This is a genomic window from Breoghania sp. (assembly GCF_030066895.1).
Taxonomy (GTDB): Bacteria; Pseudomonadota; Alphaproteobacteria; order Rhizobiales; family Stappiaceae; genus Breoghania.
Genome location: NZ_JASJAV010000015.1, coordinates 57,672 through 111,902, shown reverse-complemented (window position 1 = coordinate 111,902; position 54,231 = coordinate 57,672). Strand labels below are relative to the sequence as shown.

Here is a 54,231-nt window from a genome sequence, read left to right as displayed (position 1 = left end):
CCGGAAACCTCCATCGTCGTGCCGATCTTCTTGCGATACCCGTCCGCCTGGTCGGCGCGCACCCAGCTCACCGCGATGACCGTGCGCGACGGGTCGACCGGATCGAGCAAAGTGCTCTGGTCGGCCGGGTCGGCCTGGGTCATGGCGTGGATGGCGTCGCTGTAGTTGATGTAGCGCTGGCGCAGCCGCTCCGCCTCGCCGTGGGCCGGGACGCACAGCGTCTTGCCGAGCGGCAATTCATCGGGATTGCCGATGAAGGGGAAGCCGTCCGCCGTGCGGCTGTTGGTGGCCAGCATGATGGCATAGCGGTAGCTGATATCGGCGAAATAGAGATCGGCGAGCCAGGCGAGCGTGATCTTGGAATGAGCGATGGGGGGCGCCTGGCAATCGATCTGCATGGCGGTGCGAGCGGCAAGGGGACCCGGCATGCACAGCCAGATCGTCGCGCCCAACAGGGCAGTGATTATCGCTTTCATGAACGTGCTCCCGAAGGGGCCGATCGTATGGACGATGGAAATAACTATCTGATCTAAATAAAATTTAAGGATCATTATCAGCGAAAGGATCGCGCGGATTCAGTCGCGTCAGATGGCTTTCGCGCGGCGTGAAACGGGACGGCCTTTGCGCGCAATTTGCGGGTGGATTGTCGGCCCGGCGGCGACTGGCATCTGTTGAGGGGCACAAAAAACGTGTAAGTCACCCGCCATGTCCGACACGAAGCAGCCCTGGTCCGGCCTTTCCGGTCGTCTCGAAACCGGCGAGCACATTCTTCCCGTGCGCGTCTATTACGAGGATACGGATTTTTCCGAGATCGTCTATCACGCCTCCTACCTGCGCTTCATGGAGCGCGGACGATCGGATCTGCTCAATCTTTGCGGCATCCATCACAGCAAGCTGGATGCGGGAGTGACCGGCGAGCGGCTGGTCTTCGTCGTGCGCCACATGGACATAGATTTTCTCAAGTCCTCCCATATCGATGACATTCTGGAAGTCCACACCCGTTGTACTGAGGCACGTGGGGCGCGGACCATCCTGGAGCAGAAGGTTATGCGGGGGGATGAGGTGTTGATCACGGCCAAGGTCATGTCCGCGGTGATCAACGGGGACGGCAAGCCCCGGCGTCTGCCGGCGGAACTCGCCGTCAGGCTCGGTATCGTCAAGAATCGGTAGGGTCCGGAGAGGTGTTGCTGCGTCAGGTGACCTTGTCCCACCTTCGCGGTGATGCGTTTTCTCGATTTTTCAGATTTCTTCAAAACGGCGGAAGTCGATGTGTCCGAGGCGGATCGGCGGTCCTCAACCGCGCATAATTCCACGTCATCGTGCGCCGCGTTAAGGCGACAGTAACCTTGACAATGTCTTGCTAGGGTGAGCCATAAGCGGGCAAAAGCCCCGGTTTCGCCAAATTCCGCCGCCACAGAGGCAGCCGCAATGCGAGGGGCATGGCGGCCACGAAGGGAGACGGCGCGCTGCGGCCCGCGCGGCCACGCGCATATATTGAGGTTCATCTGAATGATTTCCGAAGCGTTCGCGCAGATAGAGTTTGCCGCGCCGGCGGGCGACATCTCGTTTTTCGCGCTGTTTCTCGGCGCGCATATCGTCGTGAAGATCGTGATGCTCGGCCTGATCTTCGCTTCGGTCTGGTGTTGGGCGATCATCGTCGACAAGCAGTTGCTCTACACCCGCACCAAGCGGCAGATGAACCGGTTCGAGAACGTGTTCTGGTCCGGGCAGTCGCTGGAAGACCTCTACCAGACCCTCGTCAGCCGGGCGAACACCTCCATGGCCGCACTGTTCGTTGCCGCCATGCGGGAGTGGAAGCGCAGTCAAGAGGGCAAGAAGCCGGCGATCGCCAGCCTTCAGCAGCGTATCGACCGGGTCATGGACGTGACGATCATGCGCGAGATGGAGCGGTTGGAAAACCGGCTTCTGGTGCTGGCGACCGTGGGCTCGGCCGCGCCCTTCGTCGGCCTGTTTGGTACGGTGTGGGGCATCATGATCTCGTTCCAGGCGATCGCGGCTTCCAAGAACACCAATCTGACGGTGGTCGCGCCCGGCATCGCGGAGGCGCTTTTCGCGACCGCGCTGGGGCTCGTGGCCGCCATCCCCGCGGTGATCGCCTACAACAAGTATTCCGCCGATGCCGCGCGTCTGGGAGCACGGATGGAAGGGTTCGCCGATGAATTCTCCGCCATCCTGTCGCGTCAGATCGACGAACGCACGCAAGGATAAATCATGGGTATCCAGGTGGGAGCGGGGGCAGGCGGCGGTCGTCGGCGCGGACGCGGACGGCGGCGGCATCAGCCGATGAGCGAGATCAACGTGACGCCGATGGTCGACGTCATGCTGGTGCTCCTGATCATTTTCATGGTGGCGGCCCCACTTCTGACGGTGGGCGTGCCCATAGATCTGCCGGAAACCCGTGCCAAGACTCTGCAGGACGACCAGGAGCCGATCACCATTTCGGTTTCCAAGGACGGCAAGGTGTTCCTTCAGGATACGGAAGTGAAGGCGGACGAGATCGTGCCCAAGCTGACCGCGATTGCGAAGAACGGTTATGACGAGCGCATCTATGTGCGCGGTGACCGCGATGCCGACTACGGCACGGTGATGCGCATTATGGGGCGGATCAGCACGACCGGATTCCGTCGTATCGGGCTGATCGCAACCGAGGAACAGAGCCGCTGAGAATGCGTACTGGGCTCGTTGTATCCATCATCGGCCACGTGGTCGTTCTGTGCTGGGGGCTGATCGCCTTTCCCAGTGCGAAGCCCTATTCGGTCGAACCCGTGGATGCGTTGCCGGTCGATCTCGTGCCGATCGAGGAAATCACCAAGACCCGGATCGGCGACAAGACGGCCTCCAAGGACAATGCACCCGCCCCCGCACCGGCCGAAAAGCCGACGGAGGCTACTGAAAAGGCTCCCGATCCGGGCAAGAAACCGGCGAAAGCGGCCAAGCCGTCACCTGCCAAGGCCGAGCCTGCACCGCAGGCGGAGCCGGAAGCGGAAAAGGAGCCCGCGCCTGCACCCCAGGTCGAGCCCGCGCCCGCCGAGGAGCCTGCACCGGAGAAGGCTGAGGCCAAGGAAGAGACGCCCGAGCCGCCGAAGCCCGTCAAGGTGGTGCCGCAATCCAAGCCCACACCTCCCAAGCATACGCGCACGACCGCGGCCCAGCCGATCAAGAACCGGCAGGAGCCGAAGAAGAAGGACACGTTCGACCCGAACGAGATTTCCAATCTGCTCAGCAAGGTGGAACCGGAGGGCGGCACGCAGACGGCGGTCAACGAGCCGGCCGGACTTGGGGCGAACAAGGCAACCCAGCAACAGGGCTTGTCGGCCAGCGATCTCGATCTGCTGGTTTCGGAGGTCAAGGAACGCTGGAATTACGTTCCCGACACTTTCCCGCCCGATCTGGTGGTGAGAGTGCAGTTCCAGCTTAGTCGCGACGGCCATCTGATCGGCACGCCGCAGATCATGAATTCCCATCCCTATCCGCGCTTCCGTCAGTTGGCGGAGGCTGCGATCAGGGCGATCATCGCGGTCGACAGGTCCGAGGGCTTTTCTTTCCTGCCGCGCGATTGCTACGAGGGGAACGGGGGATGGAATACGGTGTTAGCCAATCTGAAGCCGCAATGACGTCTCTGACCGCAATGACGGGCCCGCTGTGCAGAGGATGTCGGGCGCGCGCCGAAAAAAGCAGACTGAAGGAATAGCGATGCACGTCTTGTTCAAACGATGGGCCGCGATGGTCGCCGCCGTGCTCGGGTTCATCGCGCTCGGCATCCAGCCGTCCAACGCGTTGGTAGAGATCAACGTGGCGGGCGGCAATATCGAGCCTTTGCCGATCGCGTTGCTGGTCTTCGGCGGCGACGATGCGAAGCTGTCGGCCGATATCGTCTCCGTCATCACCGCGGACCTGAAGCGCTCGGGCCTGTTCCGCCCGCTCGATCCGCAGAGCTTCATCCAGAAGGACATGGACGTGAACACCCAGCCGCGTTTCGGCGACTGGCGGGTGATCTCCGCTCAGGTTCTGGCCACCGGCTCGGTCTTCCGCCAGTCGGATGGGCGCCTGAGGGCGGAATTCCGGCTGTGGGACGTCTTTGCCGGCGAGCAGATGATCGGCCAGCAATATTTCACCACGCCGGAGAACTGGCGCAGGCTCGCCCACATTATCGCCGATGCGATCTATGAGAGGCTGACCGGTGAGAAGGGCTATTTCGACACCCGCGTGGTCTTCGTGTCCGAAAGCGAACCGAAGGACAAGCGCGTCAAGCGGCTCGCCATCATGGATCAGGACGGGGCCAATGTGCGCTATCTGACCCGTGGCGACGATCTGGTGCTGACGCCGCGCTTTTCGCCGACGAGCCAGGAAGTCACCTACATGTCCTATGCGGGCGGCAATCCGCAGGTCTATCTCCTGAACATCAAGACCGGACAGCGCGAGGTGGTGGGCAATTTCCCCGGCATGACCTTTGCGCCGCGCTTCTCGCCGGATGGGCAGAAGGTGATCATGAGCCTTCAGCAGAACGGCAACGCCAACATCTTCTCCATGGATCTGCGGTCGCGCCGCACCACGCGGCTGACGAACTCCGCGGCCATCGACACCTCGCCCTCCTATTCGCCGGACGGGCGGCAGATCGTATTCGAATCCGACCGCGGCGGTAGTCAGAAGATCTATGTGATGAACGCAGACGGCTCCAATCCACACCGCATCAGCTTCGGGCCCGGCTCTTATTCGACGCCGGTCTGGTCGCCGCGTGGGGATTTGATCGCCTTCACCAAGCAGCATGAGGGCCGGTTCATGATCGGCGTGATGAAGCCCGACGGCAGCCAGGAGCGCATCCTGACGGAGGGCTATCACAACGAGGGCCCAACCTGGTCGCCCAACGGCCGCGTCATCATGTTCTTCCGCGATACGCCGGGCGCCAACGGCGGCCCGCAACTCTGGATGGTGGATCTGACTGGCTACAACGAGCGCCGCGTGGAGACGCAGGGCTTTGCCTCCGACCCAACCTGGTCGCCCCTGCTGGAGTAGGAAATGCATTTTTTCGCGTTGCATGGGCCGGTTGAAGGAACCGATCGGCGCGTGGCGGGTTACCGATCCGGTCGCCCGGGCACAAGCGGGCGGTATGGCCTTGATCGGGCTGTGTGCGGAGATTAGGTTCTCATTCCGCTCTTTTCCCGGCCGAGGCATTGTGTTTCGGTCGGATTAGGGCTTTGTTAACCATGTCTGCAAACCACGGCTTAACCATCTCGGGCTAGGTTCAGTTTACCCTATCGGGGCTCGGTGGGGACCAAGGAGTAGCGGGACTATGAAGATGAATGGGACATTCATGCGCGGATTGCGCGTTGCGGCGGTAGCGCTGTTCGTTGCAGCCTGCGCTCAGACGCGGCCGGACAACATTGCCAACAGCACGGTGGCACCGGGAACGGCCCAGGACTTCGTTGTCAACGTGGGCGATCGGGTGTTCTTTACGGTCGACAGTTCCGACCTGACCACCGAAGCCCGTGAGACGTTGGACAAGCAGGCACAGTGGCTGCAGCAGTATCCGAAATACACCGTGACCGTCGAAGGTCATGCGGATGAACGCGGCACGCGCGAATACAACATCGCGCTGGGCGCCCGTCGTGCGACGGCGGCACGCGATTACCTGATCAGCCGCGGTGTTTCCGCCGATCGGCTGCGTACCATTTCCTACGGCAAGGAACGTCCGGTTGCGGTGTGCAATGACGCTTCGTGCTGGACCCAGAACCGCCGCGCGGTGATTGTGGTCAATAACGCAGGCAGCTGACGGCCGGCATAGCCCGCGCCTCAGCCTGAAAGACAAGAACCGGCGGTCCCGAAACGGGGCCGTCGGTTTTTTGCGTGTTGGGGGAGGGATGTGCGTTGGGCACCGATTAGCTCTCCCCTGGGGAGGGGATCAGCTCGTGCCGTGTTGCAGGGAGGCTTTGACCACGTGGCCCATCCTTCGAGACGCTTGTTGACGCAGGCTCCTCAGGATGACGTTATCGTTGTGTTGGTTTTGAAGAAACGAGCAACATACACAACGTCCTCCTGAGGAGGCGCTTCGGCGCCGTCTCGAAGGATGGGCCGCGCCAAGAAACCGCCTCCGGCGCTCCCGAGCCGCACCTCACCACGCCGCAACCCCTCTCCGCCGTTGGCGATTTGCAAAGCACTGGGGCAATCTCGTATATTTCACCTAGCGGAAGGTCAAAATTTGGCCGAACTCGACGCAACCTATGTTAGGAAACGCGAAACGCTCTTTCGAGGGCTCCCAATGTCCCTTCGAGGGCCCGTGACAACGGATCGATCATGATGACATTCCGCATTCCCGCAAGCATGCGCTCCGCGGCTTCGGGCAGTTTCATTCCTCTGACCCTCGGTGCGGCTCTGATGATCGCCGCGCCGCTGGCCGCCTCCGCCCCCGCCGCCGCGCAGGGCGGCTTTTTCGGATCCTCCTACAACCGCGAGGACGGCCAGATCGCCGTGCGGCTCGGGCAGCTGGAAGAGCAGGTACGCTCTCTGACCGGGCAGGTGGAGGAACTGACCCACCACTTGCGCCAGACGCAGGACCAGCTTCGCCGCGTTCAGGAAGACGCCGAATTCCGTTTCCAGGAACTGGAAGGCGGAAAGCCGGGCAAGCGCTCGCAGGCGCCAGCCGCCGCTCCGGCGCAGAATTCCGCCAGCGCCGCCAATACGGGCGGGCATTATGGGCGCGCCGAAGCTCCCAGCGATAACGAGCCTTATGCTGCCGAGCGCGACGCGACGGTTCAAAATCTGGGCTCCTATTCCACATCGGGACAGGGTGCAGACGATACCGGCGGCGGATACACGCCCTCGGGCCAGCCGCTTGACCTGTCGGCCCTGGCGCGCGGTAATTCCGGCGGCAATTCCTATGAGGAGCCGGACAATCCGACCGTCGGCGGTTCCGGTGTTCCGGGCGTCAACACCCATGACGATGCCATCGGACGGCTGGCGTCCGCATCCTCTTCCGACGGATCGGCGCGTGCGCAGTACGATCAGGCCTATTCGATGGTGCTCAACGGCCAGTACAATCAGGCTGCGCAGGGCTTCAAGCAGTTCCTGGCCAGCCATCCGGATGATCCGCTGGCGGCCAATGCGCAATACTGGCTGGGCGAGAGCTATTTCGGGCGCGGCAAGTATCGCGATGCTGCCGATGCCTTCCTGAAGACCTATACGGGCTATCCGGCGAATGACAAGACGTCGGACAGCCTTCTGAAGCTTGGTCTGTCGCTGGACGGATTGGGGCAGAAGGATGCTGCGTGTGCAACCTATTCCGAATTGCTGACCAAGTATCCCGGAGCTTCCGGCGCGGTTCTCGACCAGGCGCGCAAGGAGCGGGAGAGTGCCGGTTGCCGCGGATGACGACACGCCGCTTCGCGATGACGAAGCGGCTGCTCTCTTTGCGCCGCTGAGGCGCTATGGACTGGTCGCGCTGGCCGTTTCCGGTGGCGGCGATTCAACGGAGATGCTGCATCTGTTCGACCGATGGCGACGCACCATTCCCGATGCGCCGGATGCGATCGTTTTCACCGTCGATCATGGATTGCGCGCGGAAGCGGCGGCCGAAGCCGCCGGGGTCGGTCTGGTGTGTGCAAAGCTCGGGCTTTCGCACCGGACCCTGCGCTGGGAAGGCCCAAGGCCGGAGACCGGCATCCAGGAGGCGGCGCGGGGCGCCCGTTATGCGCTGATGATCGAGGAAATGGGCAGACGGGGCGCCGAGGCGCTTCTGCTGGCCCATACACGGGACGATCAGGCGGAAACTTTCCTCGACAGACTGGCGCGCGGCTCCGGCGTCTACGGGCTTGCGGCCATGGCGCCTGTGAGCAGACGTGACGGCGTCGATCTCGTGCGCCCCTTGCTCGATGTCTCGCGCGCCCGGTTGCGCACCACGTTGCGTGCCGCCGGGATCTATTGGGTCGAGGATCCCTCCAACGAGGATTGCCATTACCGGCGGGTGCGGATGCGGCGATTGCTGCCGACGCTGGCCGATGAAAATCTCGATGCGCAACGTCTTGCCTCCACTGCTCGCTCCATGGCACGCGCGGCTGCCGCGCTCGATGGGTGGGTGGACCGCGTCATGGACGAGGAGGTGACCCGTCATCCCGCCGGGCCGTGTCGTCTGGAGGCTGCGCTTCTCTCCCGTCTGCCGGAAGAGATTGCGCTGCGGCTCTGCGCCCGGCTGGTGCGCGATACGGGGGGCGGGGCTCATGTGCCGCGCCTGGCGCGGTTGGAAGCGGCTGTCGCGGATCTCTCCTCTGCGGAAGCCGATCTCTCCTCTGCGGAAGGGAGACGCACTCTGGCCGGTTGCGTGCTGGAGCGTCGCGGCGCGGATATTCTGATCTATCGCGAGATCGGCCGTGCGGGGCTCGAGGCGGTGGATGTCGCCCCCGGTCAGACGGGGATCTGGGACGGACGGTTCGCCGTCACGCTGTCGGCCGATGCCGCCGGGCCGGTGCGAATCGCGGCGCTGGGTGCGGGCGGATTGCGACGTGCGGGATTGGTGCCGCCCGAGGGCTGGCCACGCGATGCCTTTGCCGGTGCGCCCGCCGTGCGTTGGGAGGGGGAAGTTCTGGCCCTGCCGGGGTTCGAGCTTGCGCCCGTCGCCGGATGGCGGGGCTCGGTCCAAGCGCGTCCTATCGCCGCGATCTCGTGAGTTTTGCGGGGCAGAAATCTGCCCTTGCGTTTTCTCGTCGCCTGTCGACCGGCCTGTGGGGGAGAGGGGCCGAAAATCGGGAAAACTGCCGAAGGGGCATGTTCGGAACCGCGAATGAAGCCTGTTTCGATCCTTCGCGGCTTAACAAAATGTCGACATCAATCGATTGATAATGGGCGGCAGCCTTGTTCCGAGGTGGGCGAGGCCTATCTTTTCGCAGGAAAGCCACGGACGGCGCCGCGAGCGGTGACGTCCAGTCGAACCCCGGACGGGGGCGTGCGCGGCCGGTATCATCCGGCAGGCGGCAGGTCCTGCGATCGGCGGCCAAGGAATCATTATGAACTCAAATTTCCGGAATTTCGCGCTCTGGGTGATCATCGCGCTATTGCTGATCGCCTTGTTCCAGCTGTTCCAGAGTTCGAACACGCGAGCGCCGGCGAGTGAAATTGCCTTCTCGCAATTCCTCAACCAGGCGGAGCAGGGTGACATCCGCGACGTCACGATCCAGCAGCAGCAGATCACCGGTCACTACACCAAGGGCGGGGCCTTCCAGACCTACGCCCCTGAGAACGGACAATATGTGGACATTCTGCGCAACAAGGGCGTGACGGTCGTCGCCAAGCCGCGTGCGGAGAGCTTCTCGCTGCTCAACACCATAATCGGCGCCCTGCCGATGCTGCTCATTCTGGGTATCTGGATCTTCGTTATGCGACAGATGCAGGGCTCGGGCGGCAAGGCCATGGGCTTCGGCAAGTCCAAGGCGAAGATGCTGACGGAGGCCCACGGCCGCGTCACCTTCGAGGACGTCGCCGGCGTGGACGAAGCCAAGGAAGACCTGGAAGAGATCGTGGAATTTCTGCGCGACCCGCAGAAGTTCCAGCGTCTCGGCGGTCGTATCCCGCGCGGCGTTCTGCTCGTCGGCCCTCCGGGCACGGGTAAGACGCTCCTGGCACGCGCCATCGCGGGCGAGGCCAACGTTCCCTTCTTCACCATTTCCGGTTCCGACTTTGTCGAAATGTTCGTCGGCGTGGGCGCCAGCCGTGTCCGCGACATGTTCGAACAGGCCAAGAAGAACGCGCCCTGCATCATCTTCATCGACGAAATCGATGCGGTCGGCCGTCATCGAGGCGCCGGTCTCGGCGGCGGCAATGACGAGCGCGAGCAGACGCTGAACCAGTTGCTGGTTGAGATGGACGGCTTCGAGGCCAACGAGGGCATCATCCTGATCGCCGCCACCAACCGTCCTGACGTTCTCGACCCCGCGCTTCTGCGTCCAGGCCGTTTCGACCGTCAGATCGTGGTGCCGAACCCAGATTTCACCGGCCGCGAGAAGATCCTCAAGGTTCACATGCAGAAGGTGCCTTTGGCGCCCGATGTGAACGTGAAGACGCTGGCACGCGGCACGCCCGGTTTCTCCGGTGCGGATCTGATGAACCTCGTCAACGAGGCTGCTCTTCTGGCAGCTCGCCGGGGCAAGCGTCTCGTCACCATGGCGGAATTCGAAGACGCCAAGGACAAGGTGATGATGGGTGCGGAGCGCCGCACGCTCGCGCTGACCGAAGAAGAGAAGAAACTCACCGCCTATCACGAAGCGGGCCACGCGCTGATCGCGCTGCATCAGCCGGCTTCCGATCCGATCCACAAGGCGACCATCATCCCACGCGGACGTGCGCTGGGCATGGTCATGCGTCTGCCGGAGAAGGATCAGGTGTCGCTGACGCGGGCCAAGTGCTACGCAGATCTGGCGGTCGCTATGGGCGGACGTGTCGCGGAAGAGGTGATCTTCGGCTACGACAAGGTGACCTCGGGCGCCTCGGGCGATATCCAGATGGCGACCAAGCTTGCCAAAGCGATGGCGACCCAGTACGGCATGTCCGACAAGCTCGGCCCGCTGATGTACGGCGAGAACGCGGAGGAGGTCTTCCTCGGTCATTCGGTGTCGCGCAACCAGAACGTCTCCGACGAGACGCAGAAGCTGGTCGATGCGGAGATCAAGGGCTTCGTCAACGCCGGTTACGAGACCGCCAAGCGGATCATCACCGAGAACGAGGACGAGCTGCACACCATCGCCAAGGGGCTTCTCGAATACGAGACGCTTTCGGGCGACGAGATCAAGGATCTCCTGAACGGTAAGCCGCCGGTGCGCGACCTCGACGACGAGCCGATCATCCGCGGTTCCGCCGTGCCCAAGACGGGCTCCCACAAGAAGGGCGGCGGTGAGCACGCCGGCGGAATGGAGCCCCAGCCGCAGGGCTGAGGCGTTCCTGAATTAGCAAGTTTGGAGAGGGCCTGCTCGCGCGGGCCCTTTTCGTTTGGGGGGAAGGTTTGTTTCGGGCTGGTTTTGCTCCTGACTGTCATCCCCGCCTGCGCGGGGATGACAATTGTGCAAAGGAGCCGTCATGCGGGCTAAGCCGGTCTCGATGACCTCATCGTCCTGCACAATGTCATCCTGAGGCGCGCTCGTTGGAGCGCGTCTCAAAGGATGGGGCACCCGCACCGTCTCCGCATCGCTTGCCGCATTGTCACAAGCGCAAACAATTTTTGAACTCTTTGGTGACCATCATTCGCTATGTAGACGGCAGAAAAATTGTGTCTGCGGGCGCGCCGACGTTGATGGCGCAAATTGAGCCCCGGACCTCTCAATAGTGCGTTCAGGCGACGGCGCTTGTCCTGCGGCTTGTCGCATGCAGGGTATTCGAAGATCGATGACACGCAGCTATTTCGGGACGGACGGTATTCGCGGGCAGGCCAATCGTTGGCCGATCACGCCCGAAGTCGCCATGAAGGTCGGCATGGCAGTCGGTGTCATCTTCCGAAACGGCGGACATCGCCACCGCGTCGTCCTGGGCAAGGACACCCGTCTTTCCGGCTATATGACCGAAACCGCGCTGGTCGCAGGGTTCACTTCCGCGGGCATGGACGTCTTCCAGCTCGGGCCCATCCCGACGCCGGGCGTTGCCATGCTGACGCGCAGCTTGCGCGCCGATATCGGTGTGATGATTTCCGCCTCGCACAATGCCTATGCCGATAACGGCATCAAGATTTTCGGTCCCGACGGGTTCAAGCTGTCCGACGAGGTAGAGCACGAGATCGAGCGGTTGATCGAAAGCGATCTATCCGGTCGGCTTGCCGCCCCCGCCGATCTAGGCCGGGCCAAGCGCGTCGACGGCGTGCGCGACCGTTATGTCGAATACGCAAAGCGGACCTTGCCGCGCAACATGAGCCTGGAGGGGCTGCGCATCGTCGTGGACTGCGCCAACGGTGCGGCCTATCGCACGGCGCCGGAAGTGCTGTGGGAGCTGGGTGCCGAGGTCTTTTCCATCGGCGTGGATCCGGACGGTCTCAACATCAACAAGGATTGCGGCTCCACCTCCATCGGCGCGTTGTGCGAGAAGGTGCGCGAGCTGTGCGCCGATATCGGCATTGCGCTCGATGGCGACGCCGATCGGGTGATCCTGGTCGACGAGAAGGGCGAGGCGGTCGACGGCGATCAGCTCATGGCGGTGGTTGCGGAAAGCTGGAAGAAGAGCGGCCAGCTTGCCCAGCCGGGGATCGTCGCCACCGTGATGTCCAATCTCGGGCTGGAGCGGCATCTGTCCGGTCTCGGTCTGGCGCTGGAGCGCACAAAGGTCGGCGACCGGCACGTGGTCGAACACATGCGCCGCCACGGTTTCAATCTCGGTGGAGAGCAGTCCGGCCACATCATCCTGTCCGATTTCTCCACCACCGGCGACGGGCTCGTCGCAGCCCTTCAGGTGCTCGCGGTGGTGCGCCAGGAGAACAAGCCGGTTTCGGAAGTTTGCCGCCGTTTCGAGCCGGTGCCGCAGATCCTGAAGAACGTCCGCATTGTCGGCGGTACGTCGCCGCTCGACAGCGAGGCGGTAGTCACCTCCATCGAGGCGGCCAAGGGGCGGCTCGGCAAGGGCGGCCGTTTAGTGATCCGTCCGTCGGGTACCGAACCGCTGATCCGAGTCATGGCCGAAGGCGACGACGTGGATCTCGTCAATACCGTGGTCGACGATATCTGCAGCGCGTTGAGCGAAGTCGCGGCCTGAAGCCGGTAGCGACGTTTGCCCAACCCTGTCTGACGTTGTTGTCCGAAGGCTTCCCGTTCGTCGCTTCTTGCCAACGGGAGTAACGGGGCGATCCCGTGCGGCCATAGTGTCGCAGTGTGCCTGAAAGACGGCACAACCGCACGTAGCTGACGCAGATCTGTCCCTGCCAACGACTGCACAACCGACAGTCATAATTTGCCGGTCAAACGTAAGGTCCGATCTTCCGATCCGGGGCGCTGCTGCCTGCGCGATAAGGCGTTTTGCAAGCGTAGAAAAAAGAGCCCCCTGAACTCTCAACGTCTTGAACCGGCAAAACGTATTCCTTTGTTTTAAATCGTCGGAACGGCGATATCTCGGAAGTTTTTCTGAATTAAAAATCGTATATTCATGCGTTTTCAATGTACATATGAACAATAAAAACGTTAGAAATATTTCAGATATATATATTATGAGTTTGAATCATCAAGATCTGACTTAATTACTGGTTCAAGAGGAGCGTAGTATTTGCCGGTTTTCTTTACTATTTTCTGGTTCTTCCCATTGCCCTGATCATCTGAACGGCCGGTCCGATGATCGGAATCCGGGCGCTTGTCTGTGCTTGCGTTGGTTCGGATTGTTGAGGGGGGATGATGGTGTTCAAGACAAATCGTACGTGGCAGATCCTGCTGGCGTCGGTAGCGATCATCGTCACCTGCGCAATGTTGAACGAACCGGCCTTGGCCGGTGATGTGAGCTGGACCGGCGGCGGCGACGGCGCGAGCTGGGACGATGCCGACAACTGGGGCGGAACTGTCCCGGACGACAATGACGACATCACGATCGACGGCTACTACACCGTCACGACGTCAGAGCTTTATCTCGACGATACGTATGGCAACGATCACTACGCGTCCCTCACCTTGTCGAACGGCGCGACGCTGACCGATACCAACGACGAAACACTCGTCGGTGTGTTGATGGGATCCGGGACCGTGACGGTCGAAAGCGGCGCAACCCTGAATACGGTGTCGCTGGTCATCGTCGATGGCTCGTTTCTCTTCTGGACCAGCGAAGGAACGGTGACGGTTAACGGAGAAGGGTCGCTGATCACAGCGAGCGGATCCGTTTATGTCGGTGATGACGGCGACGGCACGCTGACGGTCACCGTCGCCGACGGCGAGAGAACGATCTATGTGTACTATTTCGGGGGGACCACGGGCACGCTGATCATTGGTGCCGCCGAAGGCGAGGATGCGGTTGGGGCGGGGACGATCAATGCCGCCAGTACCGTCCTGGGGCGCAAGAGTTCTTCGGACGCCACGCTCTACATCAACATTACCGATAGCGACTACGAACCGTCGTTCAACATATCCGGCTATGGCAGCGTGACGGTGGCCGCCGGAACGGTGACGCTGACCGGCACGAACAGCTACACCGGCGGCACGATGATCGATGCCGGCGCAACGCTGATCGGCGATACGGATACGATCACCGGCGACGTCAAGGCAAACGGCACGCTGGACCTCGACGAGGCCGAGGGCGATGCAGGCATCTATTCCGGCGACGTTACCGGGTCCGGTACGGTTGCGGCGACGGGGGCCGGTACGGTGGTTGCCACGGGCGACTGGTCGGACACGCTCGCGGTCGCGGTCGCGGTCGCGGTCGCGGTCGCGGTCTCCGACGGCATCCTGGTGGTTGAAGGTTCCACCGGGGACGTCACGTTTTCCGGCGGCACGATTGCGCCGGGCGGTTATTCCTCGTTGCTTGAGCTGATCTCGAGCCTGACATCGAGCGACGATGCTGCAACCGATATCGGCACGTTGACCGTCGATGGCGACGTCACTTTCGAGGATGGCTCGACCTATCTCGTTCAGATCGACAGCTCGGGCGACAGCGATCTATTGTCGGTTTCCGGGACGGCGACGATTGAGGACGGCGCGACGCTCCACATCTCCTCCGCCGACGTCACGGAGGACGGGACGTCCTATGACGTGCTGACGACCTACACGGTCATCGAGGCAGACAGCATCGAGGGTACGTTCACGATGGTGGAAGACGATTTCGCCTTCCTCGATGCCTATGCGAGTTACACGTCGACGATGGTGGACGTGACGATGGTGCGCAACGACGTCGACTATACCGACGTCACCACGACCTCCAACCAGTACAACACTGCGGCCGGCGTGCAGTCGCTGGGCTACTGCAACGATGTCTACGAGACCATGCTGACCATGACGATGAGCCAGGCGCAGAAGGCGGACGCCCTGTTGTCGGGCGAGGTTCACGGCACGGCGAAGAGCCTTCTGGTGAGCACGGCGCAGCAGGTGTCCGGCGCGGCGATTTCGCGGATCCGCAATGCTTTCGGTGCGGCCGGTTCGGCCTCGATGCCGGTGTTCGCCTCCCATGGCGACAACGAAAAGGGACGCGAACCGAAGGCGGAAAGCGGCATCGCGGTGTGGTTCTCGGGTTAGGGGGTCCTGGGGCGCGCGTGACGGCAACGGCAATGCCGCTTCCGCGGACTATCGCTCCGGCGGCCTGTTCTTCGGTGTGGATGCTCCAGTCTATGTGGGGCCGATGGGCGGTTGGCGCGTCGGCGTGATGGGCGGCTTCGGACGCGACCAGATTCGGTCGACAGCCGGTCCTCGGACAGCTATACCGCGGGCGTCTACGCAGGCGGGCAAATAGGGAATGTCGCGCTGTGGCTCGGCGGCGCCCATACGTTGCAGGCCTTTGCCGAGGCCGGCTACGGTTTCGCCACCTCGTTTGCGCGCTTTGAGCCTTATGCGGGGGTGACTTACGCCTATCAGCAGACGTATGCCTTCCACGATACGGGTGGTTCCGCGGTCTTGTCGGGTGACGACAGCAGTCTCAACAGCGTTTCGACCACGTTGAGGCTGCGCGGGGAGGCCGATCTCTTCAAGGTTGGCGAGCTCGGCGTGTCGGCGCGTGGCGGTCTCGGTTGGCGTCATGCCTATGGGGACGTCGATACCGACACGAGGCTGCACTTCTCCGGCGGTAGCGACTTCACGGTCGATGGACTGCCGATCTTGCGCGACAGCGCGGAAGTGGAGGTTGGCCTGAACGTCTCTTTCAACGGAAACGCGGCGCTGGAGCTGAGCTACAATGGCAGCCTCGCCGAAGATGCCCGCGATCACGACGTCTCCGCGACATTCCACATCCGCTACTGACTCTGTCTGGATTACTTGCATCCGAAATCCGGATTTCGTTACGGGATGTCGCAGCGCGAGGACTTTGATCTTCTGTGAGCCTGCGGCATCTCTCTTCCCGTAAGGTTATCTCAATACAGGAATGGCACCGCGCCGGAACGACTCCTGAGCGGGGCGGAAATCCGTGAAACCGAGCCTTTGCGCGCCGGAATGGGGCAAGAGCGGGTGGGGATGAGCGCCGGATCGGTTGGCCGAAAAGGTTAATTTCAAGCATCTGGATGGGGTGTTTGCGCCATTCATGGTTAACGGCATGACACGATCCGGGAGGGCGGCACCCGGGTGCCGATGCGCGCGTTCCCTCGCCAATTCTGCCATTTTTAACCGAAAACAGGGACTTGTGAGCCCGAGCAGGCACTCTTGTCGGACGCGGGATAAGCATTTTCAATTAAGAGGCACTAACAAATAGCTAATACAATCTGTTAATTTAAGCAAAGTATTAACTAATTTTACTAGAGTTAATAATAATTTAAAATTTCAAAATTCATTATGACAACCATCGCGTATGAATTTTACTGCCGGCACTCGAGGTGCCCGGCAAGAGAAGGGTGGGTGCAACATGAGCAACCTGAGGAAATTAATCGTCTTAGCCAGTATTGCGCTCGCACTTCCGACACTTGCGAGTACTGCCGATCTTCCCGAATACATTCCTGAACCTTATGTCGCGCCGCAGGGTGGCTGGTACCTGCGCGGCGATATCGGCTTCAAGATTTACGCCGATCCGTCGGCCCGCACGACCTACAACAATATCGGCGATTTCTCCAACGAGGGTCTCGACAATACGGCGCTGATCTCCGGCGGTGTCGGTTCTTACTTCAATGACTGATTCCGCAGTGACGTCACGGTCGACTATGAATTCAAGTCCGGGTTCGATGCGCACGCCCTGTATCGGGTCTTGCGGTAGCTCGTCCACGTCGCATGAGACCGCCGGTATCGACGCTTTGACCTTCATGGTCAACGCCTACGCCGATCTCGGCACCATCTACGACTTCACGTCCTATGTGAAGGCGTCCGGCATTCGCTACGACAATGGCGGCGGCAACACCGGTTCCTACGGCAGCCACGGCCGCTGGAATCTGGCCTGGGCGCTGATGGCCGGTGCATCCTACGAGATCTCGCCGAACATGATGGTCGATGCCGGTTATCAGTTCCGTTCGCTCGGCAAGGCCAAGAGTGGCCGGATCGATGGTACACAGAGCCGCATCGAGTACGACGATCTCTATGTCCACGAACTGCGTCTCGGTCTGCTCTACAACTTCAACTGAGCCGCGCGAGACGACTTCAAGTTTCTAGAAAAAAGGGCCGGGAAGACTGCTTCCCGGCCCTTTTGCGTCTTGATATGTCGGTTCCGCCTTGTCAGGCGCGCCCTTCCTGACGCTGGAACGACACATAGGCCAGCGTGAAGACGACCACGATGCCCGCCACCAGACCGGAGAAGTCCGGCCAGACGATCAGCAGGCTCTGGCCGAGCGACAGAGGCGAGCCGACCAGCGCGCCCTGAAGCTGGGAGCGGAACAGAAGTTCGAGCTCCCAGGTCGAGGGATGCAGGATGCCGGTCAGCATTTCGGCATAAAGCGTTGCCGGCGAAATCTGCATCAGGTCGTGCTGCAGGTTGTACTGGGTCAGCGCGGTCATCGGGTTCAGAAGATCGACGGGCGCCAGAATGTTCGCCACGATCGGGGAAAGCATCGGCCAGAAGATCGTGAATACCAGCCACAGGGCGAGCGCGGCAAGGGCTGCAGTCGCGGTGGAGCGGAACCAGGTGGAAAACAGCAGCGCGATGCCGAGCCAGATCGCGGAATTAGGCGACCGAGACCACCAGGAAGGCGACGCCGCGCGCCACTTGCTCGCCGCTTGGCGGAAGGCCAAGGGCGAGAATGCCGACGCCGGTCACCAGCAGTCACAGCGTGATCACGCAGATGGTGAGCACTATGAGCCCGCCGAAGAGCTTGCCTGCGAGCAGCGCGTTCCGGTGGATCGGCTGCGACAGCACCCGGCTCATGGTGTGGCGCTGATATTCCCCGTTGATCGCGTCGAACGCCAGGGTGATGGCGACGAGCGGCAACAGGAAACTCAGGAAGCCCGCAAACGAGGGCAGGGGCTGGTGGCCGGTAGTGAACAGCCTCAGGAACAGGAACGGATCCGATCCTACCGTCTCCTTCAACTGCCCGGCCGCGCCATAGGCCGCGCCCATGGCGGTGAGAACGACGAGGCCCAGCACGATCTTCATTCGCGCGTTGGTGAGGTGGTCGGCGGCCTCCTTGGAAGTCACCGCCCAAAGCCCGGTTCAGGGCGATCCTTCACGCCGCATGGCTCATATCCTCGAAATAGCGCTGGTAGACGTCATTGAGGTTCGGCCGGTGCATGGCGATGCTCGAAAGACGTTCGCTGTCCTGCACGATTTTCGCCGCCACGTCCGTGCGGATATCGGCATGCGTCCGGATGTAGGCATGGCCGCGCCGCGGCGTCTCGACCCCGGTCGCGCCGGGAATGTCGACGGTCACCTTCCCGATATCGACGCCGTCTGCCTCCACCTCGATCGTGTAGGCTCCGCCCAGCACCTGGGAGCGGAGCGTATCCACCGGTCCGGTCAGCCCTATCCGCCCGTGATTGATCAAGGTGACCCGGTCGCAGATCGACTGCACCAGCGATAGCATGTGCGAGGACAGGAGCACGGTGCGCCCGTCATCTCGCAGTTTGCGGATCAGACCGAGCAGCTCGGTCGTCGATTGCGGGTCGAGTCCGTTGGTCGGCTCGTCGAGGATGGCGATGGGGCAGTCCTTGACGAGCACTTCGGTCAGGCCGAGCCGCTGCCGCATGCCGTGCGAGAAGCCGGCGACGGCTTTCTCCGCCACGTCGTGCAGGCGGACGCGTTCCAGCGCATTGTCGATGCGCCGGTCGGCCTCGGCCGTGTCGAGCCCGGCAAGCCGCGCCGTGTAGCGCAGGTTTTCGCGCGCCGTCATGGTGTCGTAAAAGCCGACATCGTCCGGCAGGTACCCGACCGCGCGCTTGACCGCGAGCGGTTGGCGCAACGGATCGAGCCCGGTGACGCGGACGGTTCTCGAGGTGGGGTCGGTTAGGCCCAGCAGGATCAGGATCATCGTGGTCTTGCCGGACCCGTTGGGCCCCAGAAGCCCGAACACCTCGCCCTCGTTGACGGTGAGATCAAGCCCCGCGACGGCCTCCGCGCCGCCGTAGAGCTTGACGAGATCCCGCATCTCGATGACGGGATCTCTCTTCGCCTCGCCGCTCATCTGCGGCCGTACCGACGCACGCCGACGGCCATCACCAGTAGGGCGGCTGGGATGACGCCGAGCCCGGTCGCACCCCACAGCGTGGAGGTGGTGACGGTCACGCGGGAATCGGCCGACTTGGAAACGCCGGAGCCGGACGCGCTGAACGAGGTCATTTAATCGCCTGCAACCGCGTTCTTGGCGGGCGTCATATGGACGGAAACGTCTTGCTTGGCGTCGGGCGCCAGTTCGGGCAAAACCTTCGGCTCCACTTCCGTTTTCCACCCCGAAGGCGCGCGCGTTCAGCTTGACGTCGCGGGCAATGTTGGAGCCGATATTGCGCACGGTGAAGGTGAAATCGCGCTCTTCGCCGGCCGTGGCCGTGTCCGACAGCAGGCCGCTGGGGCCTTCCAGTGCGATCTGCGGCTGACCAGTTACCTGCAGGTGCAGGGTGGTCTGGGTGGTGACGGTGTCGCTTTGTGCGGCAACGGCCACGTCATAGGTGGCTGCAGACACGTTCTGCGGCGCCTTCACCTTCGCCTTGACGGTCTTGTTCTCATTGGCCTTCAGCGGCAGGGAGGTGATCTCTGGCTGCCATAGCCTTCGGTGAACGAGACCTGGAAGCCGTCGGGTGCCTTGGAGGCGAGGTTCACGACCGCGTCCTTCGGGCTGTCATTCTTCAGCTTCAGCTCGAAATCGAAGGAGGACTTGGCCGTGCCGCGCAAGGTGGGCAGCTTCGGGTCGAGCGTCAGCTTGGCGGGCTTTGCCTCCGCCATGGTGAGCTTGACCGGCAGATCCAGCGTCTCAGGCGTGCCCGCACTTGCATCGTCCACAGTGCCCAGCACCTTGAACGAGAAGGAGCCGGGTTTGGCATTCTCCGGCGGGGTCAGCACCAGATGGAGCGTTTCGGTGTCGTCCATAGGCACCATGGCGGCGGAGACTTGCGATCCGCTGCCGTCGATCTCGGACTTCCAGCTTTCGGGGAGACCGTCGAGCTTGAGTTCGACGCGCTCGGGCGGCAGGGGCTTGTTGCGCAGCGAGATATCGAGCTTGACGGTATTGCCGAAGTCCACCGTTCGTTCGGGGAATGGGGTGGTGAGCCACAGGCCGCGGATCGGGGCCGATTGATCGCTCCCCTGGCCCATCATCATGGTTGCGGCTGAAGCTGGAAGAATGGTGATGAGAGATGCTGCGGCGAGTGCCGGCAGCCATGCGCGTCCAAGCGACATGGTTTGGTCTCCTGCTGTTCTATCCGTTAAGTGACGGGTCGTAGAAACGGGCCCCTTCGCGTCGCGAAATGCGGTGTTGAGGGCAGGTTTTGGACGCGTGAAATTTCGTGACGGAAACTGGGCGAAAACGTGTTGAAAAAATTACAATGCGGTAATGTGAAAAACACGAGTTGAGTGCCGGGGAGGCGGAGGGGAAGCATTCTCGGAGTGCCTCGGGATGCTTTCAGGGAGGCCGGGGAACAACTCCTTGAAGCGCTTCCGCACCATTGTCATTCCCGCGAAGGCGGGAATCCATTAACCAACGAATTTTTCTTATGAAAATAAACCGCTGGCCGCACTGGGTGCTGGTTCCCCGCTTTCGCGGGAATGACAATGGTGCGGGGGCGTAAGACGTGCGCCATCCGGAGGTCCACGTCGACGGGCGGCTTCGCCTTCGCGGAAACGTCCCCCGAACACGCCGGTGTGATCCGGCGCGTCCGGAGTGCCGTCGTCTCCGTTTACTCGGCGGGCTGGGCCGCACCGTGGCCGATGGCGTCCTTCGGCGTGCCGAAGGGCAGGATCTCGCGGCCGTGGGTCTCGTTGATGACTTACTTCGGCCGCCGCCAGATAGAAGGCGAAGACGGCGGTCAGCAGGCCGGCATAACCGCCCGCATGCTTGATCGCCTCCAGTCCGGTGAAATCGCCCGCCGCCAAGAGTGCGAAGGTGATCCACAGCGACAGGAACACCATCTGCAGCGCGCGCGGCAGCGTCAGGGTTCCGACCCCCACATGAAGAAGGTGAAGACGCCCCACATGGCGAGCCACCAGGCGACGAAACCGCCCGCGACGCCCGCGGAGAAGAAGTTGACGAACAGCGCGAACGTCCACCAGAAGGCGCCGTAGGAGCAAAAGGCGACGCAGCCGAACGTATTGCCGCGCGGCATTTCCATCAGTCCGGTGGCGAATTGCGCCGTGCTGCCGAAGGCAAAGGCGGAGGCCAGCACGAGGGGCACGCTGGAGCCGGTATAGAGCCCGGAATTCACGAGACTGAGCATCCAGATCGTCAAGGCAAAGCCCGTCAGTCCGAGCGGGGCCGGATTGGCCAGTTTTCTTTCCATGACAGTTCTCACGTTGCGCGCACGCGGGTTTGGCGTGTCTCAGGCTTTGATCTGTGCGTAGACGGTCCTGTTCACTGTCGGGGTTCGCCGACCGACCTCTTTCACGCGCTCACGTTACTTTCCGACCATGTATTAACGTGCAAACCGTGTCGGAGTTAAACTTGAGTTGCAAGATATAGAATGTCGCAGAGTGTGAAATGATGCGATAAATATTTGTTATCGAGATAAGAAATTCTATCGGCGCAAGGTCTTCAAGCGGAATGCACGGGAGGTCGAGGGAGAATACGGAGCAGGATGTGCGCGACATTCGTGGGACTGGGCGTCCTGTCCTTGCCGGTTCCTACGACCTTCTCCGTCGTTATCCCGGGCTCTGCCCCTGGATCCATTCCATGAGGCCTCGGCGAAGAATGTGGGTCGATTAGCGTACTACATCAACCTCTTCCCGTACGACGATATTACGGCATGGATTACCGGTCGGGGCCGGCAATGACGAGAAGGTATTTTGTAGGCAATTGGGGACGAATTATGAGCCCTTCAAAAGTTCATCGTCGATCTCACGCAACCGCTGACGAATTGCTTCTGTTTCGGATTAAACTATTTGCCTTGCTTCCCTATATGCGCCCTCTAAAGCAGTTGCTTTTTTCGGGAGTTCAGTGCGAGCTTTTTCTCCTTCTGAACGAATCTCATCCATACGCTGCTCTGAAATTTCTGGATCGCCAGAAAAGCGCCTTGGAGCGCTGATGTAATCAAAACACTCTCTAAGTGCTCTAACTGCTTCGATTACGCTCTGTCGAGTATGCTCGATTTGGTGGGTATCACGCATCGATGTCTGCTGTGCTTCGAGCTTGATGATAATTTTGTCGCATGTAGATAGGAAATTGTATGCCCAAGTTATCGTTTATATTATTATAATTCCAACAATACGAATCTGACTCAGTGTCATACTCCGAGTATATTGTCATATTAATATTGTTTATTAAGCTTTCTATTTTTAAAAATGTTGTTCTTGCGCGGGCTTCCACGTCCTTAAGACGTCTAACGATTGTAGACCGGGCGGAAATGTCCTGTTGCACCTGCATTTTTTTGAGCTGAAGCCAAGCGGGACGAGCAGTAACACATGCAGCTAGAATTGCTAGCCCTGCGCTTACGAGCGTTTGGTATTCACTAAATGTTCGAGCAACAATACATATTCTATTTTCGCACGGAGCCGACGGGATTAAAGGAACAAACAGCGCGTTGACTGCGGATAGAAAAATAAGCGAAAACACAAGTATCGTACAAAATACAAGAAATCTCAATGGGATCTCCGAGTCAGTGAGTGTGGTTGGCGCAATTTCAAACTCGAACGAAATTTAGCGAAACTATTGATCCTTGGCTTCCGTAAGGTTGTGTCGGGTGCCAACCCGTCGCCTGAGGAGAGCCTAACACTAAGAGATATTCATTAATCCCCAAAGCCTACCCCGAAACAATCTATCATTTGCCCTTCTCCGCATTTTCGCATATGCGGGTCAGTGGGACACCCTTCCCCAACGAAGGGCGCCTGTCTGAAAGGGTAGTATTCATGACTGTGACTGAGAAACCGGCCCGGCGGCCGGCCAATCCCAATTTTTCGTCCGGCCCCTGCGCCAAGCGCCCCGGCTGGAGCCTTCAGGCTCTCGATGACGCCCCGCTTGGGCGATCGCATCGCGCAAAGATCGGCAAGGCCAAGCTGGCCGCCGCCATCGACAAGACGCGCGAACTTCTAAAAGTCCCCGACGACTATCGCATCGGCATCGTTCCGGCTTCCGACACGGGCGCCGTGGAGATGGCGCTGTGGTCGCTCCTGGGGGCGCGCCCCGTGGACATGCTGGCCTGGGAAAGCTTCGGGTTGGGCTGGGTGACGGATGTCATCAAGCAGCTCAAGCTCGAAGGCGCCCGCAAGATGGTGGCTGATTACGGCGAGCTGCCGGATCTGAGCGCGGTCGATTTCAGCCATGACGTCGTCTTCACCTGGAACGGTACGACCTCGGGCGTCCGGGTGCCGAATGGCGACTGGATTCCTGCGGATCGTGAGGGCTTAACGATCTGCGACGCGACCTCAGCGGCGTTCGCGCAGAAGCTCGATTTCGCCAAGCTCGATGTGGTCACCTTCTCCTGGCAGAAGGTGCTGGGCGGCGAGGCCGCGCACGGCATGCTGATCCTCTGCCCCCGCGCGGTGGAGCGCCTGGAAAGCTACACGCCCGCATGGCCGATGTCGAAGATCTTTCGGCTCACCAAGGGCGGCAAGCTCATCGAAGGCATCTTCGAAGGCGCGACCATCAACACGCCGTCCATGCTCTGCGTCGAGGATTATATCGATGCGCTGGACTGGGGCCTCGGTCTCGGCGGGCTCGATGCGCTGTGCGCGCGGGCCGATACAAATGCCAAGGTCATCGCCGACTGGGTGGCAAAGACCCCGTGGGTCGATTTCCTGGCCGCCGATCCCGCCATTCGCTCCAACACCTCCGTCTGTCTGAAGATCGTCGATCCGACGGTCGCAGCCCTCGATGAGAAGGCACAAGGGGCGTTCGCCAAGGCGATCGTCTCCAAGCTCGACGCGGAAGGTGTAGCCCATGACATCGGGTCCTACCGGGATGCTCCGGCCGGGCTTCGGATCTGGTGCGGGGCGACGGTGGAGGCCTCCGATCTGAAGGCGCTGACGCCGTGGCTCGACTGGGCCTTTGCGCAAAGGTTGGCCGCACAAGAGACGGCGGCCTGAATGGCGGCGGGCGATCCCATGAGCCGGAAGTTCACCGGGTTCGTCCAAGCGGTGGGCATACCGGTGCGCTTCGAGGCGTTGCCGGACCCCACGTTCCTGCCGGGGCTAGATATCCGTTTCGGCACGCTCTTCATCGATGAGGACCGTCTGCTCTATCCGGGCGACATCCTGCACGAGGCCGGGCATATCGCGGTGAGCGATCCGGCCGAGAGGGCGCGCGAGAAACTGGATTCTGGGGGACGAAATGGCGACGATCGCATGGTCGTACGCTGCCGCCCGCCACCTGAACATTTCGTTGGAGGTCCTCTTCCATCCGGCCGGATACGAGGGCGATGCCGAGGCTTTGGTCGAGAATTTCTCGACCGGCCACTATCTCGGCGTCCCTCTCTTGCAGCTCTACGGACTGACGGTCGAGCCGCATCGCGCCGAGGAGGAGGGCGTCGATCCCTATCCCCATATTGCTGAGCTGGCTCAGAGGAGAATAGCCGGCCGATAGAGGTGGATCATGGCTCCCAGAATTCTCATTTCAGACAAGCTTTCGCCCGCCGCCGTTCAGATCTTCAAGGATCGCGGACTGGAGGTGGATTTCCAGCCCGAGCTGGGCAAGGACAAGGACAGGTTCGCCGAGGTCATCGAACAGTATGACGGACTGGCGATCCGGTCCGCGACCAAGGTGACCTCGAAGATCCTGGAACGCGCCGACCGGCTGAAGGTCATCGGCCGGGCCGGGATCGGCGTGGATAACGTCGATATTCCCGCCGCCACCGCCAAGGGCGTGATCGTGATGAACACGCCGTTTGGCAACGCGATCACGACGGCCGAGCATGCCATTGCGATGATGTTCTCCGTTGCCCGGCAGATCCCGGCCGCCGATGCCTCGACGCAGGCCGGCAAGTGGGAGAAGTCCCGGTTCATGGGTGTGGAGATCACGGCCAAGACGCTGGGGCTGGTGGGCTGCGGCAATATCGGGTCGATCGTGGCCGAGCGCGCTATCGGGCTTCGGATGAAGGTGATTGCCTACGACCCCTTCCTCAGCCATGAGCGGGCGCGCGATCTGGGCGTGGAGAAGGTGGAACTGCCGGAGCTATTGCGCCGGGCCGACTTCATTACGCTACATACGCCGCTGACCGACAAGACCCGCAACATCCTGTCGGCCGATGCGATCGCCCAGACCAAGAAGGGCGTGTGCATCATCAACTGCGCGCGCGGCGGTCTGGTGGACGAGGCGGCGATGCGTGAGGCGCTCGATTCCGGCCATGTGGCGGGGGCGGCTTTCGACGTGTTCGTGGAGGAACCGGCGAAGGAAAACGTGCTGTTCGGCGCGCCGAACCTTGTCTGCACGCCGCATCTGGGGGCTGCGACGGAGGAGGCGCAGGAGAACGTGGCGCTGCAGGTGGCGGAGCAGATTTCCGACTATCTGATGACCGGCGGCGTCTCCAATGCCTTGAACATGCCGTCAATTTCGTCGGAAGAAGCTCCGAGGCTGCGCCCCTTCGTGAAGCTTGCCGAGCAGCTCGGCTCGTTCGCCGGACAGGTGACCGAGACAGCGATCACCGGCATCCGGATCGAGTATGAGGGCTATGTGGCGGAGATGAACACCAAGGCGCTGACGGCTGCGGCGCTGACCGGGGTTCTGACGCCGCTGCTGCAATCGGTCAACATGGTCTCCGCGCCCTCATTGGCGCGCGATCGCGACATTCAGATGGAGGAGGTTCACCGCGCGCAGCAGGGCGCCTACGAGACCTATATCCGCCTGACGATCCTGACCGAGCGCCAGAGCCGGTCGGTGGCCGGAACCATCTTCGCCGACGGTACGCCGCGTCTCATCCAGGTGAAAGGGATCGACATGGAGGCCGCGCCGGGGCCGCACATGCTCTACATCACCAACGAGGACAAGCCGGGCTTCATCGGCAAGTTCGGATCGCTCTTGGGCGAGGCCGGGGTCAATATCGCGACCTTCAATCTCGGCCGCACTGAGCCCGGCGGCGACGCCATCGCATTGATCGAGGTCGACGGCGAGGTGCCGGCGGAAACGGTGGAGAAGCTGCAGGCCCTGCAGCTCGTCAAACAGGTCAAGCTGCTGCGGTTCTAGAGGCCGAAATCAAGCCGGGCGGCGACGGGGATAAACCGGCCGCCACTCGGGTTTTTGAAAGTGTTTTTGTCAGGTCATTCTAATTTCATCGAATTCTTTCGAATCCGTATCGCATTTCTCGAACGTTCAAATCCGCTCGCGACCGGGGCGGCTCCTCCGCAACAGCAGCCTCGGAATCCGCCCGTCGATGGTGACGAGAGCGGCGGCAATCAGTGCCATGCCTGCCCAGTGTCGCGGCTCCAGCACCTCACCCAACACCAGCGCACCGGCAAGAATGGCGCTGACCGGCACCAGGAAGGTGACGAGCATGACATTGGCCGGACCGGCTTGCGACAGGATGCGGAAGAACAGGATGTAGGCGAGTGCGGTGGACAGGAGCGCGAGACCCAGCATCGAGGCTATCACCGGGGTTGAGGGCCAGTTATCCACGAAACCCGCACCGCCGGTGACGAGCACCATGACGAGCAGGATGAGGCTTGAACCGGTGAGCTGGCCGGTTGCCGTCACCAGTGCGGGCGTATTGCGGAAGCGGCGACCGTAGAGGGCGGAGAAGCCGTAGGAGACGGTGGCGCCGAGACAGGCCAGTTCCGCCACCACGTGATCGCCGACGCCTGCGATCGCCTCCGCTCCGATCATCACCGCCACGCCGCAAAAACCGAGGATGACACCCGCCACCTTCAGCGGTGTGGCCCGGTCGGTCTGTGTAAAGAGGTGCAGGATGATGACGGTGGAGATTGGCGTGAAGGCGTTCAGGATCGCGGCCAGCCCGGAGGCGAGTTCCGTCTGGCCCCAGGTCAGCAACCCGAAGGGCACCGCATTGTTGAGGAGCCCCATGATAAGAAACGGCGTGAAAGTGGAAAGCGTGGTGGGGAAGGCGGGCCCCTTCAGCCGCAGCACCGCGTGAAGGACGATGGCCGCGATCAGGACCCGTAACAGGACGATTTCCATCGGCGCGATTTCTGCCACCGCGACCTTGGTGAAAAAGAACGAGCCGCCCCACAGGATCGACAGAAAGATCAGCATCGCCCAGGTGGCGGGCGACATCTGCGAAGAGGAGGGGACGTCGGGTTGCATGGTCATCGTCGGGATCCGGCATGGTGCGAGGGGCCAAATCTAACGGTTTCCGGGGGGCCGGGACACCCGTTTCTTGCGGGGGGAGAGGGGGGGGGCGTTTTGCCCGTGACTGTCATCCCCGCGCAGGCGGGGATCCAGCATTCCAGAGACGTACGCGGTTCGTGCGCGGCAACCCGATCCTGTGGTTACTGGGTCCCCGCCTGCGCGGGGATGACAATCGTGCGGAGGAAGCGCGTTCGTCCGCGCTCTACCGGCTAAGCCTCTGCGCCAGAAAGATCCCTGAGAGAATCAGCGCGTAGCAGACGGCGTGGTAGAGCTGGAAGGTTTCGCCCAGAAAGACGATCGCCAGCAGCGAGGCGACCACCGGGATCAGGTGGAAGAAGGGCCCCGCCCGGTTCGGGTCGATCAGCTCGACCCCGCGGTTGAAGCAGATATAGGCGACGATGGTGGCGATCAGGATCACGTAGGTGAGCGACAGGATCATCTGCGTGTCGACCTTCATGGTGAAGCCGGAGGCCATTTCCATTGCGGTGGCGGGCATCAGGATCAGGCCGCCGAGGCCGATGGTCAGCACCAGGAAGGACATGGGGTGGATCGGCGGGCGTTTGCGCAACAGCGAAGCGTATAGCGCGTAGGACGCCATGGCGGCGATGAGGAACAGATCGCCTGGATTGACCGACAATTCGCTCAAGCGCGCGGGATCGCCGTCGGTGATGATTGCCAGAACGCCGAGCGAGGACAGGAGGATGCCGCCGATCTGGCCGCGGGTCAGGCGGTCGCGGAAGAGAAGCAGCGACCACAGCGCGATCGAGAACGGCGCGGTCGACTGCATCAGCGCGCCGTTGACGGCCTGCATATATTGCAGGCCCACATAGGCCAGCGAATTGTAAAGCGTGATGCCGACGAAGGAGAGCAGCAGCAGGATGGGGAAAGACCGTCGGATAACCGGGAAATCCTGCCTCACCTTCGGCCAGAAGATGAGCGTCAGAATCACGAAGGCGCTGATCCAGCGCGTCCAGCGCGCCTGGGCGAGCGCCAATGGTGGAATGTGACCGGCGGCGACGTGGCCGATCACGATGTTGCCTCCCCACGCCGTCGCGGTGGTCGACAGCAGGATGTAGGGTTGGGAATAGAACCAGGCGCCGAAACGTGCCGCGGGCGTCGTCATCTTTTCGAAATCCTCCCTCACGCGCCGTTTCGCGGCAGCACTGAGGGTCCCCCTCGCTCAAACCGGCACTTGATTGCCGATTATTGTGTCCGGCCGTATGTGTAAAGACGAAGACGCATCCTTTCGGGGACTCGTCACGGCTGGTCGATATGTCTATAGTCCGGCCGCTTCGTGCGTGCCGGGGACGGCGCGCCGATTCCGGTTGAGCCCGTGTAATCGAGGTCGCCATGTCCACGAATTTTCTGGCCGCCGACCGCCGTAAGAACAGCAGGCGGTGCCGGGCGCCGAAGTCTCAAGGAAAAATAATCTAATGGCCAATGTCGTTGTTGTCGGATCGCAGTGGGGAGACGAAGGCAAAGGCAAGATCGTGGACTGGTTGTCCGAGCAAGCGGACGTGGTCGTCCGCTTTCAGGGCGGGCACAATGCGGGACATACGCTGGTTATCGACGGGGTGAGCTACAAGCTGTCGCTGCTGCCATCGGGCTGTGTGCGCGAGGGCAAACTCGGTGTCATCGGCAACGGCGTGGTGTTGGATCCGCATGCGCTGGTGGCCGAGATCGGACGTCTGGAAGCACAGGGCGTGACCATCACGCCGGACAATCTTCGCATCGCGGAAAACGTGCCGCTTATTCTGTCGCTGCATCGCGAACTCGACGCCCTGCGCGAATCATCGAATGTCGGAACCCGCATCGGCACCACCAAGCGCGGCATCGGTCCTGCCTATGAAGACAAGGTGGGACGGCGCGCCATCCGGCTGATGGATCTGGCCAATACCGAGGAAGCGCTGCGCGACGAGATCGACCGCCTGCTGGTCCATCACAATGCGCTGCTGCGCGGCTTCGGCAAGGACGAGATCAAGCCGGAGACGATCTACGAGGAACTGATCAGCGTTGCCGACAAGGTGCTTCCCTTCATGGATATCGTCTGGCGGCTGCTGGACGAGAAGCGCAAGGAAGGCAAGCGCATCCTGTTCGAGGGCGCGCAGGGCGCGCTGCTGGACATCGATCACGGCACCTATCCTTTCGTGACCTCCTCCAACACTGTTGCCGGTTCGGCTTCGGCCGGCTCGGGCATCGGGCCGGGCGGTCTCGACTACGTGCTGGGCATCACCAAGGCCTACACGACGCGCGTCGGCGAAGGTCCGTTCCCGACGGAGCTGAACGACGAGGTCGGCCAGTTCCTCGGCGAGAAGGGCAAGGAATTTGGCGTGGTGACGGGCCGCAAGCGGCGTTGCGGCTGGTTCGACGCGGTGCTGGTCAAGCAGATCGTGCGCACCTGCGGGATCAACGGCATCGCGCTGACCAAGCTCGACGTGCTGGACGGGCTGAAAGAGGTCAAGATCTGCGTCGGCTACAAGCTCGACGGCAAGGAGATCGACTATCTGCCCGCCTCTCAGGGCGCTCAGGCCCGGGTTGAGCCGATTTACGAGACGCTCGACGGCTGGGAAGAAACGACCGCAAGTGCCTGTAGCTGGGCGGATCTTCCGGCCCAGGCGATCAAGTATGTTCGTCATGTTGAAGAATTAATCGGAGCGCCGGTTGCGTTGTTGTCGACGTCTCCGGAGCGGGATGACACAATCCTTGTTCAGAATCCGTTTCAGGATTAACCCTAAACTTCGCAGAATTGTTCTGTCCTGATTAAGAGTTGCCAATGGCGGACTATCACGCTGTCTTGAAGCGGGCTATCGATGCACTTCCCGGAAGTACGGGAGCAGCGCGTCGGGCTGTCTATCAACGCGCGCGACAGGCGATCGTCAATCAGCTCAAGAACTATGATCCGCCGCTGGCCCCTTCGGACATCACGACCGAGCAACTCCGTCTGGAAGAGGCGATCCGCAAGGTGGAAGCCGATGCGGCGCGCGCCTCGCTGGGGCTCGGGCCCGCAACGCGCCCAGCCTCCCAGCCAGCCTACTCTCAGCCTGCGCATTCCCAGCAGGCTCAGGTGCCGCATTCCGCGTCCGCGAACGAGCCCGCCCATCAACCGGCTCGCGAGCCGGTCGGTGCCGGTCATCACGAGAGTGCGGGAGCCCCGCCCCGTCATGAACCGCCCGTTCGCCATGAACAGGCGGACGCGCCCGCTGTGCCGCATCGCCCAGTCGCCGAGCATGCCGCTCAGCCCGCGGCTCCTCAGGCCAACGGAGACGTGCGTCACGGCGCATCTCAGCCTGCGGAGACGGTGAAGGGCGAGCCTGCTCCGTCGGACGAGGACGACATCTTCGAGGGCAACGGGAATGGCAATGGGGCCCAGGCCGAGGCGCCCGCGCCCCGCAAGCGTTTCGAGCCGCTTCCCGGCGGCACGAGAGTCTCCCATGCCCAGGTTGTGCCCGAACCGGAAAAGGGTGCTCAGAACAAGTCAACGTCGTCGGAACCGTCCGGCGGCAATGGCGCTCCCGGTATCGATCAGCACGATGCGATTGCCGATCTCGACGCGATGACGCGCGACGGCGATGCCGCTCCGACCGCCGGCATGCCCTCCTACCGGCGCGGCGGGCTGCGCTCGTCGCGTTTGCCGGTGATCGCGGCCGCTATTGCCGCTGTTATCGTTTTCGTCGGTTTGCTGACGCTGGTCTTCAGTCACAGCGATGACATTCTGGCGTTGTTTAAAGGATCGGATACGCCACAGGTGGCGGACGGTGCCATGCCCGCAGCCGGGGACAATGCCGCTGCGGAGAGCGACAAGGATACGTCGCGCCTTCTCAACGACGACGGATCGCCCGCCGCACCGGATGCGCGTGCCGTGACGACGACGCGTGCCGTGACGACGACGCGCGTCGTGCCGCCGAACGAGGATGACGCCGTTACGGTGGCATCTCAAGGCGATGAACCGGCGAATGCGCCGGCGGAGAGTGAGACGCCGGCCCCGGCCGTCGCCCCGGCTCAGCCGTCTTCCGATACCTCGTCTCAGGCAACGCCTGTGGCCCAGTGCGCCATCCTCTATGAGGAAAGCGCGGATGCCAGCTCCGGCGGATCTGCGGAACAGGGCCGCGTGCTGTGGTCGACGGCGGAGGAAACGCCTGCCGGGGGCAACCGCGCGGATACGGTGATCAAGGCGACGGTCACCATTCCCAGTCAGGATGTCACTGTCGGTCTGACGATCCGTCCCAATCAGGACATCACGCTGCCTGCGAGCCACCTGATCGAGCTGAAGTTCTATCTGCCGGACAATTTCTCCGGAAAGGCAGCCTCCTCGGTTCCCGGTCTGATCATGAAGACGACCGAGGAAGCACGCGGCGATGCGCTGATCGGCGCATCAGTTCGGGTCGCGGACGGGTTCTTCTGGGTGGCGCTGTCCTCGATCGAGGCGGAGCGTGAGCACAACATGACGCTTCTGCGCGACTGCGGCTGGATCGATATTCCCATTCTCTACGAAAGCGGCAAGCGCGCGATCCTGACGCTCGAAAAGGGTTCTCCCGGTGAGCGCGTCGTGCAGCGCGCACTGGACGCCTGGGCGAAGAAGTAGGGCCTTCGATACGGCGATATGCGTGTGTCCGGGTGACCTGATACAGGCACGACTGTCATCTCAGAGACCTGAGTGGCTCGTGCGCAGCAATCCGATCCTGTGGTTACTGGATCCCCGCCTGCGCGGGGATGACAACCGGGGACCAAACGGGCAACCCCGCTGAGGCAGCCTGGCTGCTTGCGCCTCGATTTCCTACTCTCGATATCTCCTGGCCGCGACATTTGGCGCGCGATCGTGCCGTCTTGCATTGGCGTGCGATCCGTCTCACACTGGCGTTACTTCCGAGGGGTGTTCGCGAACGCGAACTGAGACGGCCGGATCCCGAGACGTGCGCTGCAAAGGCGCTCACGACAAGGGACTGGGGCCGAACCCTTCGAACTTGATCCGGGCCATGCCGGCGAAGGGACGGAAACCTGAGCCTTATTTTCCCGGGTCTTCATGGTCTTTGATGTCAAGGACGGGCAGATCCTATGTTTCGACCATCCGATCCGCCGCAAGGCGGTAGCCCCTATTCGAGCCGGCTTTGGTGCTCTGCGTGCCTTGCGCGCGTGTGGTTACGAGCGTGGCTGCTCAGGCGGCTCGCCCCGATGGGGCTTTTCTTTTCAGCAGAAATTCAGGTTTAGCGCGGCTGCCCTCAGGTGCGGCGGCCCGTGTGCGCGTGCGCGCATCGGCGGGCCCATCGCGTGGGGTTCGGCCATTGGGCTGCAAGACGCCGTCTCAAGGTTTGAGCGGCAAGAGGAGAATCATGTCGGACTTGTCTCAGCGGACCGTGCGCGGGGGCGTGACCGCCATCTTGTTGCTGGCGGCGTGGGAGGCGGCCGTGCGCGGGTTCGATCTGCCCTCCTACATGCTGCCGGCGCCCTCGCGCGTGGCGCAGGTGCTGATCGAGCGGGCTGATTTCCTGTTCTATCAGGCCGGTATCACGGCCTACGAGACGGGGCTGGGGCTTGTCTTCGGTGTGGTGTCGGGGGTGGTGCTGGCGCTGATGCTGTCGGTGCTGCCGATCGCGCAGCGCTATCTCTTGCCGGTGGTGGTGGTCAGTCAGGCGCTGCCGGTTTTCGCCATCGCGCCGCTTCTGTTGCTGTGGTTCGGCTTCGGGCTTGCCTCCAAGATCGTCATGGCGAGCCTGATCATCTTCTTTCCCGTGACGTCGGCCTTTTATGACGGGCTGCGGCGCACGCATCCCGACCTTCTCGACTACGCCCATATGGTGCACGCGACGCCGTGGCAGACGCTGATGATGATCCGGGTGCCCGCGGCCTTGCCGGCCCTTGGCTCGGGCCTGCGCGTTGCGGCCGTCTTCGCGCCGATCGGGGCGATCGTCGGGGAATGGGTCGGTTCTTCGAAAGGGCTCGGCTTCGTCATGCTGCAGGCCAATGCTCGCGCGCAGGCCGATGTGGTGTTCGCCGCCCTCGTGCTGCTCGCGGTGATGGCGCTTCTTCTTCGAACCATCGTCGACAGGACCACGCGCGCCATGACGCCGTGGCAATCGGAAACGGACTGAAACAGGGCGATCGAGACATGCTGACATTCATGAGTAGGGCGGTCGTGTCGCTGGCGCTGGCCGTTATGACGACGGGGCTGATCGCAGGATCCGCTTCGGCTGCTGACAAGCTGACGGTGCTGCTCGACTGGTACGTGAACGCCGATCACGGCCCGCTCGTGGTGGCCAAGGAAGGGGGGTTCTTCAAGGCGGAAGGGCTCGATGTGGATCTGCTGACGCCCGCCGATCCAAGCGCTCCGCCGCGCCTCGTTGCGGCCGGTCAGGGCGATATCGCGGTCTCCTATCAGCCGACGCTCTACGAGCAGGCGCAGGAGGGGCTGCCGGTAAAACGGATCGGGACGCTGATCTCCACGCCGCTCAACACGTTGATTGTGCTGAAGGATGGGCCGATCAAGTCGCTTGAGGACCTGAAGGGCAAGAAGGTTGGCTTCTCCATTTCCGGGTTCGAGGACGCGATCCTGGCGACCATGCTGGGGACTGTCGGGCTTTCGGAGGACGACGTGGATCTGATCAACGTCAACTTCGCGCTGACGCCCGCGCTTCTTTCCGGGCAGGTGGATGCGGTGGTGGGTGCTTATCGCAATATTGAGCTGAACCAACTGGATGCGGAAGGAAAGCCCGGCTTCGCGTTCTTCCCGGAAGAGCACGGCGTGCCCGCCTATGACGAGCTGATCTATATCGCCAACAAGGACAAGCTCGATGACCCGCGCTTGCCGCGTTTCCTCGCTGCGGTGGAGGCGGCGACGGTGTTCCTGACCAACCATCCGGAAGAGGGGCTGAAGCTCTTCGTCAAGAACCACGCCGATATCGATGATGAGCTGACGCGGCGCTCCTGGTTCGACACACTGCCGCGCTTCGCCAAACGCCCGGCTGCACTTGATGCTGGCCGCTATGCCGGCTTCGGGGCGTTCACGGAAAAGGCTGGGCTGATCGAAAAGGCGCCGAGGGTTGAGGATATCGCGGTGGAGTTGCAGTAAGGAGTGTGGGAGCGGGCGGTTGTCAGCGAGTCGCTTTCGCCCGTCTTTGCCCCCCCTCTACCCGACCGATTTCTTCAGCTTCAACAGTCGTTCCTCGAAACCGTCGTAGAATGCCTCGAGGCTTTCCGGGGCGGCGTGGTGCCAGGCGGTGAGGGCGATGTCGGCGTTCCATCTGTCGCCTGCCCGCCAGGCGGCGACGAGCTTGTCGTGCTGGGTCTTCAGGGCCTGGAATTCCGGCGTTGCGGTGAGCTTCTCGTCTCCCATCAGCGCGAAAGAGGCCGAACCGGTTCGGACTTGCCCTTGAGCGGGATCTCGCCCGCCTCCAGAAGCGCAAAGCCGGGGACGGCGGCGGCGGTGTGTCGGCGGAGATCAGCAGATCGGCGCCGACCGCCTTGCAGCTCGATTAAATGCGCGCAGCGACGTTCACCGCATCGCCCACCACCGAATAGTTGAAGCGGCGGTCGGAGCCCATGTTGCCGACGCAGGCCGGTGTTGATGCCGACGCCGATGCGGGCCTGCTGGATCGGCTTGTGCCCGGACTGGAAGCCGAAGGCGTCGCAGGCGTTCAACTCCGCCATCATCTGGCGCATGTGCAAGACGGCCCGGCAGGCACGGGTTGCATGGTCGTCCATTTACAGCGGCGCGTTCCAGAACGCCATGATGCTGTCGCCGATATATTTTGTCGATCGTGCCCGCCTCGTTCTGGATGGCGTCGGAGAGCGGCGAGAGCAGCGTGTTGAGGAAATGACGAGATCCTCCGGCGTCAGCATTTCCGAAATCGGCGTGAAGCCGCGCACGTCCATGAACATGATGGAGAGTGGCCGCATTTTGCCGCCGAGCTGCATGGCGTCGGGCCGGGGGCCTCCAGTCGGGAGAGCAGTTCGGGCGCCAGATATTGCGAAAAGGCGCGGCGCACGAACCGCTTTTCGCGGTCGGAGACGATGTATTGCTGCAGGGTCGCGGCGCCGTAGACGAAAAGGAGGACAATGCGGGCGTGATCGGGCCGATCAGCAGGGATGCCTGCTTGAAGGGGAGGACGGCGGCGGCAACATTCGCCGTTGGCGGTGGTGGGAATGGAGAAGGCGCCGACGCGCAACGCGGTGATGGCGGCGCGTCCCGTATCGGCCTCGCCGCTTGCGCCGGTGGAGCGCACCAGAAAGCCGATTGCTCCTTGCGCCAGCCGCAGCGCATCGACCGACAGGTTGGGGTAGAGGTGGTCGCCGCTTGAGAAAAGAAGCGGGATGCGCCTGACCACGCCGCCGGTATCGGCGCGCGACAGCGAAATGCCGCCAGCCCCGGCCCGCCGCTTCCTGCAATTCGGGCAGGCTGGCGAGCGCGGAGCCGAAGGAGGGCAGGATCTCCTTGGGATCGGTGCCGCCGAAGACAACGCCTGCCTTGGGCGTCGGAATGCGGCCGCTGTCGGCGGAAAGGGCCGCGAAGCCGAGGGTGACGGGTTTGTCCTTCAGCGCCTTGGCAAACTGGGCGCCGGTATCGGGCAGGCGTGCCAGCAGGTCCCGTATCCGGACGGCGTCCGGCGTTCCGTCGAATTGCAGCGTTTCGACATAGCGTGAAGGCGAGGTCCGGTCGGGCTCGGAAAAGACTATGTCGAAGGCGACGGAGGCCGCCCCCAGATCGATGAGCCGCTCCACCATCGCGGCAAGGCGCGTGCCTTCGGCCATGGCCATTGGCCGAAGGCACGCAGCGAGGCGTCATCGATATCGACGATGCAGACCTGCTGTGGCTCATAGGGGCGCGGCCAGATGCGCTGGTAGTAGTCGAAAGTGAGTTCGCGCACGGCCGCCACAAAGGGCGGGTTGGCAAAACGCAGGCTGAGCGCGGCGGCGAGCAGCGCCAGTCCGGCGAGGACAACGAAGACGGTCTTTCTGCGTTGGGTGCGTCGAGCGGTCATGTGAGGGGCCGGTGATGCGCGCGTGAGATCAGGGACCCGGACGCCGACACGGCGGACCATGCCGGACGGGGGCAATACGATAGGCGAGGCGGGGCAGGGCGGCAAGGCGGAAGGGCGAGCGACCGCTTTGCCTCGCTCCATCGCTATTGGATCATATGGACTGGAAAAACAAGTCATATGATCCTATATTGCGGAGCATGGAGGATGATCGCATGGAACCCCGCGTACTCGAGTGCCCGGCCGCAGACGTCCAGGCAGTGGCCCTGAAGGCCTTTTGCCGGATCGCCGACGCATGGTCGCTGACCGGGCGGGAGGTCGCTGCCCTTGCCGACATGTCGGCAAGCTCGTGGAAGCGCGTTCGGCGTCAGGCGTTTGCTGGGGAGTTGAGCCGGGATCTGATGCTTCGTCTCAGCGCGCTTGTCGGCCTCTACAAGTCGCTTGAGCTGTACTTCAATCGGCCGCTTTCGACGCAATGGGTGAAACTTGCGAATCAGGTGCCGGAATTCGACGGTCGGCGTCCGCTCGATGCGATGGTGGAGGGTGGGTTGCCGAAGATCCTTCGCTTGCGCGCCTATGTGGATGCGTTGCGAGGTGGCGTGTGAGGATTTCGCCGCTCAATGATCGCGGTCTCGTGCGTCTGATCAGCGAGACCCATCACAAGCCTCCCGTTTTCCGCGGTCTCGTTGACAGTGACGAGGGAGAGGAAATTCTGGCGGAACTGGAGGGCGGAACGAGCAGTCGCCTGATCGCCGAGCGCGAGGGAAGTCCGGCGCTCGACCGGCGCGAACTGGTTTTCGCGTGGCGGGCGCATGATCTGCGCGTTTATGGCCAGAGCCACATCAATGCGGCCTTCACCTATTTCCGCCACCTATTTCCGCGCGTCCGGCAATCGCTTCAATCCCGGTGACCGCGGGGCGTGGTATTTGCGCCTTCGAAACCCTGACGGCTGCCGAAGAGGTCGGCTATCACCGCACGCGCGAACTCGGATATGTCGGGATCTACGAGGATGAGGCGCACTATATGGAGTTTCTGGCGGACTTCATCGGCGACTTTCCCGACATTCGCGACGAGCCGGATCATCCGGCGCTGACGCCCGATCCCGATCTCGGCTATCCGCAAGGCCAGGTGCTCGCCGCATCGCTTCGTCGCGAAGGGCATCGCGGGCTTCTCTATCCGTCCGTGCGCAGGCCCGGCGGGGTGTGCTTCGTCGCCTATCGATCCGGGCATCATCCAGAATGTCTGGCCGGGGGCGCAATGGAAGCTGATCTGGAAGGGGACGCCCGAATACACGATTGAAGGCGTGTAGGTTCCGCCTCTTTCGAAAGGTCAGCGACGTGGTCTTCGTGACCCGCGACGGCCTGATCCTGAGCGACTGCGACTTGCGGGTCTTGCAGTCGTTGCGCCGAAAGCGGCTGATCAAATCGCGAAACGGTGCTCCATACATCATCTCCATGCGTGGCCGACGGATGGTGCGCGCCCAATACGATAATCAGGGGATCTGACATGCGTATCCGTGAAGAAACCGGGTGGGACATATCCGTCATCGCCGATGCCATCGATGAAGCCTTCTGTACGGCCGCGCATACATAGTTGCGGGCGGGAGACAGAAATCGTGCAGGGCTTGCGCGAGGCCGGGGCGTTGACCCTGTCGCTCGTGGCCGAAGAGACGGGAGAGGTGGTAGGTCATATCGCCGCCTCGCCCGCGCGGGTGGGCGAGGCGGGGGACTGGTTCCTGATCGGTCCTGTCGCCGTTCTCCCGGCAAGGCAAGGGCAGGCGCGGTGTGCGGGCGGTCATCGACCGTTTGCGCCCGACGGCGCGCGGCATCGCGCTTGTCGGCTACCCGGACTACTACGGCCGCTTCGGTTTTCGCACCTTCCCCGGACTTAACGTGGAAGGCGTGCCACCGGAGGTGGTCATGGCGCTGCCGTTCAAGGATGGGGAACACTTCCGGCGAAGTGATCCATCATCCGGCCTTCGGGCTGGAACAGGACGGCACTCGCTAGGGCGGGAAGCCAGAAAACGGGGCGGCGACGGGATGTCTCTGTCGCCGCCCTTATCGCAGGCCCGGGATCTGGCCGATGGTCTTGTAGACGTTGAGCCGGTCGTCGCGGCTGATGGCGTCGGGGTTGGAGCCCGGTTCGCCTTCGGGAACGTCGATGCCGAAATAGGCGTAGTAGTCGATCCAAGTTTGGTGGGGACGTCCGGTGGCGAGATCGCGGAAGCTCATCGGGGCTTCCTTGAAGAAGGGCGTGCCGCCATTGGCATGGCGGAACATGGCGACCACCAGTTCGCTGCAATAAAGCGCGTAGTTGTGCGACAAATACAGCTCGTCATAGGGAATGTTGCGCAGGGATTTGCTGAAGCGCATGATCGGCTCGATGAGGTGTCTGTGCTTGTCCTTCAGCCGCGCCAGCATCAGCCACGGTTCCCGGGCCTCGTTGAAGGAGCGGCGGGCGAAGACGTCGAAAGGGGTGAGGCGGACGGACTTCCGGATAGAAGGCTTTCGAGCACGAAGACACCGCGCGGAGCCACCTCGATCACGCCCATATGATTGAGCCGGGCCCCGTGGAAGCCCTCGGTGACGGCAGAGATCGCATTGTCCTCGCGCCCGATGGCGGAGAAGATGAAGTCGCCAGTTTGCATCTCGCGGGGCGTCCTGGGCCGGGCCTCTCTGATGGGGGGCATCTCTGATTGGTCCCCCTTGCCGCTATCACGGTATCGTGAACGTCTCAACGTCGTATTTTCACGCGAATAGATCTCTCGGCCGTTTTCGGCGGGAAAGGGGAGGTCGTAGCGACGTTTTGATCCAGGCAGGCACTTGTGTCGGGCCGTGGATATCGTCTTGCGATCCGCAGCATCCGAGCCTGAAACGCGAAAGGGACGGCGTCTCTGCCATCCCTTTTCCCAAAAACAAAAAGATCAATTCGGGTCGCTTGCGGGCCTCAGGCCGTCGCCTCCGTGGCGACCGGGGCCTGAGCGTCGGCGAGAGCCTGCTTCTTCACCGCTTCCTGCACCTTCTCGAAGGCACGAACCTCGATCTGGCGCACGCGCTCGCGCGAGACGCCGAATTCGCCGGAAAGCTCTTCCAGCGTGATCGGGTCTTCCGACAGGCGGCGCGCCTCGAAGATGCGGCGTTCGCGGTCGTTCAACACGCCGAGCGCCTGTTTCAGTATGCCGCGACGGTGGTCGAGTTCTTCCTGCTCGGCCATGACCGTTTCCTGGCTGTCGCTGTCATCCACCAGCCAGTCCTGCCACTCGCCACCGCCATCGCCGTCATTGCGGATCTGGGCGTTGAGCGAGGTGTCGCCGGACAGGCGGCGGTTCATGGAGATGACTTCTTCCTCGGAAACGCCGAGGCGCGTGGCGATGGTGGAAACGTCTTCGGGCTTCAGGTCGCCCTCGTCGAGCGCCTGGATCTTCCCCTTCACCTTGCGCAGGTTGAAGAACAGACGCTTCTGGTTCGCCGTGGTGCCCATTTTCACCAGCGACCACGAGCGTAGGACGTATTCTTGGATGGAAGCCTTGATCCACCACATCGCGTAGGTCGCCAGCCGGAACCCCTTGTCCGGCTCGAAACGCTTGACGGCCTGCATCAGGCCGACATTGCCTTCCGAAATAACCTCGCCAATGGGCAGGCCGTAGCCGCGATAGCCCATTGCAATCTTGGCAACCAATCTTAGATGTGACGTAACGAGCTTATGGGCCGCGTCAGGATCTTCGTGTTCCTTGTAACGCTTGGCCAGCATGTACTCTTCCTGCGGCTCCAGCATGGGGAACCGCCGGATCTCGGTGAGGTAGCGAGACAGTCCGTTTTCGCCGGCGGAAATCGCCGACACCGTCGCTTGGGCCATAAAATGCACCCTCCTTCGTCGTGAGAGGGATCTCCCCGGTGCGGGCAAGATCTCTTGTGCGGACATCCGCTTGGGCGTGTCCATCCGATCTAATATCGTGTCCATCCGATCTAATATAGAGATTAATGCGTCGAAAACACGGCTCTGTCAGATTAAAGTTTCGTAAAGGTCAATGAGTTCCGCAAAGTCTGCAGGCAGCGGGCTTTCAAAGCGCATGACTTCGCCGGTGACCGGATGTTCGAAGGCGAGCAGGCCCGCGTGAAGCGCCTGACGGCTGAAACTTGCAACTTTCTCGCGTATTTCTTCCGGAAGACGGTTCACCTTGGTGCGAAAATGCGCGCCATACTCCGGATCCCCCACCAGCGGATGGCCGATATGGGCCATGTGCACGCGGATTTGATGGGTGCGGCCCGTCTCCAGCCGACATTCGATGAGCGAGGCGATCGCCTCGCCGTCCTTGGCGCCGTAGCGCTTCTTGAACTGCCAATGGGTGACCGCATGGCGCGCGCCCTTCGCCTCGGGGCGCACGACGGCGGTTTTCAGCCGGTTGTTGATGGAGCGGGCAAGCGCGGCATCGATGGTGCCATTCAGGCCCGGAGACGCACCCCAGATAAGCGCGGTATAGGCGCGCTCCAGCGCGGTGGTGCGGCCGTGATCGGCAAACTGCGCCGACAGTCCCTGATGCGCGGTGTCGGATTTCGCCACCACCAGCAGGCCGGACGTGTCCCTGTCAATGCGTTGGACGATGCCCGGCCGACGCACGCCGCCGATACCGGACAAGCTATCGCCGCAATGGAAAAGCAGCGCGTTGACGAGCGTTCCCGTCCAGTTTCCCGTCGCCGGATGCACCACCATGCCGGTGGGTTTGTCGATGACGATCAGGTGGTCGTCCTCGTAGACGACGGCGAGCGGGATATCCTCCGGCTCCGGCATGGCGTCCTCGGGCTCGGGTTCGCTGAGGCGTACGGTTTCACCTTCGTTGACCCGGTACTTGGTCTCGACTATGGTCCGCCCGCCGATCCGCACCAGGCCCTGTTTGATCAGGTCTTTGTAGCGGCTGCGGGAGAAGGTGCCGGTGCGCCGGGCGAGCCAGGCATCGAGCCGCTCACCGGCATCGCCTGCTTCGACCGTCAGTTCCACGTTCACCCGTTCTTCGCTGAGCCCGTTCGCCATGTCCGATCCTGTTTTCGACGACGAAGAAAAAGAAGAGCCGCTCGACCCCGCCGCTGCGCGGCTGCAGGCCAGAATGAAGCGACTCGTCCTGATCTCCTCCTTTATCATGGTGGCAGGGCTCGTCGCGGTGTTTTCGGCGATCATCTACAAGGTGAACAGCCGCGACGGCAATAGCGGAGGTGTTTCCGGCGTCAACATGGCGGCGACGATCTCGGTTGGCCCCGATGCGCGCGTGCTGTCGACGCAGGTCGACGGCGGACGCCTGTTCGTGCTGGTGGAAGAGGGCACAAGCCGCGCGCTGCTGCAGTTCGATGCAACCACGGGCAAGCTGCTGGGCCGCACGGATTTCGTTTCGCGCTGAGGCGTGGGGCAGGGTTTTACTCGCTGGTGTTCAGGGCCCTATCTTGCGGGACGGTGCTGAAACCTTCGGCTTGAAGATCCAGAAAAAGAAAGTGCGTTCTGCCCCTGGCTGTCATCTCCGTGAAGGCGGGGATCCAGCATTCCAGAGGCGTGCGCGGGTCGAGCGCTGCAACCTGATCCTGGGGTTACTGGGTCCCCGCCTTCGCGGGGATGACAATCGTGCGGAGGCAATCCGCGCGGGCAAAAGGCTGGATTTCGGTCGTGGTTTGCCGATCTATTCGCACCCTTCTTCAATGGCTCCTCCGTCATTGCCCGGCACCCGCCTTCGCGGGCACAGGCCCCATCCGGGCAATCCAGCGGGCTGCAGCATATGCGGTGAGTGCTGGATCTCCCGGACGAAGCCGGGGGATGACGATGGAGGGGGGTAGTAGCTGGCGACGGATCCTTGTCGCGGGACGGAGGTTGCTTGCCTTTTCCACCAGGTGTGGGGATGAGTGCAAAAGAAATCGCTTGAACTGGCTTCCCCCTCTTGCAATGTGTGACCCCACAGGCTACATCCGCCATCCATCGCGCAACGGTTCGCGCAACGGTTCGCGCGACACCGCTGCTCCCATCGTCTAGCGGTCTAGGACGCTGCCCTCTCACGGCAGAAACAGGGGTTCGAGTCCCCTTGGGAGTACCAATCTTCTTCCCCCTCCATCGTTGACCTGGTCGGCTGCTTTCAGCCTTGCGCGTGCAGTGCGTCCGCTTTCGCGTCTGTAGATCAGGCGTGCGGCTGTTCCTGCTCCAGGCGCACGGTGAGGCCGCCTTGCGCATTTCGGCGCAGGATGATGTCGATGCCGTTCGTGCTGCAGATTTCCTCCGCAATGGCCAGACCCAGCCCGTGACCGGGGCGTTGCTCGTCGAGCCGCACGCCACGGCGAAAGGCACGGATCATCGCCTCTTCGCTCATGCCGGGGCCGTCGTCGGATATTTCAAGGGCGATCCGTCCGTCCGCGGTTTGCGTCGCGACGATAATCTTGCGCTGGGCCCATTTCACCTCGTTTTCCAGAAGGTTACCCAGAAGTTCCATGAGGTCGGCGGTGTCGATGGTGAAGATCGCGCCCGTGCCGATCTCGATCTGCCAGTCGAGCACGTTGCGGTCGGGCGTCTGCTGCAGGGTGTGAACGATCCGCTCGACCTGGGGTCTGAGTATCGTGTGGGCGGCGGAACGCGTTTGAGCGCCGGTGCGGATGCGGGCGAGCACCAGCTGATGCTCGATCTGGCGGCGCATGTCGTCGGCGGCCACCGAATCCAGATCGTCGGCCGCCGCGGTGCCGCCTTCGCGCCTCAGCCGGGCGGCCAGCGAGGTGAGAACGGTCAGTGGCGTCTTCAGCCCGTGGGCGAGATCGGCGGCGCGGGTGCGCGCATGAGCGATGGCCTTTTCCTGATCGGCGAGCAGGTCGTTGACGGCCTCCACCAGCGGCATAACCTCGTCCGGCTGGTTGCCGGGAACCTTCGTGGTCCGGCCCTTGCGGATATTGGCAACGTCGCGCTCAAGACGGCGCAAGGGACGCAGACCCGCATAGGTCTGGATCGCGGCTGCCGCGATCAGCGCCAGTGCGAGAAGGCCGAGCGAGGGCAGGATCGCGATCGCATAATCGCGCCGTGCCCCCGGATATCGTGGCGATGGGCAACGCCTGTGGAAAGCTCGTCGACCGGCAGGTTTAGCATCGCATCCCACAAGGAGCGTGAGCGCAGCACCTGACCTGTCCCGTTGACCGTGATCGACCAGTAGAGACCGGAGAGCGGTTGGGAAAAGCGCGGATCGGCAAGCTCGCGGGCAAGCTTCACCTCGCCCGCCTAATCGATTGCCACGTCGGCGACGAGCTGCTTGATGAAGGTGTCGAGTTCCTGTTCGATGCGCGCTTAGTACTGGCGGGTGAAGATGGCCGTCAGGCCGACCGCGGACAGCGCAAGGGCCGCGATGACCATGACGGCGGAAAAGGCCAGCAGTCGGGCGCGCAGCGAAGAGGGCTGCATCATTAGGCAGAGGCTGTCGCGATATAGCCGAAGCCCCGGCGGGTACGGATGTGATTTGCGCCGATCTTCTTGCGCAGCCGCCCGATCATCACCGCGATGGTGTTTTCATCGCAATCGGGGTCGGGGCCGTAGAGATGCTCCATCAACTCGGTGTGGCTGACGACCCGGTCCTGGTGATGCATGAAATAGGACAGCAGCCGATATTCCTGCGGTGAGAGATGCAGAGCGCGGCCGTGGGCGATGACCTGCTTGTGCCGGGTGTCGAGAGCGAGATCGCCGAGGCTGATGCCGGCGGTGGCGTGACCGACTGAGCGGCGGATGATGGCGCGCAGACGGGCGAGCAGTTCCTCCATCTGGAAGGGCTTGGCGAGATAGTCGTCGGCGCCCGCCTCGATGCCCTCCACCCGTTCCATCCAGGCGCCGCGGGCGGTCAGCACGAGAATGGGAAAGGCGCGCCTGTTGGCGCGCCAGCGCTTCAGGATCGTCAGCCCGTCAAGGCCGGGCAGCCCCAGATCCAGCACCACACCGGCGTAATCCTCCGTATCCCCCAGGAACTAGGCTTCGTTGCCGTCGGCCACGTGTTCCACCGTGAAGTCCGCTTGCCTGAGAATGTCCTCAATGTTCTTTGCGATGCGGTGGTCGTCCTCCATCAGCAGGATTTGTATCGTCACTCCACCTCCAGAATATGCCCGTTTGACGGGTCGACATGGTATTTGCGCACACGCCCCGTCTTGGTCAGAACCTTCAGTTCGTAGACCGGACGGTCGTCCTCCATCTCCAGTTCCACGCCGCTCACCTGGCCCTCGCTTTCCACGCCGCTCAGCCGGATGACGTCGACAAGCGGCAGGATTGCGCCGCTTTCGCGTAGCTGGGTAGCGCGGTCCTGCGAGGTGAACTGACGGTCCCGGTGATGATGCCGGGGTTTGTTGTCGTGATCTGAATCCGCGTGGGCGACGGCGATCGTCAGGCTCGCAACGACGGCCAGCGCCAGCCCTGTCGCAAGGGTGCGGCAACGGGTGGAGATGTGCGGGCAGTATTGCGGGCGTGTGTGCATATCCTCTTGTTGCTCTCCGCGCATGACAATTGGCTGACAGTTTCCATCAGGCAGTCGTCAGACGGCTTCCTCTAGGGTCGTTCCATTCCCCGGATCCGGTGCCGAATACGGCAGGGACCGGAGCAATTGTGAATCCTCGAGAGGAGAAAGACTATGGGTAAGTTTTCGACGTTTGCATGCGCCGTCCTGCTGACGGCGGGGACCAGAGTGGCGGTCGCCGGCACGGCACAGGCCTCCGAGAGAGTGTGCGGCAATGCGCCGAAGGCTCAGTGGATGAACAAGGACACGGCCAAGGCCCGGGGCGTGAAACTCGGTTACGAGGTGCGCCGGGTGAAGGTGGAGCGGGGGTGCTACGAGCTCTACACGCTCGACACGAAAGGCCACCGCGCGGAACTGCTGATGAACCCGCTGACCGGCAAGATCGTCGGTTCCGATGAGGACGATTGATGAGCGATACCGTCAAGATGACCCGTTCCGGCCGCGCGACGCGGCCGGACGAGGTCCGGGTGTGGGATCCGCTCGTGCGCGTGCTTCACTGGAGCCTGGTTGCCGCTTTCGCCTTCGCCTTCCTGACCGGCGACGAGTGGAAAAGCGCCCATGAGACTGCGGGTTACGTGATCGTCGGACTGGTCGTCTTCCGCATCCTGTGGGGGTTGGTGGGGCCGCATCATGCTCGTTTCACCAACTTCGTGCGCGGGCCGCCGTCGGCCGTCGTCGATTTCCTGCGCGCCAGTGCGCGCATGAAGGCGCTGCGCCATATCGGGCACAACCCGGCAGGCGGGGCGATGGTCGTCCTGCTGCTGATCATGCTGGCCGTCATCACCGGCACCGGCATCATGATGATCACCGATCGGTTCTGGGGCGTGGAATGGGTTGAGAACGTGCATGAAATCGCCGTCAACCTGACGCTCGGCCTCGTCATCCTCCATGTGGCGGGGGTGGTGCTCGCAAGTTTCGAGCACGGGGAGAACCTGGCGCGCGCGATGGTGACCGGCCGCAAGCGGCGTTAGAGTGCCTTGCGTTCATCATCCCCGCGAGGAGGGGGATCCGGCAACTGCGCCAGATCCGGCTTCCGGCCCCTGATGGTGGATCCGCGGTTCGTCGGACTCCCGTCTTCGCGGGGATGATGCTTGCGCCGGGCGCGTGCCGCCTGACGTTCCGGAAAATGTTCAAGTCTTTCCGGGTTTCCTTCATCGTCGCGCGGCATTCCGCTCCCTAGTTTCCAGCCAAACGTCCGGTTTTCATGGCCGGACGAGTGGAAGAACAGGCCTTGCGACGTCCTTTGGGAGGCGGCGAGGGGCCGATATGGGAGGAAATCCATGCGTACCCAGGTCGCCATCATCGGTGCGGGCCCGTCGGGCCTGCTGTTGTCTCAGATCCTGCACAAGGCAGGGATCGACAGCGTCATCCTCGAGCGCAAGTCGCTCGATTACGTGCTCGGCCGCATTCGCGCCGGTGTGCTGGAGCAGGGGCTTGTCGACATGCTGGACGCGGCGGGCGTCGGTGAGCGCATGCATGCGCGCGGCCTCGTTCACGACGGCACCGAACTGTGCTTTTCCGGTAAGCGTCATCGCATCGATTTCAATGACCTGACCGGCAAGATCGTGATGGTCTACGGCCAGATCGAGGTCACGCGGGACCTGGTGGACGCGCGGCAGGGCGCCGATGCCAAGCTGATCTATGAGGCCGAGGACGTGGCCTTGCACGATTTCGACGGCGACAAGCCGTGGGTCACCTATCGCAAGGACGGGGTGGAGCATCGCATCGACTGCGATTTCATCGCCGGCTGCGACGGTTATCACGGCGTCTCGCGGGCGAGCGCGCCGCAGGACGTGCTGAAGACCTTCGAGCGGGTCTATCCCTTCGGTTGACTGGGCATTCTTTCGGAAACGCCGCCGGTCTCCGATGAACTCATCTATGCCCGTCACGAGCGCTGGTTCGCGCTGTGCTCCATGCGTTCGCAGATGCTGTCGCGTTACTACGTGCAGGTGCCGCTGACGGACAAGGTGGAGGAATAGGTCGGACGAGCGCTTTTGGGACGAGCTGCGCCGCCGTGTCGACGAGAAGGCCGCCGACCGGGGCCAAGCGGCTCAATCTCGCGGCCTCCGACGTGCACTACCTGTCAGAGGTGCTGATCGCGTTTTACGGCAGCGGCGAGGGCGAACTGATCGAGCGTTATTCGGAAAATGCGCTTCGCAGGATCTGGAAGGCGGAACGGTTCTCCTGGTGGATGACCAACATGATGCACACCTTCCCGGAGGCGGCCGAATTCGACGCCAAGATGCAGGTGGCCGAACTCGACTATGTCACCTCCTCACGCGCGGGCGCTGCGGCGCTAGCGGAGAACTATGCCGGGTTGCCGTTCTAGGCGACGCGTTTTTTCGAAGAATGGGCCTCACCCGAAATAAGCGCTCAGGAGGCGCCGGCGCGCTGTCTGGCGGGCTCGGGCTCGTTGCGGGTCTGGTCGCGCAGGGTGCGGATGCGGTCGGCGAGGCTGTCGCCGCTCAGGGCGTGCACGTCGCTCCGGTTGGCGGCGGTCGCTTCCTTAAGGATGCGGTCGGTCTTCGAGTCTTCGCCTTCGAGTGCGGTCGTCATGGCCACGACCTCTGCCGCGATATCGGTGATCTGATCGCGCAGCAGGCGGTTGTCGCGGTTCTCGTCGGCGCTGATGGCGTCGAAGCGGCTGCGCAACTGGTCGTGCTCGGCCGACAGGCGGTTCAGCTCTTCGGCAAGGGCGTTGTTTTCTGCCTTAAGCGAGGCGAGCACGCCCTCCACATTGTCTCCGGCGGCGCCGTGGAGCGCCTCAAGCTGCAGCGACAGGCGCGTGATCTCGGCCTGCGATTCCACCTTCTGACCTTCCAGATCGAGGATCATCGATTCCATCTTCTGAAAGGCGGCCTCGGCGGAGGTGCGCGGTTTTGCGCCGCTGGCGCGCGCCTTCTCCAGAACCTCCAGCTGATGGCGCAGGCCGTCGACCTCGCCCTCCAGGCGCAGGATCTTGTTGGCATCGGCGGTGTGGCGCGCCTTGTGCCCGGCAATCCCCTCTTCCAGTTCGGAGATGGTCATGTTGACGCTTGCGGGGATCTGCGGCGTTTCTTGTGCGCGAGCGGCCTCGGCCTGGGGGAGTTCGGCGACCTGGCGGCTGCGGCGCTCCAGGTCGCGATCGGCTTTGCGCAGGCGCGCGGAAAGCTCGGCGATATCTTCCTGCTTGGCCAGGATCTTGGAGCACAGGCCATTTTCGCGCCCTTCCATTTCGCGCACGATGCGGGCCTTCTCGTCGCGCTCCAGAATGGCGGCCTTCAGCCCTTCTCGGGCCTCGGAGATGTCGATCTCCTGACAGATCATCCGTTCCTTCAGCCCCCGGCGCCAAGCTCCAGCCGACGCGTCTTGACCGCGTATTCGGCACGCAACTGATCGCGGGAGGCGTGGACCTCGGCAAGGGACATGGGGGAGGTGGCTTCAAAGGAGCGACGGGTCAGGCGCACGGCACGGCGCCACACGGCAGGTCCGAAAACCAGCATCAAAAGTCCTGCGGTCAAGAAACCCAGGACGAAATACATCGCCGCGTTGATCACAGTTCGATCCCGTCTACGCCGGTCTTTTGCGACTTCTGGCCTTTGATAAGTCTAAGACCTAATACCGGAAGTTGTCCGGTCCGCTAAGTCCCGCGATCGCGCCCGATTCCCTCTCCGGCGTCCGTTGCCGGTCCGTTTTACCCGTTTTGTCAGCCGTTTCCGCGCATCCCCGTCCTCGCAGCAGCCCTCGGGTTTGAGCCGATTACGCTGAGGAATGTGCCAAAGCAACGCAATGCGCCGGATGCCCGCCCGTTCCTTCAGGCGAATGCCCGGCGCACGATCAATGAACCGTGTCGAAGCCTCGCCCCCTTACCCAGCGTGCCGATTTTCGCCCGAAACGCAATGGCGCGCGAATGCGGACCCGCTTTTCATGGGATCCGCCTTCGTGTGTTCCCGTGCGCCGTCAAGCGAGGGTACGGGGCACGTCAGAACGGGTTCCAGGTCGGCTTTTCGGTGAACTTCAGATATCCGACATTGATGCCGAGACGCGCACCTACGCCAGCGTGGATCGGCACGACATAGATATCATGATTGGACAGAACCGTCATGCCGAAGCCGCCGACCAGATAGGCCGAACCGTTGGCACCGACATAGCGGCGATAAAGGGCATTCACGGCGGGTAGGTTGTAGACCAGCATCATGACGCGGGCGCCGTCGCCGCCGAAATCCCAGCCGACGGACGGTCCCTGCCAGAAGACCTTATGGCTGCCGGCGTTGCGGGTGTAGAGCTCGCCCTCGCCGAAGCGCGCTCCGGCAACGAGCGCGCCGGAGCCTTCCTCGCCGAGGATGTAGCCGTTGGGCTGGCCGTACTTGGAGACGGCCTTCTCGACCACCGAGGCGAGCCCGCCGGAAACCTTGCCGAAGAAGCGGTGGCCGGCATTGACGATTTCGTCCTGGGAATAGGACTCGCTGCCCGGCGCCTTATTGTAGTTGCCCTGGCTCTGGGCTGCGGCGGGGGCGAGAGACGCGGCGAGGAGCGTGGCGGCGACAAAGGTCGGCGCCGCGATACGGGGCACGATCTTCCGGATCGGCAGAAACATTCAAAAAATCTCCCTTGTACCCAAAGCTGGTAATCGGTGCAGGATGCCTGGCGGCGGTGTCAGAGGCCCGGATCAATGCTATAGATTCGTATTCAACGTAGGCCAGCGGCGCTTAAACGGGACGCTCAAACGGCACACGGGCGAGGCGGATGCGAATCGATCACAAAGTCTAGTCTAAATCCGACAACCTTTGGGCCGCGAACCTTTTTGGCGCGGATATTCTCGTCTGCGGCCGGTGTGAAGGCGCAATTTCTGCGGTGAAGTCTCGTTTTGTTGGGGGCGTTGCTTCTCGTAGCGGGCATGACCACGGCAAGGTGCGCGGCCGAGGACAGTGGCGGTTATTCCATTCCTCAACGCTTCGTTCTGGTGGATCCGGCCACGGGACTTGCCATCGGCGGCTACGATCCGGTGGCCTATTTCGTCGATCGCAGACCCCGGCTCGGCAAGCCGCACTTCGAACTGCTGTGGTCGCAGACCATCTGGCGCTTCGTCAACGAGGGCAATATGGCGGCGTTCAAGGACACGCCGGAGATCTATGCGCCGCAATTCGGCGGTCACGATGCGCGCGCCATGGTCGATAACAGTCTCGCCTCCGGCGATCCCTCCGTGTGGGCGATCTACCATCAGCGGCTTTATCTCTTCTATTCCCCCGCCCGCCGCTTCTTTTGGTTGGTGACGCCGGAGCGCCATATCCGGCAGGCAAAGGAGAAGTGGGACAAGCGGCTGAATTTCACGCTCGGGGATAGACGAGCGCTGACCTGCTGCCCGCAAACGGGGTGCGAGGACTCCGGGAGGGGTAGCGGGAGGGGAAAGTTGCCCGACGGCAGGCGCAGACCCCGACGGCGACTTGGCACCGCAGGGGTGTCGGTGTAACCCTCGTACGGCCCGCGCCGAATCAGGCAGGACGCGTCCCATTCACGGATCTGAGGTTTCCATGGCCAAGCCGATTGACCTGTCATCGCTCGATCTTGCAGCGCTGATCGCCAGCCGCGTCTGCCATGACATCATTTCCTCTGTGGGGGCCGTCACCAACGGGCTTGAGGTGCTCGACGAGGAAAACAACAAGGACATGCGCGAATTCGCCATGGACCTCATCCGCAAGAGCGCCCGGCAGGCATCCGCCAAGTTGCAGTTCGCCCGTCTCGCCTTCGGAGCAGCCGGTTCCGCTGGAGCCGACATCGATCTCGGCGATGCGCGCTCGGTGGCCGAAGGCTACATGGAGAACGAGAAGTCCACGCTGGTGTGGGAAGTCCCCCGCCTGCTGATGGGCAAGAACAAGGTCAAGCTGCTGCTGAACCTTCTCCTGATCGCCAATCAGTGCGTGCCGCGTGGCGGCACCATCACGGTGGAACTGACCAACGGTGATGCAGAAAAGCCCAGCTTCCGGATGACGGCGGAAGGACTGAACGCCCGCATCCCAACCATGGTTATTAACCTGATAAATGATCAAGATGTCGAGCGGATTGACGCTCATGCAATCCAGCCCGCTTATGCCAGTCTTCTGGCAGGCGACAGCAACATGTCGATTTCGATGGAAAAAAGAGATGATTCAGTAGTTATCACTGCTGAATAGCTCATCCTCGAGTAAACACCACTACCCACCCTCGCTTCAACCTATCTTAACTTATTGATCCGAGACTTGGCGACGCGGGCATTCAGCTCGCGGGGCGCCTTACGGCCCCCTTTTGCCGTATAGTTTGTGGGTGGGTACCAGACATGGACGATCTCCTTCGTGGGTTCCTGACTGAGACCAACGAGAGTCTGGACGTCGTCGACGTGGAACTCGTGAAGTTCGAGCAGGAACCCAACAACGCCACGATCCTCGACAACATCTTCCGTCTCGTACACACGATCAAGGGAACCTGCGAGTTCTTGGGTTTGCCGCGTCTGGAAGCGCTGGCATATGCCGCCGAAACGCTGATGGGCAAATTCCGTGACGGAGCGCCCGTGACGCAGGCCGCCGTGTCTCTGATCTTGTCCTCGATCGATCGCATCAAGGGGATCCTGGCCGAACTTGAGGAAGCTGAGGGCGAGGAGCTGGCAGGTTCCGATGAAGGCCTTATCAAGCAGCTTGAAGACATGTCGGAGCATGCCTTCGACAGTGTGAAGACTGCGGATGCCGCCGTGGCTGAACTGGCGGCCGCCGAAAAGCCGGCCGCGCAGGCCGACGCCGGTGGCGATGCCGAGTGCAGCCGATGCAGCGGCAATTAAGCCTATGAGGCAATCTCTGGAACGCGAACTGCGCCCGGGCGAGGTTTCGCTCGACGAACTTGAGCGCGCCTTCCAGGAGACCGAGATCGAACTGCCGGAGCCCAACCCGGTCGACCTCGCCGCCATGACGAACGACGCCAAGGCGGAAGAACATCACACCGAAAAGGCGCCGGGCGACAAAAAGTCCTCCGTGTCCAACTAGTCGATCCGCGTCAACGTGGAAACGCTGGAACATCTGATGACGATGGTTTCGAAGCTGGTGCTGACGCGCAACCAGCTTCTGGAGATCGTGCGCCGTCACGAGGACAGCGAAATTCAAGGTGCCGCTGCAGCGGCTTTCCAACGTAACCGCGGAGCTGCAGGAAAGCGTCATGGAGACGCGCATGAGCCCATCGGCAACGCCTGGCAGAAGCTGCCGCGCGTGGTGCGCGACCTCGACCAGGAACTGGAAAAGCCGATCGAGCTGGAGATGATCGGCGCCGATACCGAGCTTGACCGCCAGGTGCTGGAGTTGATCAAGTATCCGCTCACCCACATGGTGCGCAACTCAGCCGATCACGGCCTGGAAGGGCCGGAAGAGCGCAAGGCCGCCGGCAAACCGGAGAAGGGCATGATCACGCTCGCCGTCTATCACGAGGGCGGGCACATCATCATCAAGCTCAAGGACGACGGTAAGGGCCTCGACGTCGATGCGATCAAGTGCAAGGCGATCTCCAACGGCATGCACACGGAAGCCGAACTGGAGAAGATGACCGGTGCGCAGATCCACGAGCTGATCTTCGGCGCCGGGTTTTCCACCGCGGCCAAGATCACCAGCGTGTCCGGCCGCGGTGTCGGCATGGATGTGGTGCGCAACAACATCGAGCTGATCGGCGGATCGGTCGACCTGAAGTCCGTTCAGGGCAAGGGCACCAGCTTCATCATCAAGATTCCGCTGACGCTGGCCATCGTGTTCACACTGATCGTCGAAAGTTCCGGCGACCGCTTCGCGATCCCGCAGCTCTCGGTGGTGGAACTGGTTCGCGTCCAGAACAATTTCGAGCATCGCATCGAGCGCATTAAGGACACGCCGGTCCTGCGCTTGCGCAACAAGCTGCTGCCTCTGCTGCACCTTTCGTCGCTCCTCGGCATGAAGACGACGGCGAATGCGGACGAGGCGCTCGACCAGGACAACGGCTTCATCGTTGTCATTCAGGTCGGCAGCCAGACCTTCGGCGTGGTCGTCGACGGCGTTTTCCATACAGAGGAAATCGTCGTCAAACCGATGTCGACCATGCTGCGCAACATCGCGATGTTCTCCGGCAACAGGATCCTCGGCGACGGTTCGGTGATCATGATCATCGATCCCAACGGGATTGCCAGCGCCATGGCGAGTCACGCCTCTTCCGCCCTGCTGGAGCAGGAGGAAGACGAGCACGACGAGCGCAAGAAGTTCATCGATCATCATGCGACGACGTCGATGCTGCTGTTCCGGGCGGGGAGCGCCGAGCCCAAGGCCGTGCCGCTGTCGCTGGTCACGCGTCTCGAGGAATTCTCGGTCTCCGATATCGAGCGCTCCAACGGCCGCGACCTGGTGTAGTATTGCGGCGCGCTGATGCTGCTCGTCTATATCGAGCCCAGCCATGGGCACCGCACGGAAGGCACGCAGCCCATGCTGGTGTTCTCTCGACAGCGGCCGCTCGATGGGCCTCGTCGTGGACGAGATCGTCGACATCGTGGAAGACCGGCTGAACATCGAGGTCGTTTCCGACCAGCCGAGCGTCCTTGGATCCGCGGTGATCAAGGAGAAGGCGACGGAAATCATCGATCTCGGCCATTATCTGTCGCAGGCCTTCGAGGACTGGTTCGTGCACAAGGAGATGGCGACCGAGGCTCTGACCAAGTCGCTGCTCTTCGTCGACGACAGCTCCTTCTTCCGCAACATGCTGACGCCCGTTCTCAAGGCGGCAGGCTACGACGTGACCAGGTGCGAGAGCGCGCGGGCCGCGGTTCAGGTTCTGCAGTCGGACCGCAAGTTCGACGTGGTCGTCAGCGACATCGAGATGCCGGACGTCAACGGCTTCGAATTCTGCGAGGCGCTGCGGCGCGATCCGCGGTTCCGCGAGATCCCAGTCCTGGCGCTGTTGTCCCTGGTCACGCCGGCGTCGATCGAACGCGGCCGTCAGGCGGGCTTTGACGACTATGTCGCGAAGTTCGACCGGCCCGATCTCATCGCCGCTCTCAAGGATGTGCTGACCAACGAAGCAAAGGCTGCAGCATGACGGACAAACAGAAGAACAATGCCGCGGCCGGAACGGGCGCAGGCAATGAGAGCATCCAGTACGTGACCGTCGTGATCGGCGGTCAGCTCTTCGGGCTGAAGATCAGCCAGGTGCATGACGCGTTAGTGCCGGAGAGCGTCACGCGGGTGCCTCTGGCGCCGCCGGAAGTGCAGGGCGTTCTCAACCTGCGCGGACGCATCGTGACCGCGATCAACATGCGCCGTCGCCTGCTGCCGCCGCTGGAAGGCGACCAGACGATGATGGTCGTT

62 protein-coding genes, 1 tRNA gene, 1 pseudogene and 1 riboswitch (2 of these 65 running past the window's edge) are annotated in these 54,231 nt (G+C 62.3%); of the genes and pseudogenes, 39 read left to right on the top strand and 25 right to left on the bottom strand.

Going from position 1 to position 54,231, the window contains the following annotated elements; all coding sequences use genetic code 11:
- Nucleotides 1–476, bottom strand: partial view of a hypothetical protein gene (locus QNJ43_RS15475; RefSeq protein WP_300471440.1) — the 5' portion only. The gene continues 88 nt to the left of window position 1, outside the view; only the first 476 of its 564 coding nucleotides appear in the window; its start codon is at nt 474–476; its stop codon lies beyond the left edge, outside the window.
- Nucleotides 477–705: 229 nt separating this feature from the next.
- Between QNJ43_RS15475 and ybgC the strand changes: the two genes are divergently transcribed.
- The 14 genes from ybgC (at nt 706) to QNJ43_RS15405 (ending at nt 17,200) form a co-directional block, all read left to right on the top strand.
- A complete protein-coding gene (gene ybgC / locus QNJ43_RS15470; protein ID WP_300471437.1) occupies nt 706–1,170 on the top strand; it encodes a tol-pal system-associated acyl-CoA thioesterase in 465 nt (154 codons plus the stop codon).
- A 339-nt stretch (nt 1,171–1,509) separates the two neighbouring features.
- Nucleotides 1,510–2,229 carry a protein TolQ gene (gene tolQ / locus QNJ43_RS15465; RefSeq protein WP_300471435.1) on the top strand — a complete coding sequence of 240 codons (720 nt, stop codon included), beginning with the start codon at nt 1,510–1,512 and terminating at the stop codon, nt 2,227–2,229.
- Between the two features lie 3 nt (nt 2,230–2,232).
- Nucleotides 2,233–2,685, top strand: a complete 453-nt coding sequence (gene tolR, locus QNJ43_RS15460; RefSeq protein ID WP_300471432.1) for a protein TolR — start codon at nt 2,233–2,235, stop codon at nt 2,683–2,685.
- 2 nt (nt 2,686–2,687) lie between these two features.
- Nucleotides 2,688–3,635 (top strand): cell envelope biogenesis protein TolA, encoded by a 948-nt coding sequence (locus tag QNJ43_RS15455; protein ID WP_300471429.1) that lies wholly within the window; start codon nt 2,688–2,690, stop codon nt 3,633–3,635.
- Nucleotides 3,636–3,744: 109 nt separating this feature from the next.
- Nucleotides 3,745–5,034: a Tol-Pal system beta propeller repeat protein TolB gene (tolB, locus tag QNJ43_RS15450; protein ID WP_300471484.1), complete on the top strand. Its 1,290-nt coding sequence runs from the start codon at nt 3,745–3,747 to the stop codon at nt 5,032–5,034.
- Between the two features lie 298 nt (nt 5,035–5,332).
- Entirely contained in the window at nt 5,333–5,791 is a 459-nt protein-coding gene (gene pal, locus QNJ43_RS15445) for a peptidoglycan-associated lipoprotein Pal (protein ID WP_300471427.1), read from the top strand.
- A gap of 521 nt (nt 5,792–6,312) precedes the next feature.
- Nucleotides 6,313–7,386, top strand: coding sequence for a tol-pal system protein YbgF (ybgF, locus tag QNJ43_RS15440; protein WP_300471425.1), 1,074 nt, complete (start codon nt 6,313–6,315; stop codon nt 7,384–7,386).
- Nucleotides 7,367–8,677, top strand: coding sequence for a tRNA lysidine(34) synthetase TilS (gene tilS, locus QNJ43_RS15435; protein WP_300471422.1), 1,311 nt, complete (start codon nt 7,367–7,369; stop codon nt 8,675–8,677). Before ybgF ends, tilS begins: the two co-directional genes overlap by 20 nt.
- Before the next feature lie 337 nt (nt 8,678–9,014).
- Nucleotides 9,015–10,934 carry an ATP-dependent zinc metalloprotease FtsH gene (gene ftsH, locus QNJ43_RS15430; RefSeq protein ID WP_300471419.1) on the top strand — a complete coding sequence of 640 codons (1,920 nt, stop codon included), beginning with the start codon at nt 9,015–9,017 and terminating at the stop codon, nt 10,932–10,934.
- A 448-nt stretch (nt 10,935–11,382) separates the two neighbouring features.
- Nucleotides 11,383–12,732 (top strand): phosphoglucosamine mutase, encoded by a 1,350-nt coding sequence (gene glmM / locus QNJ43_RS15425; RefSeq protein ID WP_300471417.1) that lies wholly within the window; start codon nt 11,383–11,385, stop codon nt 12,730–12,732.
- Between the two features lie 632 nt (nt 12,733–13,364).
- Entirely contained in the window at nt 13,365–15,182 is a 1,818-nt protein-coding gene (locus QNJ43_RS15420) for a hypothetical protein (RefSeq protein ID WP_300471415.1), read from the top strand.
- Between the two features lie 111 nt (nt 15,183–15,293).
- Entirely contained in the window at nt 15,294–15,899 is a 606-nt protein-coding gene (locus QNJ43_RS15415; protein WP_300471412.1) for an autotransporter outer membrane beta-barrel domain-containing protein, read from the top strand.
- A gap of 595 nt (nt 15,900–16,494) precedes the next feature.
- Complete coding sequence (locus QNJ43_RS15410; protein ID WP_300471409.1) at nt 16,495–16,761, top strand: hypothetical protein; 267 nt, start codon at nt 16,495–16,497, stop codon at nt 16,759–16,761.
- Between the two features lie 124 nt (nt 16,762–16,885).
- Complete coding sequence (locus QNJ43_RS15405; RefSeq protein WP_300471406.1) at nt 16,886–17,200, top strand: opacity family porin; 315 nt, start codon at nt 16,886–16,888, stop codon at nt 17,198–17,200.
- Nucleotides 17,201–17,291: 91 nt separating this feature from the next.
- On the opposite strand, the gene QNJ43_RS15400 is transcribed toward QNJ43_RS15405, so the two are convergent.
- The 7 genes from QNJ43_RS15400 to QNJ43_RS15370 all read right to left on the bottom strand — a co-directional run bounded on the left by QNJ43_RS15400 (nt 17,292) and on the right by QNJ43_RS15370 (nt 22,317).
- Entirely contained in the window at nt 17,292–17,804 is a 513-nt protein-coding gene (locus tag QNJ43_RS15400) for an ABC transporter permease subunit (protein ID WP_300471404.1), read from the bottom strand.
- A gap of 31 nt (nt 17,805–17,835) precedes the next feature.
- Entirely contained in the window at nt 17,836–18,207 is a 372-nt protein-coding gene (locus tag QNJ43_RS15395; protein WP_300471401.1) for an ABC transporter permease subunit, read from the bottom strand.
- A gap of 28 nt (nt 18,208–18,235) precedes the next feature.
- Nucleotides 18,236–19,702 carry an ATP-binding cassette domain-containing protein gene (locus tag QNJ43_RS15390; protein ID WP_346433001.1) on the bottom strand — a complete coding sequence of 489 codons (1,467 nt, stop codon included), beginning with the start codon at nt 19,700–19,702 and terminating at the stop codon, nt 18,236–18,238.
- Nucleotides 19,703–19,734: 32 nt separating this feature from the next.
- Nucleotides 19,735–20,397 carry a hypothetical protein gene (locus QNJ43_RS15385; protein ID WP_300471399.1) on the bottom strand — a complete coding sequence of 221 codons (663 nt, stop codon included), beginning with the start codon at nt 20,395–20,397 and terminating at the stop codon, nt 19,735–19,737.
- Between the two features lie 312 nt (nt 20,398–20,709).
- Nucleotides 20,710–21,165: an acetate uptake transporter gene (locus QNJ43_RS15380; RefSeq protein WP_300471396.1), complete on the bottom strand. Its 456-nt coding sequence runs from the start codon at nt 21,163–21,165 to the stop codon at nt 20,710–20,712.
- On the bottom strand, nt 21,147–21,494 hold the full coding sequence (locus tag QNJ43_RS15375) for an acetate uptake transporter (RefSeq protein WP_300471393.1): 348 nt from the start codon (nt 21,492–21,494) through the stop codon (nt 21,147–21,149). Before QNJ43_RS15375 ends, QNJ43_RS15380 begins: the two co-directional genes overlap by 19 nt.
- 589 nt (nt 21,495–22,083) lie before the next feature.
- Complete coding sequence (locus tag QNJ43_RS15370; protein ID WP_300471391.1) at nt 22,084–22,317, bottom strand: hypothetical protein; 234 nt, start codon at nt 22,315–22,317, stop codon at nt 22,084–22,086.
- A 738-nt stretch (nt 22,318–23,055) separates the two neighbouring features.
- Between QNJ43_RS15370 and QNJ43_RS15365 the strand changes: the two genes are divergently transcribed.
- From QNJ43_RS15365 to serA, 3 genes are all read left to right on the top strand, one after another.
- Complete coding sequence (locus tag QNJ43_RS15365) at nt 23,056–24,231, top strand: phosphoserine transaminase (RefSeq protein ID WP_300471388.1); 1,176 nt, start codon at nt 23,056–23,058, stop codon at nt 24,229–24,231.
- A 244-nt stretch (nt 24,232–24,475) separates the two neighbouring features.
- A complete protein-coding gene (locus QNJ43_RS15360) occupies nt 24,476–24,727 on the top strand; it encodes a hypothetical protein (protein ID WP_300471387.1) in 252 nt (83 codons plus the stop codon).
- A 9-nt stretch (nt 24,728–24,736) separates the two neighbouring features.
- Nucleotides 24,737–26,323 (top strand): phosphoglycerate dehydrogenase, encoded by a 1,587-nt coding sequence (gene serA / locus QNJ43_RS15355; RefSeq protein WP_300471384.1) that lies wholly within the window; start codon nt 24,737–24,739, stop codon nt 26,321–26,323.
- 126 nt (nt 26,324–26,449) lie between these two features.
- Here serA and QNJ43_RS15350 read toward each other — a convergent pair whose 3' ends face one another.
- Nucleotides 26,450–27,403, bottom strand: a complete 954-nt coding sequence (locus QNJ43_RS15350) for a DMT family transporter (protein ID WP_300471382.1) — start codon at nt 27,401–27,403, stop codon at nt 26,450–26,452.
- Nucleotides 27,404–27,644: 241 nt separating this feature from the next.
- Nucleotides 27,645–28,565 (bottom strand): DMT family transporter, encoded by a 921-nt coding sequence (locus QNJ43_RS15345; protein WP_300471380.1) that lies wholly within the window; start codon nt 28,563–28,565, stop codon nt 27,645–27,647.
- 310 nt (nt 28,566–28,875) lie between these two features.
- Between QNJ43_RS15345 and QNJ43_RS15340 the strand changes: the two genes are divergently transcribed.
- The 4 genes from QNJ43_RS15340 (at nt 28,876) to QNJ43_RS15325 (ending at nt 34,505) form a co-directional block, all read left to right on the top strand.
- Nucleotides 28,876–30,171: an adenylosuccinate synthase gene (locus QNJ43_RS15340; protein ID WP_300471377.1), complete on the top strand. Its 1,296-nt coding sequence runs from the start codon at nt 28,876–28,878 to the stop codon at nt 30,169–30,171.
- Between the two features lie 44 nt (nt 30,172–30,215).
- A complete protein-coding gene (locus tag QNJ43_RS15335) occupies nt 30,216–32,024 on the top strand; it encodes a hypothetical protein (protein WP_300471375.1) in 1,809 nt (602 codons plus the stop codon).
- A 274-nt stretch (nt 32,025–32,298) separates the two neighbouring features.
- Nucleotides 32,299–32,447: riboswitch (TPP riboswitch) on the top strand.
- A 322-nt stretch (nt 32,448–32,769) separates the two neighbouring features.
- Nucleotides 32,770–33,528, top strand: a complete 759-nt coding sequence (locus tag QNJ43_RS15330; RefSeq protein ID WP_300471372.1) for an ABC transporter permease — start codon at nt 32,770–32,772, stop codon at nt 33,526–33,528.
- A 29-nt stretch (nt 33,529–33,557) separates the two neighbouring features.
- Nucleotides 33,558–34,505, top strand: a complete 948-nt coding sequence (locus tag QNJ43_RS15325; RefSeq protein WP_300471480.1) for an ABC transporter substrate-binding protein — start codon at nt 33,558–33,560, stop codon at nt 34,503–34,505.
- 57 nt (nt 34,506–34,562) lie between these two features.
- On the opposite strand, the gene QNJ43_RS15320 is transcribed toward QNJ43_RS15325, so the two are convergent.
- From QNJ43_RS15320 to QNJ43_RS15300, 5 genes are all read right to left on the bottom strand, one after another.
- Nucleotides 34,563–34,769 (bottom strand): hypothetical protein, encoded by a 207-nt coding sequence (locus QNJ43_RS15320; RefSeq protein ID WP_300471370.1) that lies wholly within the window; start codon nt 34,767–34,769, stop codon nt 34,563–34,565.
- Nucleotides 34,769–35,137 (bottom strand): hypothetical protein, encoded by a 369-nt coding sequence (locus tag QNJ43_RS15315; RefSeq protein WP_300471368.1) that lies wholly within the window; start codon nt 35,135–35,137, stop codon nt 34,769–34,771. Before QNJ43_RS15315 ends, QNJ43_RS15320 begins: the two co-directional genes overlap by 1 nt.
- Nucleotides 35,138–35,350 (bottom strand): hypothetical protein, encoded by a 213-nt coding sequence (locus QNJ43_RS15310; protein ID WP_300471366.1) that lies wholly within the window; start codon nt 35,348–35,350, stop codon nt 35,138–35,140. It abuts the gene before it with no gap.
- Between the two features lie 162 nt (nt 35,351–35,512).
- Nucleotides 35,513–36,184, bottom strand: a complete 672-nt coding sequence (locus QNJ43_RS15305; RefSeq protein WP_300471363.1) for a CHASE2 domain-containing protein — start codon at nt 36,182–36,184, stop codon at nt 35,513–35,515.
- The gene (locus tag QNJ43_RS15300; protein ID WP_300471360.1) at nt 36,106–36,414 is read right to left on the bottom strand and encodes a CHASE2 domain-containing protein; all 309 of its coding nucleotides are present in this window, start codon (nt 36,412–36,414) and stop codon (nt 36,106–36,108) included. The genes QNJ43_RS15305 and QNJ43_RS15300 overlap by 79 nt, the downstream gene beginning before the upstream one ends.
- A gap of 212 nt (nt 36,415–36,626) precedes the next feature.
- On the opposite strand from QNJ43_RS15300, the gene QNJ43_RS15295 reads away from it, so the two are divergent.
- The 5 genes from QNJ43_RS15295 to QNJ43_RS15280 all read left to right on the top strand — a co-directional run bounded on the left by QNJ43_RS15295 (nt 36,627) and on the right by QNJ43_RS15280 (nt 38,302).
- A complete protein-coding gene (locus tag QNJ43_RS15295; protein ID WP_300471357.1) occupies nt 36,627–37,016 on the top strand; it encodes an antitoxin Xre-like helix-turn-helix domain-containing protein in 390 nt (129 codons plus the stop codon).
- The gene (locus QNJ43_RS27275; RefSeq protein WP_346433000.1) at nt 37,013–37,321 is read left to right on the top strand and encodes a hypothetical protein; all 309 of its coding nucleotides are present in this window, start codon (nt 37,013–37,015) and stop codon (nt 37,319–37,321) included. Before QNJ43_RS15295 ends, QNJ43_RS27275 begins: the two co-directional genes overlap by 4 nt.
- Nucleotides 37,318–37,710, top strand: a complete 393-nt coding sequence (locus QNJ43_RS27270; RefSeq protein WP_346432999.1) for an RES family NAD+ phosphorylase — start codon at nt 37,318–37,320, stop codon at nt 37,708–37,710. Before QNJ43_RS27275 ends, QNJ43_RS27270 begins: the two co-directional genes overlap by 4 nt.
- The gene (locus QNJ43_RS15285; RefSeq protein ID WP_300471355.1) at nt 37,707–37,916 is read left to right on the top strand and encodes a YjhX family toxin; all 210 of its coding nucleotides are present in this window, start codon (nt 37,707–37,709) and stop codon (nt 37,914–37,916) included. The genes QNJ43_RS27270 and QNJ43_RS15285 overlap by 4 nt, the downstream gene beginning before the upstream one ends.
- A 110-nt stretch (nt 37,917–38,026) precedes the next feature.
- Nucleotides 38,027–38,302 (top strand): hypothetical protein, encoded by a 276-nt coding sequence (locus QNJ43_RS15280; RefSeq protein ID WP_300471353.1) that lies wholly within the window; start codon nt 38,027–38,029, stop codon nt 38,300–38,302.
- 166 nt (nt 38,303–38,468) lie between these two features.
- On the opposite strand, the gene QNJ43_RS15275 is transcribed toward QNJ43_RS15280, so the two are convergent.
- The 4 genes from QNJ43_RS15275 to QNJ43_RS15260 all read right to left on the bottom strand — a co-directional run bounded on the left by QNJ43_RS15275 (nt 38,469) and on the right by QNJ43_RS15260 (nt 41,439).
- Nucleotides 38,469–38,909, bottom strand: a complete 441-nt coding sequence (locus QNJ43_RS15275) for a YiiX/YebB-like N1pC/P60 family cysteine hydrolase (protein ID WP_300471478.1) — start codon at nt 38,907–38,909, stop codon at nt 38,469–38,471.
- Nucleotides 38,831–39,058 (bottom strand): hypothetical protein, encoded by a 228-nt coding sequence (locus tag QNJ43_RS15270; protein WP_300471351.1) that lies wholly within the window; start codon nt 39,056–39,058, stop codon nt 38,831–38,833. Before QNJ43_RS15270 ends, QNJ43_RS15275 begins: the two co-directional genes overlap by 79 nt.
- Nucleotides 39,059–39,357: 299 nt before the next feature.
- Nucleotides 39,358–40,266 carry an RNA polymerase sigma factor RpoH gene (rpoH, locus tag QNJ43_RS15265; RefSeq protein WP_300471348.1) on the bottom strand — a complete coding sequence of 303 codons (909 nt, stop codon included), beginning with the start codon at nt 40,264–40,266 and terminating at the stop codon, nt 39,358–39,360.
- Between the two features lie 147 nt (nt 40,267–40,413).
- Nucleotides 40,414–41,439, bottom strand: coding sequence for an RluA family pseudouridine synthase (locus tag QNJ43_RS15260; protein ID WP_300471346.1), 1,026 nt, complete (start codon nt 41,437–41,439; stop codon nt 40,414–40,416).
- On the opposite strand from QNJ43_RS15260, the gene QNJ43_RS15255 reads away from it, so the two are divergent.
- Both QNJ43_RS15255 and QNJ43_RS15250 read left to right on the top strand, forming a co-directional pair.
- Nucleotides 41,438–41,800, top strand: a complete 363-nt coding sequence (locus QNJ43_RS15255; RefSeq protein WP_300471343.1) for a hypothetical protein — start codon at nt 41,438–41,440, stop codon at nt 41,798–41,800. The two genes, QNJ43_RS15260 and QNJ43_RS15255, sit on opposite strands and share 2 nt — an antisense overlap.
- A gap of 605 nt (nt 41,801–42,405) precedes the next feature.
- A tRNA-Glu gene (locus QNJ43_RS15250) sits at nt 42,406–42,481 on the top strand.
- 81 nt (nt 42,482–42,562) lie between these two features.
- On the opposite strand, the gene QNJ43_RS15245 is transcribed toward QNJ43_RS15250, so the two are convergent.
- Complete coding sequence (locus QNJ43_RS15245; RefSeq protein WP_300471341.1) at nt 42,563–43,522, bottom strand: HAMP domain-containing sensor histidine kinase; 960 nt, start codon at nt 43,520–43,522, stop codon at nt 42,563–42,565.
- Between the two features lie 68 nt (nt 43,523–43,590).
- Here QNJ43_RS15245 and QNJ43_RS15240 point away from each other — a divergent pair, with 68 nt between their 5' ends.
- Nucleotides 43,591–43,827 carry a hypothetical protein gene (locus QNJ43_RS15240; protein WP_300471339.1) on the top strand — a complete coding sequence of 79 codons (237 nt, stop codon included), beginning with the start codon at nt 43,591–43,593 and terminating at the stop codon, nt 43,825–43,827.
- Here the strand turns inward: QNJ43_RS15240 and QNJ43_RS15235 are convergent.
- Both QNJ43_RS15235 and QNJ43_RS15230 read right to left on the bottom strand, forming a co-directional pair.
- Nucleotides 43,824–44,372 carry a response regulator transcription factor gene (locus QNJ43_RS15235; protein ID WP_346433005.1) on the bottom strand — a complete coding sequence of 183 codons (549 nt, stop codon included), beginning with the start codon at nt 44,370–44,372 and terminating at the stop codon, nt 43,824–43,826. The two genes, QNJ43_RS15240 and QNJ43_RS15235, sit on opposite strands and share 4 nt — an antisense overlap.
- A 116-nt stretch (nt 44,373–44,488) precedes the next feature.
- Nucleotides 44,489–44,875, bottom strand: a complete 387-nt coding sequence (locus QNJ43_RS15230; RefSeq protein ID WP_300471336.1) for a PepSY domain-containing protein — start codon at nt 44,873–44,875, stop codon at nt 44,489–44,491.
- 153 nt (nt 44,876–45,028) lie between these two features.
- On the opposite strand from QNJ43_RS15230, the gene QNJ43_RS15225 reads away from it, so the two are divergent.
- The 3 genes and pseudogenes from QNJ43_RS15225 (at nt 45,029) to QNJ43_RS15215 (ending at nt 47,243) form a co-directional block, all read left to right on the top strand.
- Complete coding sequence (locus tag QNJ43_RS15225; RefSeq protein WP_300471334.1) at nt 45,029–45,322, top strand: PepSY domain-containing protein; 294 nt, start codon at nt 45,029–45,031, stop codon at nt 45,320–45,322.
- Nucleotides 45,322–45,885 carry a cytochrome b/b6 domain-containing protein gene (locus QNJ43_RS15220; RefSeq protein ID WP_300471332.1) on the top strand — a complete coding sequence of 188 codons (564 nt, stop codon included), beginning with the start codon at nt 45,322–45,324 and terminating at the stop codon, nt 45,883–45,885. Before QNJ43_RS15225 ends, QNJ43_RS15220 begins: the two co-directional genes overlap by 1 nt.
- 309 nt (nt 45,886–46,194) lie before the next feature.
- Nucleotides 46,195–47,243 (top strand): annotated as a pseudogene (locus QNJ43_RS15215) (4-hydroxybenzoate 3-monooxygenase).
- Nucleotides 47,244–47,287: 44 nt separating this feature from the next.
- On the opposite strand, the gene QNJ43_RS15210 reads toward QNJ43_RS15215, so the two are convergent.
- The 3 genes from QNJ43_RS15210 to QNJ43_RS15200 form a co-directional block, all read right to left on the bottom strand.
- Nucleotides 47,288–48,220, bottom strand: coding sequence for a hypothetical protein (locus QNJ43_RS15210; RefSeq protein WP_300471329.1), 933 nt, complete (start codon nt 48,218–48,220; stop codon nt 47,288–47,290).
- Nucleotides 48,221–48,228: 8 nt separating this feature from the next.
- Entirely contained in the window at nt 48,229–48,396 is a 168-nt protein-coding gene (locus QNJ43_RS15205; RefSeq protein ID WP_300471327.1) for a hypothetical protein, read from the bottom strand.
- Nucleotides 48,397–48,875: 479 nt separating this feature from the next.
- Nucleotides 48,876–49,490 (bottom strand): DUF1134 domain-containing protein, encoded by a 615-nt coding sequence (locus QNJ43_RS15200; RefSeq protein WP_300471325.1) that lies wholly within the window; start codon nt 49,488–49,490, stop codon nt 48,876–48,878.
- Nucleotides 49,491–49,772: 282 nt separating this feature from the next.
- Here QNJ43_RS15200 and QNJ43_RS15195 point away from each other — a divergent pair, with 282 nt between their 5' ends.
- The 7 genes from QNJ43_RS15195 to QNJ43_RS15165 form a co-directional block, all read left to right on the top strand.
- Complete coding sequence (locus QNJ43_RS15195; protein WP_300471322.1) at nt 49,773–50,363, top strand: YHS domain-containing (seleno)protein; 591 nt, start codon at nt 49,773–49,775, stop codon at nt 50,361–50,363.
- Between the two features lie 61 nt (nt 50,364–50,424).
- Nucleotides 50,425–51,063: a histidine phosphotransferase family protein gene (locus QNJ43_RS15190; protein ID WP_300471320.1), complete on the top strand. Its 639-nt coding sequence runs from the start codon at nt 50,425–50,427 to the stop codon at nt 51,061–51,063.
- Nucleotides 51,064–51,206: 143 nt separating this feature from the next.
- On the top strand, nt 51,207–51,701 hold the full coding sequence (locus QNJ43_RS15185; protein ID WP_300471317.1) for an Hpt domain-containing protein: 495 nt from the start codon (nt 51,207–51,209) through the stop codon (nt 51,699–51,701).
- Nucleotides 51,702–51,705: 4 nt separating this feature from the next.
- The gene (locus QNJ43_RS15180) at nt 51,706–51,903 is read left to right on the top strand and encodes a hypothetical protein (protein ID WP_300471315.1); all 198 of its coding nucleotides are present in this window, start codon (nt 51,706–51,708) and stop codon (nt 51,901–51,903) included.
- Nucleotides 51,904–51,939: 36 nt separating this feature from the next.
- A complete protein-coding gene (locus QNJ43_RS15175; RefSeq protein WP_300471313.1) occupies nt 51,940–53,280 on the top strand; it encodes a chemotaxis protein CheW in 1,341 nt (446 codons plus the stop codon).
- A gap of 43 nt (nt 53,281–53,323) precedes the next feature.
- Nucleotides 53,324–53,962: a response regulator gene (locus QNJ43_RS15170; RefSeq protein ID WP_300471310.1), complete on the top strand. Its 639-nt coding sequence runs from the start codon at nt 53,324–53,326 to the stop codon at nt 53,960–53,962.
- On the top strand, nt 53,959–54,231 hold the 5' portion of the coding sequence (locus tag QNJ43_RS15165; RefSeq protein ID WP_300471308.1) for a chemotaxis protein CheW. 219 nt of this gene lie beyond the right edge of the window; 273 of the gene's 492 nt are visible here — the first part of the coding sequence; the start codon lies at nt 53,959–53,961; the stop codon falls past the right edge of the window. The genes QNJ43_RS15170 and QNJ43_RS15165 overlap by 4 nt, the downstream gene beginning before the upstream one ends.

Coding starts and splice junctions, on each gene's coding strand:
- ybgC (WP_300471437.1), top strand. CDS start 706: ATGTCCGACACGAAGCAGCCCTGGTCCGGCCTTTCCGGTCGTCTCGAA.
- tolQ (WP_300471435.1), top strand. CDS start 1,510: ATGATTTCCGAAGCGTTCGCGCAGATAGAGTTTGCCGCGCCGGCGGGC.
- tolR (WP_300471432.1), top strand. CDS start 2,233: ATGGGTATCCAGGTGGGAGCGGGGGCAGGCGGCGGTCGTCGGCGCGGA.
- QNJ43_RS15455 (WP_300471429.1), top strand. CDS start 2,688: ATGCGTACTGGGCTCGTTGTATCCATCATCGGCCACGTGGTCGTTCTG.
- tolB (WP_300471484.1), top strand. CDS start 3,745: ATGGTCGCCGCCGTGCTCGGGTTCATCGCGCTCGGCATCCAGCCGTCC.
- pal (WP_300471427.1), top strand. CDS start 5,333: ATGCGCGGATTGCGCGTTGCGGCGGTAGCGCTGTTCGTTGCAGCCTGC.
- ybgF (WP_300471425.1), top strand. CDS start 6,313: ATGATGACATTCCGCATTCCCGCAAGCATGCGCTCCGCGGCTTCGGGC.
- ftsH (WP_300471419.1), top strand. CDS start 9,015: ATGAACTCAAATTTCCGGAATTTCGCGCTCTGGGTGATCATCGCGCTA.
- glmM (WP_300471417.1), top strand. CDS start 11,383: ATGACACGCAGCTATTTCGGGACGGACGGTATTCGCGGGCAGGCCAAT.
- QNJ43_RS15410 (WP_300471409.1), top strand. CDS start 16,495: ATGAGCAACCTGAGGAAATTAATCGTCTTAGCCAGTATTGCGCTCGCA.
- QNJ43_RS15405 (WP_300471406.1), top strand. CDS start 16,886: ATGGTCAACGCCTACGCCGATCTCGGCACCATCTACGACTTCACGTCC.
- QNJ43_RS15385 (WP_300471399.1), bottom strand. CDS start 20,397: ATGTCGCTTGGACGCGCATGGCTGCCGGCACTCGCCGCAGCATCTCTC.
- QNJ43_RS15375 (WP_300471393.1), bottom strand. CDS start 21,494: ATGGAAAGAAAACTGGCCAATCCGGCCCCGCTCGGACTGACGGGCTTT.
- QNJ43_RS15370 (WP_300471391.1), bottom strand. CDS start 22,317: ATGCGTGATACCCACCAAATCGAGCATACTCGACAGAGCGTAATCGAA.
- QNJ43_RS15365 (WP_300471388.1), top strand. CDS start 23,056: ATGACTGTGACTGAGAAACCGGCCCGGCGGCCGGCCAATCCCAATTTT.
- QNJ43_RS15360 (WP_300471387.1), top strand. CDS start 24,476: ATGGCGACGATCGCATGGTCGTACGCTGCCGCCCGCCACCTGAACATT.
- serA (WP_300471384.1), top strand. CDS start 24,737: ATGGCTCCCAGAATTCTCATTTCAGACAAGCTTTCGCCCGCCGCCGTT.
- QNJ43_RS15350 (WP_300471382.1), bottom strand. CDS start 27,403: ATGACCATGCAACCCGACGTCCCCTCCTCTTCGCAGATGTCGCCCGCC.
- QNJ43_RS15345 (WP_300471380.1), bottom strand. CDS start 28,565: ATGACGACGCCCGCGGCACGTTTCGGCGCCTGGTTCTATTCCCAACCC.
- QNJ43_RS15340 (WP_300471377.1), top strand. CDS start 28,876: ATGGCCAATGTCGTTGTTGTCGGATCGCAGTGGGGAGACGAAGGCAAA.
- QNJ43_RS15335 (WP_300471375.1), top strand. CDS start 30,216: ATGGCGGACTATCACGCTGTCTTGAAGCGGGCTATCGATGCACTTCCC.
- QNJ43_RS15330 (WP_300471372.1), top strand. CDS start 32,770: ATGTCGGACTTGTCTCAGCGGACCGTGCGCGGGGGCGTGACCGCCATC.
- QNJ43_RS15325 (WP_300471480.1), top strand. CDS start 33,558: ATGAGTAGGGCGGTCGTGTCGCTGGCGCTGGCCGTTATGACGACGGGG.
- QNJ43_RS15320 (WP_300471370.1), bottom strand. CDS start 34,769: ATGGGAGACGAGAAGCTCACCGCAACGCCGGAATTCCAGGCCCTGAAG.
- QNJ43_RS15315 (WP_300471368.1), bottom strand. CDS start 35,137: ATGGACGACCATGCAACCCGTGCCTGCCGGGCCGTCTTGCACATGCGC.
- QNJ43_RS15310 (WP_300471366.1), bottom strand. CDS start 35,350: ATGCAGCTCGGCGGCAAAATGCGGCCACTCTCCATCATGTTCATGGAC.
- QNJ43_RS15305 (WP_300471363.1), bottom strand. CDS start 36,184: ATGGCCGAAGGCACGCGCCTTGCCGCGATGGTGGAGCGGCTCATCGAT.
- QNJ43_RS15300 (WP_300471360.1), bottom strand. CDS start 36,414: ATGACCGCTCGACGCACCCAACGCAGAAAGACCGTCTTCGTTGTCCTC.
- QNJ43_RS15295 (WP_300471357.1), top strand. CDS start 36,627: ATGGAACCCCGCGTACTCGAGTGCCCGGCCGCAGACGTCCAGGCAGTG.
- QNJ43_RS15270 (WP_300471351.1), bottom strand. CDS start 39,058: ATGCAAACTGGCGACTTCATCTTCTCCGCCATCGGGCGCGAGGACAAT.
- rpoH (WP_300471348.1), bottom strand. CDS start 40,266: ATGGCCCAAGCGACGGTGTCGGCGATTTCCGCCGGCGAAAACGGACTG.
- QNJ43_RS15255 (WP_300471343.1), top strand. CDS start 41,438: ATGTCCGATCCTGTTTTCGACGACGAAGAAAAAGAAGAGCCGCTCGAC.
- QNJ43_RS15260 (WP_300471346.1), bottom strand. CDS start 41,439: ATGGCGAACGGGCTCAGCGAAGAACGGGTGAACGTGGAACTGACGGTC.
- QNJ43_RS15230 (WP_300471336.1), bottom strand. CDS start 44,875: ATGCACACACGCCCGCAATACTGCCCGCACATCTCCACCCGTTGCCGC.
- QNJ43_RS15225 (WP_300471334.1), top strand. CDS start 45,029: ATGGGTAAGTTTTCGACGTTTGCATGCGCCGTCCTGCTGACGGCGGGG.
- QNJ43_RS15220 (WP_300471332.1), top strand. CDS start 45,322: ATGAGCGATACCGTCAAGATGACCCGTTCCGGCCGCGCGACGCGGCCG.
- QNJ43_RS15210 (WP_300471329.1), bottom strand. CDS start 48,220: ATGATCTGTCAGGAGATCGACATCTCCGAGGCCCGAGAAGGGCTGAAG.
- QNJ43_RS15205 (WP_300471327.1), bottom strand. CDS start 48,396: ATGCTGGTTTTCGGACCTGCCGTGTGGCGCCGTGCCGTGCGCCTGACC.
- QNJ43_RS15200 (WP_300471325.1), bottom strand. CDS start 49,490: ATGTTTCTGCCGATCCGGAAGATCGTGCCCCGTATCGCGGCGCCGACC.
- QNJ43_RS15190 (WP_300471320.1), top strand. CDS start 50,425: ATGGCCAAGCCGATTGACCTGTCATCGCTCGATCTTGCAGCGCTGATC.
- QNJ43_RS15185 (WP_300471317.1), top strand. CDS start 51,207: ATGGACGATCTCCTTCGTGGGTTCCTGACTGAGACCAACGAGAGTCTG.
- QNJ43_RS15180 (WP_300471315.1), top strand. CDS start 51,706: ATGAGGCAATCTCTGGAACGCGAACTGCGCCCGGGCGAGGTTTCGCTC.
- QNJ43_RS15175 (WP_300471313.1), top strand. CDS start 51,940: ATGACGATGGTTTCGAAGCTGGTGCTGACGCGCAACCAGCTTCTGGAG.
- QNJ43_RS15170 (WP_300471310.1), top strand. CDS start 53,324: ATGGGCACCGCACGGAAGGCACGCAGCCCATGCTGGTGTTCTCTCGAC.